Below are 53768 nucleotides of genomic sequence, written 5' to 3'. Positions count from 1 at the left end.
CGTAACCCGCGTGTGCTGACGCCAACGACATCACACAGCCGGTTGGCTGGGAAGCTGCACCTGTGTTCTTCGACAAACCTAAATCTCATCACTTTAGACCCGCGAAGAACTGGGTGGCCTTTTTTAGAATTTCCCTCTCCTCCTTGAGGAGCCGGATCTCACGTCGAAGTCGATCATTCTCTTTGGCGAGGCTCAGATCCTCTTTTGACACTACATCTGTGTCCCGATGGGCTGTGATCCATTTGTTCAGCGTCGACATCCCGACACCCAAATCATCAGCCACCTGCTTACGCGTTAGCCCACTGGTCAGCGCGATACGCACCGCATCTTGGCGGAATTCGTCCGTCCGTTTCAGTCCCATAGTCAGTCTCCTTTGTTGCAGTAAATGCTATCAAAGGAGCGGCATCAAACCGCGACAGGTCCAGATCATACATTTTTGCGCGCTGCTGCTGCTCTTGTTTCCCTGCGTCATCCAGGCTTTTAAAGAGTGAACTGGCCTCTTCATTCCATTTGATTTGTAGATCTGAATAGTTTGTCGCACGCTCATTTTGCGCTGCAGAAAATTGACTGCTCCACTCATTCAGTTTCGAGGATGTGTTCAACTGTAATTCGTCAAAATCTAGCGCGACTCTTTTTGAGTTTTGTTCCAAATCCACAAGTTGCTGAGCATTTGTGAGCATTTCCTTTGCCACTTCGTCAGATTTCTTTTCGACAGTTTTTACGAACCGCTCAAAAGCGCTTTCCGCGCCTTCCATAATGTTCAGTTCTTCACGACTGCGGGACAAGCTGACGAGCTGGTAAATTTCAGGAAGCTGGCCGTCGATGTGGTTGTTCGCAACTTTTAAATGGTCGGCTTTGCCATCCGCATGATAGGCTTCCAGTTGCTTATAGAACTGTGCGTGCCTCATATGATGTTCTAGGTTCGTTACAAGTGCAGTTGGCCAAACCTCAGAATCTAAGCCATCAAGAGCAGTGCGGATCAGGTCGAGAACTCTGATCAACCGTCTCTGTTCCGAGACAGTCGCGCTATCTACCTCATCGAATTCTCTAAGCGTCCATTCGTGACATATTCGAAGTGTTTCATGAATCGGGTGGGCTAAGAATCCATCATTCCAACGAGACATACGTGATTTCCCAAATATAAAATATATCTACTCAAGGTGTATAAGTTTCGGGTGAATTTTGCCATAGGGCGTTTTGCTCTCGGCAGAGTCGCGAACGCGGGTGAACTGGCCTTCGAGCAGCCAGCCGTATATCGCCAAGCTTATGCAGTCAGAGGATGTGTTTGGAAGGGATGCAGAAATATCGGGGTGAAAGCTTTCTCAAGTCTGCACGTCCGGGCCATTGCCAGGCATTGTATTTAACTCTGCACACAACCTATATATCGTTCGATATGCATAGGTTGTGCATACTGTGTGCATGGTGGATTTTCAGCCTGTGAAACGTTCCCTGATCCGGTGGCTCAGATTGGATGCAGCGCAGATTGCATCGGCGGCCAGTGGTCCGAAAATACTACCGTTCCAGCGCAGGCCAAAAGGTTCAAATAGCTGATAACGCGTGCCTTTTTCCGCTATTGCTTCTGCAACAACCCGCCCGATCGCAGGCCCGGTGTTCAGCCCGTGCCCGCCCAGTGCCGTCGCTGTCCAGATCCCCGGACTCAGTTCCCGGACGTAAGGCATCTTATGGCGCGAATATCCCATCAATCCCGTCCAGGAAATGCCGATTTTCACATCGCTAAGTTTCGGAAAAACCTCAAGAATTCGGTTCTTCATCCGTTGATCCAGATTGGGCGGGGATTTCGCCAGCCCCGACATCCCGCCGCCCCACAAAAGCTCCCCCTGCGGGGTCACCCGAAAGTAATCACAAGACAACCGCGTATCCGCCACCGCGCATTTTGTGTTCATCAACCCGTCCAGCCGATCCCCCAGACCTTCGGTGCTGATCACGTAAGTCGCTATCGGTAAAAGGCTTTTTTGCAACCTGCCAAACTCCGGCCCGCTGTAGCCGCTGCCGCAGAGAACAATATATTTTGCCTTCACGACGCCTTTCTCACAGCGCAGAATCTTCTCAGCGCCTGTGTGATCAAACGAAATCATAGCGCTGTTTTCAAACACCTGCCCCTGGTTCTCAACAATGCGTTCAGCCAGGCCTTTGCAGTAGTTCAGCGGATGAATGTGCCAGCTGTCAGGATCATAGTACCCGTCATAAAAACGATTTGTTTTTATATACTTACGCAATTCATCCTTTGGTAGGTATTCCTTCATATGCGCAAAGGTATCCCGTGCATGTTGCACGCTTTCCTGCATACCTCTGGCATCGGGATAACGTGATGCAGAGATTCGGCCAGGCACCGGATCGACCCCTTTCAGATCCAGATCGCGGGTATTGTCGATGACAGCTCTGACACCCTCTTGCGACAAGGCGTATAGCGCTTTCCCGGCCTTTTTGCCCGCACGAAACAGGGCACTGTCCGGTCCTGCAAAACCCGCTGAAAGGATCCCGCCATTGCGCCCGCTGGCGCCAAAGGCGATGCGATTTTTCTCAAGCACAACAACGCTTAAGCCCCTTTGCGTCAGCTCCCAGGCGGTGCTGATCCCGGCGATGCCACCGCCGACAATACAGACATCCGCTTCAACCGTACCCTTCAGCTGGGGAAACCCCGCCTCATCCGCCAGAGTGCGCGTGTAAAACGTATCTGCATAGCCTTCGGTTGTCATGTCAGCCTCTCCGATTTTGCGCAGCCTGACATGTTTCTTATCGCCCCGCATCTGATTTTCGCGCATGTATGAATGCAATCTGCTTTTGAAACCCTTCCGATCCCGGGCAGGTCAGGTTAGAGAACATATATGATTGATAAAGATACATATCTGATTGGTGTAGATGGTGGGGGAACCGGCTGTCGTGCTTTGCTTGTGAATTCTGAGATGCAGGAATTGTCCCGTGGCACAGGTGGCCCGGCCAATGTGTCAGTGAACTTTGCCGACAGCATTGCAAACGTAATGGGTGCTGTGCAGCAGACCATTGACGCGGCAGGCCTGACGGATTTGCCAGACACCCGGTTTCATCTGCATCTTGGTCTGGCAGGCGTCTTGTCGGAAGATATGGTGCAACGTGTCACGGATGCATGCGCCTGGCCCAATGTCACGGTCACAGATGACCGGGCCGCAGCTGTTGCCGGGGCGCTTGGTCCGGATGATGGCAGCCTGCTGGTGATTGGCACGGGCACAATTATTGCCAGCCGGAAGGCCGGAAATCTGCGCGTTGCAAGCGGCTGGGGGTTTCGGGTGGGGGATCAGGGATCTGGTGCCTGGCTTGGCAGGCGTTTGCTTGAAGAAACCCTGCATGCCCACGATGGTATCCGTGCGCAAACGGATCTGACCCGGGAAATTCTGACACAGTTCAACAACCGCGCCGATGAAATCACCATGTTCAGCATGCAGGCGGGGCAACGTGATTACGCCGATCTTGCCCCGCGTCTGACGCAGGCCTTGCAGGCTGGGGATCCTGTGGCACGGGAACTGATGAACGAAGGCGCAGATCAGCTGCTTGCCGGGTTGAGGGCAACAGGGTTTGAACCAGGAGACACGCTTTGCATTGCCGGAGGCATCGGGCCTTATATCCGGGATTGCCTTCCGGGTGACGTTACCGCAGGTTTGCGGGATGTGCTGGGATCCCCACTGGACGGGGCGGTGCTTCTGGCGCAGGATGCAGTCAGGTAATCACAACCGGGAATGATCCGATGACCGCCAGCCTGATGCGTCAGGAAACCCTTGAGATACCCGCAGCGGCTGAACGCCTGTTATCGCAGGGACATGATCGGATAACAGGTGCGGCGGATGCTTTGCGTGCACATGATCCGCGATTTTTTACAAGCATCGCACGAGGATCGTCAGATCATGTGGCGAGCTATTTCAAATATGCGTCTGAACTTATGTCCGGGGTGCCTGTGGCCTCTGTCGGCCCGTCGGTTGCATCGGTCTATCATCGCCCTTTGTCGCTGAACGGTGGCGCAAGTCTTGCGATTTCACAGTCAGGAAAAAGCCCGGATATCATTGAAATGACCCGGGCTTCAAAGGCGGCCGGGGCACTGACACTTGCGCTGATTAACACAGAAGATGCGCCGCTGGCGCAGGCCTGTGATCATCCGTTGGACTTGCTGGCCGGACCGGAAAACAGCGTGGCTGCGACGAAAAGCTTTGTGAATTCTGCTATCGCTGCTTTGCTGTTGCTGGCCCATTGGCGTGAGGATCATGAACTGCTGAACGCACTGCATAATCTCCCTGAGCATCTTGAAAAGGCCGTCAATACCGGTTGGCCCGGCGTTGCAGAAGCTCTGGCGGAACAGACATCACTGTTTACCTTGGGCCGTGGTCCCGGCTGGGCCATATCAAATGAAGCGGCGCTGAAGTTTAAAGAGGTCTGTCAGATCCACGCTGAAAGCTACTCCTCAGCCGAAGTCCTGCACGGCCCGGTGTCCCTGGTGGGGGACGGTTTCCCGGTCATTGCCTTTGCGGCGGGGGATGCAGCAGAATCCCATGTCGCGGGGATTGCAGATCAGATTGCGGGTCTTGGCGGGCGGGTTTTTGTGAGCTCACCGCTTGCACGCAAGGCACAGATCATTGATGTGCCGCGCACCGGGCATATACTGACCGATCCGCTGGTGCTGATCGCCGGGTTTTATGTCATGATTGAACGTCTGGCTGTGCTGCGCGGTTTTAACCCTGATCAGCCCCGTCACCTGAAAAAAGTTACGGAAACAGTTTGATATGAGTTTAACAGCCTTTCGCGGTACGCAGATTTTTGATGGTGAAACGCTGCATGACGGCTGTGCACTGCTTTTGCGGGATGGTTGTTGCGAGGGGATCGTGACGACTGCTGACTTGCCGGATGGTTGTGACACGCATCATCTGGACGGGGGTGTCATTTCCCCGGGTTTTGTGGATCTTCAGGTCAACGGCGGCGGCGGCGTGATGCTGAATGATGATCCCTCAGTTGAAACGCTTGAGGTTATGGCTAAGGCGCACCGCAGCCTGGGGGTAGCTGGTTTCCTGCCGACCCTGATCACGGATACACGTGTCCGTAGTCAGGCGGCAATTGGTGCGGTTGCAGAGGCGATTAATGAAGGTGTTGAGGGCATCATGGGGCTGCATCTGGAAGGACCACATCTGTCGGTTGCGCGGAAGGGGGCGCATGATGGTGATCTGATTCGACCTATGGACGACGCTGATCTGGCGATGCTTCTGGATGCGGCGAAGCGTTTGCCGAACGTCAAAATGACCGTGGCACCTGAAAGTGTGACAGAGGCGCAGGTTGCGGCGATGGCAGAGGCGGGGGTGATTGTTTCGCTTGGGCACACGGATGCCGATTTTGACACCTGTCAGCGCTGGATTGATGCAGGTGCAACCTGCGTGACCCATCTTTACAACGCCATGAGCCAGCTGGGAAATCGCGAACCAGGGTGTCTCGGTGCGACTTTGTCGAATGGCGCTGTCTCTGCTGGACTTATTGCCGATGGCATTCATGTGCATCCGGCTGCGATCAAAACCGCGCTGAGCGCCAAGCAAGGTCCGGGGCAGATATTCCTTGTGTCTGATGCCATGGCTGTTGCCGGTTCAGATGCGACTGAATTTACCCTGAACAACCGTCAGATCCTGCGCCGTGACGGGCGGCTGACGCTTGCGGATGGTACGCTTGCGGGGGCGGATCTGGATCTCGCTCAGGCAGTGCGGGTTCTGGTGCAGCAGGTTGATGTTGATCTGGCGCAGGCGCTTGCTATGGCGACAACGATCCCTGCGGGTCTGTTGCGTGACGATCAGGGACTTGGCCGGTTTACAAAGGGCAAAAAAATACGCCCGGTCTGGTTAGACCGGGCGCTTTATTTACGGGATCTGCCTTAATCAGGCTTTGGCAAGAACCAGCTGTGCTTCACGGAAAGACAGCAGACGTTTGCTGTTCTCATCCCAAAGGTGCAGGCGCGCGGATGCAATGCTTTCACCAATGGTCAGACGGTTGGCCTCGGCCAGCTCAGAGTGATCGCGCAGCACTTCGGTCAGGCGATAAAACGGAATGCGGCTGTAGAGGTGGTGCACATGGTGAATGCCGATGTTGGCGCTGAACCACTGCAGCACTTTTGGCATCACATAATGTGAACTGCCGTGCAGGGCGGCTTCGTGCAGTTGCCAGTTTTCATCGATTTCCCAGAAGGTTTCCTCGAACTGGTGCTGCACGTAAAACAGCCAGACGCCAGCCGCCGCCGCCAGAAGTGTGGAAGGCAGGAAGATCAACAGAAGCGGCATCAGACCGCCGAAATACCAGACAAGGCCAAGGGCGATGAAAAGAACCAGGTTCGTGCCCATGGCGCTGACCCAATAGCGGAACCCGTTCATCAGGCCCAGTGGCAGACGGTTCTGCAGCAGAAACAGATAACCCGGGCCAAAGACAAACAGGGTGATCGGGTTGCGATACAGACGGTATGTCAGGCGTTGAAATCTGGACATTTCTTCATATTCGGCAACAGTTGCGGTGTGAATATCGCCCATGCCACGGCGGGCCAGGTTTCCGGCGCTGCTGTGGTGGATTGAATGTGTGCGACGCCAGACGTCATAGGGCGTCAGTGTTAACACACCCAAAGCACGTCCGACCCAGTCGCTGACATACCGGTTGCTGAAAAAGGCCCCATGACCGCAATCATGTTGAATGGTGAACAAGCGCAGCAGGAAGGCGGCATTTGCCAGAGAAATGGCGAAGGTCAGCCAGTAGCTGATGGAAAGCGACCACCAGGCCAGTGCCCAAAGCAGGAAGAAGGGCACGGCAGTGACACCCAGTTCAAAGACACTGCGCCATTCATTGGGTTCACGGTAATTGGCAAGAACTTTAACCCAGTCCCGGGCAGGGGTGGAATTCTGACCTGCGGGGGTCGGTTGATTTGTCTGTGTCATAGATTTCTTTGCGTTGTCGTGATGGCACAGCGATAAAGCACCGGGCCAACATATCAAGGAAAATATGAAGAACTGATGCATTCTGCCGCGATCCGCCGAAAATTGTTATATTTACGACCGGGTTTTGCAGGCAGAGTGCCGCAATTTACCCTGTCGTCCTCTGCAATTTCTGGCATATTCAGGGAAACCGGTTGCCCGCTTTTCAGGGAGGGCAGGCCGTTTCATAAGAATAAAGGAACGTAGATATGATGCGCACCCGTGCTGCTGTGGCTCTGGAAGCTGGTAAACCGCTTGAAGTGATGGAAGTGAACCTTGAAGGCCCGAAAAAGGGTGAAGTTCTGGTGGAAATCAAGGCAACCGGCCTGTGTCACACCGATGAATTCACCCGTTCCGGTGCGGACCCTGAAGGTCTGTTCCCGTCCATCTTGGGCCATGAAGGCGCAGGCGTTGTGATGGAAGTGGGTGAAGGCGTGACCACCCTGAAGCCGGGCGATCACGTGATCCCGCTGTATACCCCGGAATGCCGCGAATGTCATTCCTGCCTGTCTGGCAAAACCAACCTCTGCACCGCGATTCGTGGCACCCAGGGTCAGGGTCTGATGCCCGATGGTACCACACGTTTTTCCATGCTCGATGGTACACCGATCTATCACTATATGGGGTGTTCCACATTCGCGAACCACACGGTTCTGCCGGAAATCGCGCTGGCGAAAGTGCGCGATGACGCGCCATTTGATAAGATCTGCTACATCGGTTGTGGTGTGACCACAGGCATCGGTGCGGTGATCAACACCGCCGGTGTTGAGATCGGTTCCACCGCTGCGGTCTTTGGTCTGGGTGGCATTGGTCTGAACGTGATTCAGGGTCTGCGTATGGCCGGTGCGGATAAGATCATTGGTGTCGATCTGAACGACGACAAGGCTGAAATGGCGAAGAAATTCGGCATGACGCATTTTGTGAACCCATCCAAACTAGAGGGTCAGTCTACCGTTGAGGCCATCGTTGAGCTGACCAAAACCGAAAAAGACCCTTTTGGCGGCGTGGATTATTCCTTTGACGCCACTGGCAATGTTCAGGTGATGCGCGATGCGCTGGAATGTTCCCACCGGGGGTGGGGCGTTTCTGTGATTATCGGTGTTGCGCCTGCCGGTGCTGAAATTTCTACACGTCCATTCCAGCTGGTCACAGGCCGCGTCTGGAAAGGCACTGCCTTTGGTGGCGCGAAGGGCCGCACAGATGTACCGCAGTTTGTAGACTGGTACATGGACGGTAAGATTGAGATCGACGAAATGATCACCCACAAGCTGACCCTGGATGAGATCAACCATGGCTTTGATCTGATGCACGAAGGCAAATCTATCCGGGCGGTTGTTGAATTTTAAGAACAACACCTGATCAAAAAGAAAGCCCCGGCAACTGCCGGGGCTTTTTTATCTTCGCGATGTGGTCGGATCAGCCGTTAGATTTGATCAGGCGACGCGCCACCATGTCGTGGTTCAGCCACAGGGTCGGGCCGGATGGATCGCTGACCTCACCAAAGATCAGCTCACCGGTTGCAGAAACCACATGCTGGCTTAGCAGATCGCTGACCAGAACTTTGCGGTTCTTGTGCAGCTGCATGATTTCCTGCGACGTACCAACGGTTTTCTCAACCTGTTCCGCAGTGTTTGGCATGGGCCAGGCCGGGAAGTTGGTGAAGGACTGCATGATCGGATCAGTCTGATAGTCATTCACTTGCTGCAGAACAGATTCAAGCGTCACATCATCGTTCAGCAGTTCCTGACATTTCACCCATTGTTCTTCCGCCCACGCGCCGCCACCTTCTTTGCGGAAAGCGGCCAGCAGAGGGACCAGAGACAGTTCAATACCCGCGAACACGTCGGAGGAATTCGTGCGGATTTCCGGGCAGTTGAACACAGTCGCCTTGATACCCTTTTCCCAGGCATCCTTTGCGATGTTCTCAAGGTTCATCTTGGCATAGCCCTGGGTGTAGTTCGTATAGGTCTGCCAGGCGTATTCGCCGTCAATCAGAACTTCGGTGCCGTGATAGCCATAAGCCACGTAACGCACCTGACCACCCGCACCTTCAACACGGGCGCGGATCGCGCTGCTGGCTTCGATCAGGTGACCAAAGGTGTTTGCGGTGACTTCGTCAAAGTTCTTCAGGATCAGTTTGCCGAGATCGCTGTCAACCAGAGACTGAGACGGCTGATAACGTGCGCCACGGCCTTTGTAGATGCGGTTTGCGATCGCCATAAAGACTTTGGCACGCGGGATACCACCTGCCATTGTATGGGTGAACAGGACATTGCCATCCGCCGGGATCAGGGCATCAAGCTGCGCCATGGCTTCTTTCAGGGCGGTGGTGAAACGGGTCACACCGATTTCACGACAGGCCTCAATATGATCCATATCGAGCTTATGTTCCTGCCAGCTGTCGATGGTCATTTCGTTGACCATGTCAGTCGGGTTTTTGCCGCCTTCCGGTGCGTCCAGATCAAAGCCCGCCATGAGCGGCACATTGACGATTTTGCCACCAAGGAATTCTTCGGCCTGGGCCAGTTCTTCCTCGGTTAGCGCGCGCAGGTCATTGTTTTCATCCCGGCGACCAACGGTGATCCCGACGATGGTCATACCAGCGGCTTTGGCCGCATCCAGCAGGCCGGACACATATCCGCGTCCGAAAAGCTCACCGAAAAGGACCAGGGTGTCACCTTTGCCATAAAGGGTGTTTTCCTGGATTTCAGGCAGAGCGACAGGCTGTGGAGTCTGTGTAGTCATGTACATCTCATGTGTTGTTGGGGCGCGAGGCAGGGTGTTTTGCCTCAGCTGCAATGTTACGCGGGTATCTTATACATCTGTTTACTGTTGTGCATCCCTAAAGAACTATGGGCGGGATACAAACAGATTTTTGCGAAATGCCGGAAAATGGCCGGGTTTTGCAGGGGAATTAACCTGAGAATGCAACATTCCCGTGTCAGGGTGGGTATCGAAAAGGCCGCCCGGGTTTCCCCGCACGGCCTGCATGTCTGTGAGTGCTGTGTGTGATTTACAGATCAAACCGATCTGCGTTCATAACTTTCACCCAGGTTTTCACGAAATCGCGGATGAATTTATCCCCGTTGTCATCCTGTGCGTAGACCTCTGCGTAGGCGCGCAAGATGGAATTAGAACCAAAGACCAGATCGGCGCTGGTGGCTGTCCACTTGACCGCACCGGTTTTGCGATCCCGGATTTCATAGCTTTCGCCATCATTTACCGGGTGCCAGCTGTACGCCATATCGGTGAGGTTCGCGAAGAAATCCGTGGACAGTTTCCCGGGATTGTCCGTAAACACCCCGTGCTGCGATCCGCCATGGTTCACATCCAGCACACGCAATCCGCCCACCAGAACGGTCATTTCCTGTGCCGTCAGGCCCAGCAATTGCGCCCGATCCAGCATCATTTCCTCAGCACTGACCGCGTAGGCCTGCTTTTGCCAGTTGCGGAACCCATCGGCGAACGGTTCCAGCACATCAAAGCTGTCCGCATCCGTATGCGCATCGGTTGCATCACCACGGCCTGGGGTGAAAGGCACGGTGGTTCCGCCGCCGATTGCCTGTTCCAGGCCGACATTGCCCGCAAGGACAATGACATCCGCAACAGATGCACCGGCCTCGCCCGCAATTGGTTCCAGCACGTTCAGAACCTTCGCCAGACGCGCCGGTTCATTGCCTTCCCAGTCCTTTTGTGGTGCCAGGCGGACACGTGCCCCATTTGCGCCGCCGCGTTTGTCTGACTGACGGAAAGTGCGGGCACTGTCCCAGGCGGTTGCGATCATTTCAGCATTGCTGAGGCCACTTGCCGCAATCGCGGATTTCGCCGTCTCCACATCAAAAGACGCGCTACCTGCAGGGATTGGGTCTTGCCAGATCAAGTCTTCCGCAGGCACATCTGGGCCAATGTAGCAGGCCTTTGGTCCCATATCGCGGTGGGTCAGTTTGAACCAGGCACGGGCGAATGTGTCTTTGAAATACGCGGGATCATCCATGAATCTCTGACAGATCGCGTTATAGGCCAAGTCCACTTTCATCGCCATATCCGCATCGGTCATGATCGGATTTTGCGGTAGGGAGGCATCGCTTGCATTGCGGGGTTTCTTGTCGTCCGGCATATCCACCGGCTCCCACTGCCAGGCACCGGCGGGGGATTTCTTAAGCTCCCACTCATAGCCGAAAAGCAGATCAAAGAAACCCATATCGAATGTTGTCGGGTCACTGGTCCAGGCCCCTTCAATCCCCGAGGTAAATGCATCAGACGCCTTGCCCTTCTGCACCGGATTTGCCCAGCCAAGCCCCTGGGCATGGACACTTGCGCCTTCGGGTTCCGCGCCGATGTTGTCACCCGGACCATTGCCGTGCGCCTTGCCAACGGTGTGCCCGCCACAGGTCAGGGCCGCAGTTTCTTCGTCATCCATTGCCATCCGGGCGAAGGTTTCGCGCACTTGTGCGGCGGTTTTCATCGGGTCCGGCTGGCCGTTCACGCCTTCCGGGTTCACATAAATCAGGCCCATGTGGACCGCCGCCAGCGGATTTTCCAGGGTGGAGGGATCGTCCAGGTTTTCATAACGGTTTTCACTTGGGGCGAGCCATTCTTTCTCAGATCCCCAATAGACATCAGTTTCCGGGCCCCAGATATCTTCGCGACCAAAACCGAAACCAAAAGTATCCAGCCCCATGCTTTCATAGGCAATTGTGCCTGACAGCAAGATAAGGTCCGCCCAGCTCAGCGCGTTGCCGTATTTCTTTTTCACAGGCCACAGCAGACGGCGGGCTTTATCAAGGCTTGCGTTGTCGGGCCAGGAATTCAGCGGTGCAAACCGGATATTGCCCGCGCCACCACCACCGCGACCATCGGCCAGACGATAGGAACCGGCGGAATGCCACGCCAAACGCACCATCAAGCCGCCGTAATGCCCCCAATCCGCAGGCCACCAATCCTGGCTGTCGGTCATCAGGGCGGTGACGTCGGCTTTCACTGCGTCAAAGTCCAGTTTGCTGACCGCATCGCGATAGTCAAAATCCGCATCCATCGGGTTCGTGCGCACGCCCTTCTGGTGCAGAATGTCGAGGTTCAGCGCATTCGGCCACCATTTGGTGACAGGTTTATCATTGCCGGTATTCCCGCCGTGATGAAATGGGCATCCGCCCCCTGTTTTACTTCCGTCCATGAAAATCTCCGTTGGCTGCCGTTAAAAAAATCGGGTTACTGTATGCAGGCTATGAGGTTTTATTGATTAAATCCAATTGCATTTTCTATGCATGTTGATAAGAAGAAATTATGAATAACCTGACCCTTAAACAATTGCGATATTTCGTTGCACTTGCCCGATATCGGCATTTCGGTCGTGCCGCCGAAGCCTGTGCGGTCTCGCAACCTGCACTGTCTGTTCAGATCAAAGACCTTGAAGCGGATCTTGGCACAGCTCTTGTAGAGCGCACATCCCGTGAAGTGCATTTGACGCCAATCGGAGAAACCTTTTCTGAACGCGCCCGTGAGATATTGCGCGCAGTGGATGACATTGGTGATCTGGCGCGCGCCAGTGAGGGACCTCTTAGGGGGCAATTGCGTCTGGGGATGATCCCGACGATTGCCCCATATCTGTTGCCTGAAACCCTTAAAGTTCTGGGGAAAAACTACCCGATGCTTGAAGTGCTGCCGCGCGAAACAGTTACGGAAATCCTGCTGAACGATCTGAAAGAACACCGCCTGGATGCCGCAATTGTCGCCCTGCCTGTGTCTGAGGTGCAGCTGGAAGAGGTGCCATTGTTCGAAGAGGAATTCATTCTGATCCGACATCAGCAGGACGCGGGGAAAACGGTCCCTGATCCGGGACAGCTTTTGAAGATGCGCCTGCTTCTGCTGGAAGAAGGGCACTGCTTTCGGGATCAGGCGCTTTCGTTTTGTTCGGTCGACGGGGTCAAAGCCCGGGATGTTATGGAGGGCAGTTCCCTGTCTACGCTTGTGCGCATGGTTGGCGCAGGTCTTGGTGTGACGCTGATTCCTGAGATGGCCACACGATTTGAACTGGGTACGGAAAATGTCAGCATGGCCCGATTTGCCGCGCCGGCTCCGTCCAGGGTTATTGGGTTGGTCTGGCGCAAATCCAATCCTCTGACTGTACAGTTGCAGCACCTTGCAGAGATTCTGCGTGTGACGGATTGTGGTCGGCGTGTTGCGGATCTGCGTATGTAAAAGGACGGTTTCAGGCGCTATGGCGGGAGCATTCGGGATATTTCCGACTTTTGCAGTTGGAAAATACCTGCGATCTGTCGAAGGTTAAAAAACTTGGAAATTAAACTGATGAGGTGTTGACACCCCCGGGTTTAACGTTAAAACCCGACAAACAAATCGACAGTATCCGGGTTATACCGGAGCCAGGTATAACCCCATGTCTGCGTGTCGAAATTGTAGTTGCAATATGCAGCAAAATGCCCGGGTAGCTCAGGGGTAGAGCAGTGGATTGAAAATCCTCGTGTCGGTGGTTCGATTCCGCCCCCGGGCACCATTTTTCTTAAATAAAAGCAATGCGTTGGCAGGCTGGCCTTTTCTGCTCCTCGCTGGCTGAATGCCCGGGACTGCACCGGGACTGCAAAGAGCATATTCGCAGCCCCGCGGAGAGTCTATTAGGCAATTGTCCTTTCGATCGGATCGAATCCGCGACCCGCGAGCATGCAGTGGCCGCCGTTGGCGTCAGACGGCGATCATCAAATAAGTGATCGTTGAAGTGGGTTCTTGCTTTCTCGGCGTTCATAGAAAGGAGCCAGAAGGTCTCTAAACGAGTTCTCCGACTCCAAAGCTTACTCAATAGCACCGTTGCGAACCAAGGAGACATACAACGCTGCAGAGAATGCTTGGCAGTTCGACGCCATAAAGATACTGTTTCTTCTTAAAGACGTGATCAGAGTTGGTCGGGTCCACATGGGCGATGAACTCAGGCTTTTTTCGTTCCTGATGCACCATAGGTTTGACCGGGCGGGTTGTATCCAGAAGATACCACCAGGGGTTATTTGCCAGGCCTGAGCTGTCCACATTAGACACCGCAATCGGAGCACCGCTCTCATCGAAGGACGGGTGATCCGTGTCAAAGAAATACTGACCGTCAAAGCAGAGCTCTGATCGACCCTGTGCCATCAGGCCAAAGGTCAGATCATCTGGTTGCCGCGCGGCGCTCATGCCCATTTCCTGAAACAGCGGTGCATAAATCCCGAGGTTGTCATCCTGAATGTGATTGCGATCCACACCCACTGTGGCTTCAAAATCTTTGTTCACGATGGAATAGCCATGGGCTTCCATATCTTTGATGACGCGGTCACCAATCCATTCCCGCATCTTCGGGAATTTACCCAGCCAGCCGTAGGTCTCGGAAGCTGAGGTGGATGTGATGGTGGTGGCGACGCGCTGATAATCGCTCTCGGGCTGCGTGGCTGTGAACGCATCCTGAAAGTTCTTTTTAAAGCCCACCTGAAGGGCGGACAGAATTGCCGGTGTGATCATCATGGCCGGTTACTCCTCGGATTTTGCCGCAATGAACTCGGCCTCTGACATGCCCAGGGCATGACAGGCGGCCAGCTCTTCGCTGGTCAGTGTTTCTTTTTTGGCCGGGTCGGTGTTGCGGCTGTCGAGATCTGTGGGGCCTGCAATCACAGGGGACGCATCCACCATGGACTGGAACCGGGCGAGACCACCTTCCGCCTGACAGGAAGCCAGGTGATATTCCCGGCTGGCGGGGGCAATTTTGCCCGCTTCAATCGCCGCATCGAGCGCTGTGTTGATCGCGAGTTCTTCGCGCTCCTTCTCATCAGCCTCAAACTTTGCGGCCCGGTTCAGCGCCAGCTCATAATCCGCACGCGGCACGAACTTTTCCGGATCTGGCAGGGACGCGCGATTGAGCGCGGTCGTCTCGGCCTCCTTCAGCGCAGTGATGGCCGCCACGGCCTGTGCCGGGGTGCCATCGGAATTGAGGCCAAGCGCCTCAAGGACAGTTTTGTCCATCAGATCATTCTCCTGTTCAGCGCCGTCACGATTGAGGGCTATAAGATCGAGGTTGGGATTGTTGGTCAGACCGGCAGAGACCATGTGCGACACGGCACCTGTGCGTTTCGCCGCAGAAAACACCGGGCTCAGGTAGCGATAGGAACGTGCCCGCAGCAGTTCTTCACCCCGCGTATTCCATTTGACCTGACCCCAGAGGCCGGTCGCACGCGCTTCCATGTCATTGATCCAACCCATGGCTGGGGCTTCTTCTGCCCGTGCGCCTTTGATCTGGGTCGCATGTTCAATATCAATCGGAAGGTCGAGCCCGCGATTGCGGAAGGTTGTAACCAGCGCATCGGCGTCATTCATGGTCCAGACACGGCCATCAATGCCGCGAATGCCCGGGCCAGCCGGAATGAGCTGCACCCACTCCGGCACAGTGCCTTCCGCAAAGTTCAGCTCAACGATTTCTGCAGGGGTCTGATCAGTCTTATCCATGGCGCGACACTGCCCGCACCGCGCATATAAAAACGCCCCGACAGATGTCGGGGGCAGAAAGATCTCTGAAGTCAGGGAAAACGGAAAATCGCGCGGCGCTCAAAAACGCCCACAGAACGCGATCTTCCCGGGAAGGCTACCGTGAGCCGGAAAAAATCACAAGCGCCACACAGACCCTTTTAAACCCCTTTTAACGACGAAGGGAGTGGGGTGTGGAGATTGTCACAGTTAGATAAAAATACCCGAGTGAGTTATATACTCTGGAATACTGAATGCGCTGCGGCGGTCAACTGAGGGCATCGGAATGCAACTGGATTAAATAAGCTTATGCGAATTAATCTTGTAATCTTGCATCATTTTCTGCACCATAATTTCGGAGCGATAGGGCGGCGAAATGAAAGAAATATACAAAATACCGCATAACTTACATCTAGCTCCTGTCCCACTTTTGTCGTTTGACGCTTTTGTAAATATAGTAAAGCTGTATCGCGATGATCTATACACACACATTTATCAAAGACTGCCCAAAGCGTGATGAGTATACGACCTGGACAGTCTGCCGGAGTTCTACAGATCAGTGATTGGATATCCGCCACTTAGCTGTCATCTTCAGGAGGGAGAAATTCGCACTGAAGACCTCCCCACACAGTAATTGAAAATTTTACCCTATATCCGTTGAAGCACTTCAGCGCCAAACCCACTCCTGCACCAAAAGCTAAGAGCATTGAGCCAACTTCTAACATTACATCACCTTAGCGGTCGCCCTGAACTAGGCTGAATTGCCTAAGTAGTTCAGGGCATGGCCGGTGACAGCCTGAATTTATGAATAATATAGTAATCCATATTGTTCATATGGGAAGGAAGCCCATATAATGCAACATTTCAAGCAAACTCGAGTGGCAGAACATCAATTATAGTATAGCAGCTCCACTACTGATTATGTATTCAATAATACCAATACGGCTTGCTCAGAGCGCGTGTATAAAAGCGTCTACGAACAATCATGTCAGGTTAATACAGCTCTGCCATTATGACAAAAGTACGACACTATTGCATCCGATGGAGTTGCTGTTTCTGTCTGTGGTAATTCGCGTATCAGAAGATGCCCAATGAACCTCTCATGGATATCTGTCATGGCAAAAAGGGCAAAAATCATGACAGGAAAATAATCACGATAACTCTTTATCATCAAAGAGAGCCGTACCAATCTCGCATTTTCGTTTTTTCGATGTGCCTCTTGAATTTCTGCACGCTTCTCTTCATGCGGCTGAGGAAATGTTGTGCTAATCATTTCTTCAAGTTCGTTGTTCAGTTTGGTTGTCAGTCGCTGGTGTCTGTCCGACAAATATTCGCTAAACTCATAGATTGCGTACATATAAACTAGATAACCCAAAGCAAGCTTTAGAAATATCAGGATGTTATCTTTTTCGACCAGTACTTTGAGACCAAAAAGATCTAACTCGTTTGACTTCAGCCGAACATAATATAATGCGATTATTAAGGTTGATGTTACTATAATACTGCGGCGTGCTTTTGCTGCGGAATCGTGCTCGAAAACAACGGACATATTTGCCTCGACGGATGAAAAGAATCTTCAAAATGCGGTTATGTCTGCATGTGAACCGTGTCTGCCCGTACTTTGTCAATATAAACGTTCCACACTCCAGGTCTGCAGGACTGCCAGATCAAACCTCGCCGCTTTGAATGTCACCGTCCCACCAACCACAGCTCACTCTCACGCTTCTCAACTCTGACCCGGCGCACACCACCCCTATCAAACACCAGCGCATCCCCATCCACCTGCGCCCGCCCAGCAGCCACAAGATCCGCAATCCCAGCGAGATCACTCACCTCCGCCACATCACCCGCCGCCTTCATCCCGGCGAGCGCATCATCACTGACCTGGACCACACGCGATGGGCTGTCGATGGCACTGGCGAGTTCTTCAGGCAGCATGTAGGGGTAACGCTGTGATCTTGGATGTGGAGCCGACACGTTCTGTGCGCCAGGCTGAAGTGGGTGCCGTGAAAACGATGATTGATCGCGTGCAAAAGAAGCATGATTTGATACCCGAGCGCCTGATTACCCCCTCTCGGGACATTGCTGCGCAATGCCCTGTCGGGCAATGGATACCGCTTATGGATCAGGTCCTATGTTGGACTGGCTGGTTGAGAAGCGAGGGATCGCCCCACATATTACTGCGTACTTCAGCATAGTCTTGGTGATCGTGAACACGCGCTGAGCGGTTGTGCGGGAGCGAGCTTCGGAGAGAAGATGCATTTGAAAATTGCGCATGGGAGGTAGTGAGTCTGACGCGCTATGTTAATTATCGATCAAGCTGTCATTTTGGAAAGATTTTGCCTTGGTTTTTGGCAGCATTCAGGAAGGTATCGTGGTTTTGATCAGAATTTCCGCTTCAACCGGGTAGTTTTCTGACATATCAGTGATACTGGCCCGCATCGGTTTTCCGTTTTCCTGCGCAACGATCAGAATATCTGTCGATGATGAAGGCGGCATCTGTTCCGTTGCATGCCGTGCCTGATAGCACAGATAGCGATTGCAGATGTCAGCCCGCATGTCACGCGGCAGAGCGCATCCGGTGGCTATGTGATAAAGGCAGCTGTTTTCTGTATGTTGAGCGGGCAGATACGCGAGATACTTCCGGCAGAGATTTTCTACGGTAATATCCGGGTTGTCTGCACGCCAACGGCTGAGGCTGCCACCGGTCAGATAAGCATGGTTTTCAAAGCCATGTTGGCAGCACCGGCCGCGACAGGCAGAGCAGATGGCTCCAAGAATCGGAGCTGGAGTTTCGGCGTTACGTTTTTCATCAGGGGTTATCGTATGACTCTGATCGTTAGTTTCATCTGCGATTTTCCGCAGGTGGCTTTCAAATTCACGAAGCGCATCCGGGGAAGGAGGGTGTTGTTTGTCAGATTTATAAGGGACAGCAATAACGGTTGTTACTTTCCGCTGATCCTTTGTGCGTTGTGCGTTCCAGGCATTGGCATAGCGGCGCAGCAGGGGTTCGGATCCGGCATAGCGCCGGAAGGCTGTTGCGATGCAGAATAATTTAGTCAGGCGTATAAAGTCGGCCGGCGACATTGCAGCTACATCACTCCCCCAGCCCGCCAGAAGGCCCGCGATGATTTGATCTGTCTGGCCGGGAAACTGACGGATCAGATCACGGGCAGCCAGCAGCAGATCCCAGCCAACAGGCTTATACGTAGCACGTGCGAAGCTATCCGCGCAGAGCGCGCCGGATTTCAGCCGCATAAACCCCGCATTTGACGGGTCATTTCTGGCGATTGCCTGGGTTTCAATGCGCAGGGAGCGAAGAAAGGCTTCTTCGCGTTCATATTCCTCAGGGTCCAGCAAATCGGGGTAGTTTTTCAGGTACTTAAACCAGGCGCTGTCAGCTTCTTTCTGCGGCATTTTTTCATGAAAACCACGCAACCATTGCCCAAGAGAATGGGCAATTTCATCGCAGTTTCCGGCTGTCAGAATGCTGTTGAGCGATTGCCCTCTGCTGTCTTCCCGGATCAGCAGGCGCATCTCACCGCTGTGCCCCAGAAGGCGGGGGGTAAGTCCGGTTTCGTTCAGAAGCTTCAGGCAGGCCAGGTCACGTTCAAAGGCCCGGGATGTGTCTGGCTGTGCGGTATTCCAGGCCGTAACAACAACCGGTTTTTCCGGAAACTCTAGGCGGAACGACAAACAATCTGAGCTTTCAGAAATTTCTGTCACGCTCAGCCGGTCAGGCGCAGAACGCGATTTTGTCGCGAAACGGGCGATATAGGTCCCGTGATCACGAACGAAGGGGCCAATTCTGAACTGTCCCGACATTAAGTACCTGCAAAATGATGACGAAAACCACCTGGTGGTCATAAGACAGACAATCCCGGAAAACCTGCCACCGCAACCCTAAAATGAATCTTTTCCTGTTGATTCGAAAACTGCGTGTTTTCAACACCTTTGAGCGGCTTTTGGGCGGTGCGTTTCGCATCGAAAAAGAGTCCCGCAAATAAGTGACTGATATTTACTTAACATAGGGAAATTTTATCCCCTAAATACAATGACATAAAAACACCTCACCAACAAATAATTGACATAAAATAAACACGTTTAAATAAACTAAATAAAATGTTAATTCCTTAAAGATTGCATTCAATCCAATTTCCGTAGAGCAGTACAGAGAATGGCAACAAACAGTGTCCCCCCCGTTCCATCCGGGGCCTCCGCAGGCAGTGCTACGACATCTGACGCGAAGGTCGACAAGAAAAAGGCCATATATAAGATCGAGCTGGACGACCATTTTGGCAGCGTCAGCGGATCAAACGACTTCACCATCACCGATGATGTTGCCGGTGATGAGATTTCTGAACTGCAGATTAAGAAGCTTGGCAAAAATGACGGTGAAGTGGATGTGGTGCGCGTTGATCTGTCCACGTTTGACGATGACTTTGACCTGACCCTGAACGACGAGGGCAGCGAAGATCAGCTGTATTTTGAAAACATTGACGGGATCTCCGGCCCTACCGGTGGTGTCTATACAATCACCTATACCGGGTCTGATGGGAACACCCATGAGGTTGAGGTCGATCCCGGGGATGCTTCTGTTTTTTACACGCTCGCCGACCCGCGGGATGGCTATGTAGATGGCACATCCGGCAATGATACCATCGGGGCAGGCTATACGGATGCGGATGGTGATCAGGTCGATGGCAATGATGCGCTGCTGCCCGGGGCCAGTGGGAATGAAGATTACATCATCGGTTATGGTGGCGATGACACGATTTCCGGTGGGGCCCAGAATGACATTATCTATGGGGACAGCGGGCCAGCTTCGTCCCGTGACACATTACATTGGGCTGACAGCGGTCTGACCAACGGATCGACAACCATCGGTGGGACCACGGTCACCGTTTCAAGTGCGAATGTGTCAACCGGGTTCGGTACGCAGCTTACGTCTGGTCTGACGGGGGACAGCGATACCCCTGTTGACGCCAATTCCAACCTGTCACTGGAACAGGGGGCGGGGACAGCAGAGGTTGAATTCAGTCAGCCGGTCGAGAATCTGGAATTCCGGATCAATGATTTTGAAAGTGGCTTTGAGGTCGTCGAAGTCCGGATCTATGACGCGAACGGGAACCTGATCCCCTATACCTATTCCGCAGGGTCCGCAGTTGCGACCTCCGCCAGCGGAAGTGTGGTGACCTTCAGTTCCACCGGCGGCAGCGCCGATGATACGGATCCGGACGCGTCTGTGTTGATCACCGTCGCTGGACCGGTTGGAAAGATTGAGTTCATCAAAACCGGCAACAGTGGATCGCTGGCGGTTACCAACCTGTACTTTGACGGAGTACCCGGTGATCCTTCTGGTACGCCGGATGGCGATGATGTCATTCGCGGCGGGGCGGGGGATGATACGGTCTTTGGCGGTGGTGGCGATGACACAATTTATGTCGAAGCCGGGAATGACACGCTGAACGGTGAATCCGGAGACGATGATTTTGTCATCGACTCCAACACCTTCGGCAATGACACCATCACCGGCGGGGAAACCGGCGAAGACAATGGCGGCGATGAGATTGATGCCGGTGCCGTTACAAATGACCTGACGGTTGATTTTTCAGCGCCTGAGGCCGGTACGCTGACTGATGGCAGCCAGACCATGAGTTTCAGCGAGATTGAAAAGCTGACAACCGGGTCCGGCGATGATGTTGTGACCGGATCCACCGGCAATGAAAATATCAGCACCGGTGCTGGCGATGATCACTTTGAGATTGCTGACAATTTCGGCACAGATTCATTTGTCGCCGGTGAGGGCGGGGAAACCGACGGCGATACGCTGGATGCCTCTGCTGTCACGGGCAGCCTGAACCTGAACCTCAGCGCGCCTGAAGCAGGTACGCTGACCGGCAGCGGTGGCAGCGCATCTTTCATCGATGTTGAAAAATTCATCCTCGGCCAAGCCAGCGACACAGCGACGGGATCCTCTGGCGCAGATCATGTGGATGGCGGTGGAGGCAGCGACGTCCTGAGCCTGAATGGTGGCAATGACACTGTAGTCATGAGCACCGGCAGCGATGTGATCGCCGGTGGCACCGGGCAGGATATCTATGACGCCACGGGGAGCTCAACCGCGTCAGGCGAAACCATTCATGTCACTGTGAATGACGGCGGCAACGGCAATGTCAGCAAAGTGCATGACGGGTCCACCGATACGATCAGTTCGGTTGAAACCTACACTGCCGGTGAAGACAGCGCCGAAGCAGACAGCATCACACTGGCAGACGTTATTCTGCGTGAAAATATTGCCACGGATATCAATGGTATTTCTGACAGCGCCATTGGCACCCTGACCACACACGGCGGAAGTGTGATCAGTTTTGGCGGTGCCGGTCAGCCCACCATCAACCAGCTACTGGCCGGGACCTATAGCCATCCGACGCTGGGTACGATTGGTGGCGGGGGCAACTATGAAATTACCGATGGTGATGAAGACGGACAGATCGGGAATATTTCATTCTCAAACTTTGAAACCATTAAGTTTGAAGTGGTCTGTTTTGTACAAGGCACCCGTATTCTGACCGATCTGGGCGAAGTTGCGATCGAAGATTTGCAGCCCGGTGATATGGTGAAAACCCTGGATAACGGGTATCAGCCCATCCGTTGGATCGGGTCAAAAACCGTACCCGCAGAAGGGCATCTTGCGCCGGTTCTGATCCGCGAAGGCGCGCTGGACAATTCACGCGACCTTCTGGTTTCCCCACAGCACCGTATGTTGCTGCGGGACTGGCGACTTGAATTGATCACGGACAGCAATGAAGCCCTTGTGCCAGCAAAACATCTGGTAAATGACACAACGATCTTGCGAAGACCTGGCGGGGATGTGGAGTATTTCCACATGCTGTTTGATACCCACCAGATCGTCTTTTCTGAGGGCGCACCATCCGAGAGCTTCCACCCAGGCGAGACCTCGATGGGCAGTTTCTCAGATGCCGCACGCCAGGAAATCTATGAGATTTTCCCGGAACTGGAAGCAAATGTTCACAGCTACGGCCCCAGCGCGCGGATGACACTGAAGCCCTGGGAAATGCGTGCACTGATTACTTAGGGCGAGGTGGACCTGAAAGCTGGAGAGACGGCCAGGATGTATTCCGAATCTTTGAAGAGATACGAGAATGCTGAAGCGCCTGGGCGAGAGTAGTCACTACGTGCGAAGGACCGGTCGCGTCGCGAAGGACCGCTTTCAGCGCATTTCTGTTATTGCAGCGGTTTATGCTGGCTGGCAGCGGTTTGAATTTCCGCTGAAGCCGCCGTGTTGGCCCTACAGGGAACATCATCGTTCCGCTGAAACACTTCGGGCTGCGTGAGACGGAAGGTTGGGTCAACTAGCCTGTTTCAGGCGGAATTTCGGTCGCTTTGAAGGGGCATTCCGGGGTGGATCCAGGTGGTCTGTCTGATTTTCCCCGGGATTGCTCTGTGGGTCAGGGTGGTGCCTCCCCCCTGGTCGCTGCGGGAAGGTCGTTTTACCGCGAATTTAAAAAATCCTTTAAAAACAAGGGTCGTAATTTTTCGAGTACGTGACCAGTTATATGAAGGAAGGACCGAAGGGAATTTTCGACGGGTGGGTGCGGGGTGCTTGTGGCGGGGCACAGAGAGGTGAAGACAAGCATTCTGAGGCACTGTTGGAGTGGAGTTCTGAGAATACAGAGGGGGTGTCAGTCCCCGGATGGATGACGCGATACGGCGAAGCCACAGACGTGCGACATCCTTTGAAGGCAGGAACGGGCTTGCCAGTGCTTCCGACACAAGATGAAGCAAATACCCGACCAACAACATGCAAACGCGCTTTTTCCCCGGGTAATCTATGAGAATGGCATCGCCAACAGCACGATGGGATTTTCCATCAAGATGGATGAACCCATGAGCACGGATCATCATGAGGCTTTCATCATCCATCAGGTCTGGCTCCCAGGGGGAAGATAAACGGTCTCGCGGAGATAATTCGGAAGGGCGCGTCTGGTGAGATATTCCAGTCGCATGTATACGCCCTTCAGAATGTTTCCTCCGCGTCTCAGGTCGTTGGATCGGTCCAATGGTTGGGTACGAAAGCTGCATCCAAGTCGGTTTCAGCGATGTGATTGGTATAGTTCGACATTGTTTTGAGAGCCGTGCCAAGAATGACTTCCAGAATGTTTTGGCGCGTGTACCCCGCTGCCAAAACAGCTTCAATCTGTGCTTCGGACAACCAGCCGCGCTTTTCGTTCATCGCAATGGCAAGTTGACGCAAGGCTTCAAGTTTTGGGTCTGCAATTGGCGTGCCTTTACGCAGGGCTTCGATGGTATCCTCATTGACGCCAGCCATTTGTGACAGTGTTGTATGGGCTGCCATGCAATACTCACACCCATTCAGGCGATTGTTCGTCATCAGAATGATCTGGCGTTCAGTTGCCGACAAATTCGACTTGTCAAAAATACCTGACAGGGTTGTGTAGCCTTCCAGAATGGCGGGTGCTTCAGACATTGCAGCGTACAGGTTGGGCAGAAAGCCGTAACCTTTAAGTGCGGCCTGCAGGATTGGTTTGGCATCCGCCGGCGCCGTGTCCAGTGTATGTGTTGTAAACGTCGTCATGATTTTTCCTTTTCGTGGTTTTTATATTTTGTGATAGCTCTGCGCCCTTTGGAACGCAGGGCGCGGGGGATAACACCCCTTAGGAAGCTGATTTTCCGATCCGATCGACCGCATCATGCGTCCACCAGACACCGTTCGCGACCATGCGGAAGTTGATCAGCGCGGCAAGATAGCCATCACCTTCGGGCACTTTTGCGCCTGCGGTTGCGTCCCGCACCACTGCAACCTCAAAGCCCAGTTCAAGCAGATCATAGAGATGCGCCTGTGTGCAAAGGTTCGCAGACATGCCTGCCAGGATCACTTTGTCGATCCCACGTTTGCGTAATTGCAAGTTCAGATCGTTCTGGGCGGGGCTATAGATTTTATGCGGTGAACAAACGATGGTTTCGCCATCTTCGATGTATTTCTTGTATTGCGGCATCCAATCGGCGCCAGAACCTTCAAAACCATCAACGTTAAGCGGCCCAAGACGATCAAACATGCCGATGGAATGCATGGTTTTTTCCAGCGTACCTTCGAAATCCCATTTGTGGTCGTGGGGGTAATAATAATGGGGCGAAATGAAAACCGGCATACCCGCAGCCTTGGCCGCAATCAGAAGCTGTTCAATATTGTCAACGGTTCCCTGTTCGGTCACGCTTTCGCCAACCACACCCCATGTCACGCCGTGCTCAGACAGAAAGTCAATCTGGGGGTCGGTAATGACCAGGGCTGTTCGACCCGGATCAATATCCATGTCGATTTGTGGCAAGCCGGGGTTTTCCGGATCAGCATATTGGGCGCGCGCCGCATCGGTCGCAGCAAGAGCACTGCCGCCTGTCACTGCAACTGTGCTGGCCGCAGCAGCTGCACCAGCGGCCCGGGCCATAAGCCGGCGGCGCGCCATGTCCACGTGTTCAGGGCTGACATCGCATCCGCAGTTGCTGTCATGGTGGTGAATGTGGTCAGTCATTGTGATAATCCTCAGGTTAAGTGATGGCAATTTTGTCGTAGACTGCCAGGAAATTGTGAGAGGTTCTCAGGCAGAGACACACTTGCGCCAGCCCAGTTGCGTGGGCAGCTGAGTGTCGTAAGTATTGCCTGGAGGTGAAGGTGCGCCTTTGAGACAAAAGCCTGCTTCAGGTCAATGTTCCGCAGGCCGCACAGGGGATGGTGTCAGGCCAGTGAAGACCCAGGGCCGTGCATGAAAATAAGCAGGGATGCAGCGCCAACGATCAACGCCGCAAGGCAAGCGGCAACCACTGTGCCGGTTAGACCGCTCATGTCCAGAAAGCTGGCTCTGGGTGTCATCCAATACGGATAACTGTTGTAATGCTTAGATCCTGATTTCGTGGTCGTTTTACTCTTACACATCGTGAAGGCCTTTCTCTGCGGTGGAGAGACAATTGCCGCCGGTGACACATCTTTCACTGGCTTTTCTCTCGGTTGATCTATGAGAAGACATTACGTCGGGTCAGGCCGCGGGTATTGGCCAGGCCTGCCATGGTCTTGACCGAACCTGCCATAAACCCGCATGGCGCAGATTAAGTTGCTGATGATCGATGTCTGAATTGGGCCGGGGCGGTGCCTACCCATCGTTTAAAGGCGCGCGTGAAGGTGCTTTGTTCAGAAAAACCTGTCAGGAATGCAATTTCTGCGATCGAAACCGTATCCTCTCGCAGTAATTTTTGTGCCAGCGATGACTGGGCCTTTGCCAATACGTCCCGAAAGGTTAGCCCTTCTTCCGCAAGGCGGCGGTAGAATGTGCGTTCACTCATTCCCATGTCCCGCGCGACTTCAGTGGCCTGTGGTACTCCGGTACTTAGGGAGGGGGTGAGGTGCTGCAAAACCGTGCTGCCAAAGGATGGGGGCTCCGCGAGTGAATTGATTTTGGCTTCAAGGTGCCCTGTCAAGAAATCCGACACCGCCATATCCCCAAGACGGTTTTCCAGGTCAAGCATCTCGCAATCCAATTGGATGGCATTTTGATCCGCATCAAAAATAACCGGACACCCAAAATGCGCGGCATAGCGGTCCGGATCACAGCGGCAAGCATGGCTGAATGTGACCGATCGCAAAGACAGTTCTGGTCCAACAAACCGACGCATATTTTGAGCAAAACCAGCCAAAGCGCATTCATTGCGAAGCTCAAGCGCCGCGCGATGCAGGGTTTGCCCCTGGAACGTCCAAAGGGCTGTATCGCCCCGTTCGATCAACTGATAAACGGCTGTATCGGTGATCAGTCGAAAATACCGTTCCACACGTTGCAACGAAACTCGCAAAGTTGGCGCGGTTTTGATCGCCAGGCCAAGAACCCCCAGATCATCAGTCTGAATAAGCGATGCATAGGCTTCGACCAGAGCGGCTTCATCAGGTTGACCTTTGCGGATCAAATCAATCAGGTCAAAGTAATCAGTGTCCGCAGTCTGCCCATCGACTGCGCGCGGCAAACGAAGAACAACAGTGCCGTTTGAAAGCAGCGCCCCATCGTCTGTCAGCGTCATTCCGGCCGCTTTGGCCATAATGCGCGCAAATGTATTGATTACACTGGGCATTTCAAAGTCCATCTATCAAAATATTTAATATGCTACATTAGATAATGTTTCACGACCAGAAACTTCAAGCACCGATCTGACTGAGCCGTCTGACAGCATGCAGCTTGGCGTGGTACGCTAGGCATTCAGGCGAGGGAAAGCAAATTTCATGGTGCAAATGCATCTCTGATCTGTAGCCCTTGGGAGGACGCCTCTGACTCTTTGCATCTCAATGACTGCTTTTGCCAGATAAGGCTGTATCCACGCTTGTGCAGCGGATCACGGCTTTCGCCCTACGTGTCGAACGGCAAGAACCCCTTAGGGCTGCGTAATGCCAAGGTGGGGCAGGCAGCCTGTTTTAGGTGGGGTTTTGGTCAATTTAAGGGGTGTTCCGGGATGGATTCAGGTGGTCTGGATCTGATTTTGCCCGGGATTGCTCTGTGGGTCAGGGTGGTTCCTCCTCCTGGTCGCTGCGGGGTGCTTGTGGCGGGGCGCAGAGAAGTGAAGGCAGGTCTTCTGAGGCACTGTTGGAATGGAAATCGATGAAGGCGGTGGGGGCGTCTGTCCCCGGACGCAGGATGAAGCATTTGCACGGTGGACGCATCGACAGTATTCAGGCCAGAGACATGCACCATGCCAAACAGATCATATGCTGTTGGAAGGTGTTTCGGATGGGCTTTTTTCTTCGGAATGTTGATGCGCACGGCGCGCTGAAAGTTCTTGATTTGTTTCAGCAACGACCACTCTGCCATGTTGCGATCAACAATACCTCTTCTTAAAGAGATGATGTTGGAAGAGTATCACCAGGCCTGGCCTTATCGGATCGGCTCCAATGTGATGTATCAAACGCCCCCTCCTACCTTTTTTATGTCCATCTAGACGATCTAAAGGAATGTTGGGTAGTTTTGTGTGAAATTTTTTCACAAAAGGGTGCAAATAATAGAATTGAGCTAATTCTAAGTGCTTTCTAAACTACACCTGAAAAAGACCACGAAGGATGCGCTAATGCGGCGAACACGATCCAGACGGGGGGTGAATCCTCCTGAGATGCAATTAACCTTACCGCCCGCCGGCGGCCGGTTTATGCCTTTGACTGAAGAAAAGCTGGCCCATATTACAGATACTGCTTTTGAGATCCTGGAACGTATAGGGATTTCGGGTGCGCCTGCAGATATCCGGAAGCTTGCGCTGGATAATGGAGCAACGGAGCGGACGGACGGACGTCTGGTTTTTGCGCGCAGCCTTGTGGAAGAGATGATCGCGAAGTCCTGCAAGCGGGTTGAGTTGCCAGGCTTTGCGCGTGATCGCGGCATTGAGGTCGGGGGCGGGCGTGTACATATCGGCACCGGCGGCGCGGCCGTGCAGATTCTTGAGGCGGAGACCGGTGAATTCCGCGACAGCACGCTTGATGATCTTTACGGGCTGATGCGGATTGTCGATGCCTGTGACAGTATCCACTATTCTCTGCGTCCGGTTGTTGCACGTGATCTGGAAGATCCGCTGACGCTGGACATCAACACAGCTTTTGCCGCGATGAAAGCAACGTCGAAGCCTATTGGCACAAGCTTCTTCGAACCGGGCAATGTGCAGCCCGTGGTTGAGATGTTTGACATGGCGCTTGGGGGCGAGGGGGCCTTTGCAAAACAGCCGTTCTGTTTTGCCTCGATCTGTCATGTGGTGCCACCGTTGACCCTTGCAGAAGAGGCCTGTGGTGTGATGTTCGAATGTGTCCGCCTTGGGATGCCGCTGCAGATTTGTTCTGCTGCGCAAGCCGGTGCGACAAGCCCGGCCTCTCTGGCAGGGGCGTTGGCACAAGGGTTTGCCGAAAGTCTCGCGGGGCTGGTTCTGGTCAATATGATGCAACCCGGGTTTCCCTGTATTCTGGCGTTTCTGCCATTCATCTCTGATCTGCGTACAGGCGCGATGACCGGTGGTTCGGGTGAGGCAGCGGTGGCCAATGCGGCGGCGGCGCAGTTGCTTCTGAATCTTGGCCTGCCTTCCACGGTCTCCGCAGGTATGACCGATGCGAAAACTGCAGATGCGCAGGCTGGCTATGAAAAAGGCTATACCATTGCATTGGCGGCGCAGGGGGGTGCCGACATGATCAATCTTTCCGTCGGGATGCTTGGTTCAATCATGGCGGCCAGCAAAGAGGCGTTGGTGATTGACAATGACATGTGCGGGGCGATCCTGCGGTCAGTGCGCGGAGTTGAGATGTTCGAAGGCGCGATTGATCTTGAAATGATCGAAGAGGTGGTGACCGGTGAAGGACATTTCCTGGGCACGGCGCAGACACTGGATCTGATGACAAAGGAATATGTGTATCCCGGTCTTGGCGATCGCCAGAGCGTGAACGACTGGCTGGAAAGCGGTGCACAGACGGTCTGGGACCGGGCCCGCACAAAGGTTTCTGAAATCGAAAACATGCCTGCACCAACCCATCTTCCTAAGGATGCCGAGGCCGCAATTCGTGCCCGTTTCCCTATTCTGTTGAAAGACTGATACTATGAAAACACAAGCAAAAGTCGTGATTGTCGGGGGCGGTGCCGTTGGGGTTTCAACGCTTTATCACCTGGCCAAAGCAGGCGTGACAGATACGCTTCTGATCGAAAAGAATGAACTGACCAGCGGGTCAACCTGGCATGCGGCGGGGAATATTCCGACCTATGCCAACAGCTGGGGCGGGATGCGTGCGGGCAATTATGCCTGGCGTCTTTATAAGGATCTGGCGGATGAGGTGGATTATCCGATCACCTATCGTCACACCCGCGCCTTCTGGCCGGCGCATACGCCCGAGCGGATGGATTTGTTCCGTCATCTCGTGGGGATTTCCAAGGGACTTGGCTATGATATGGCGATGCTGACGCCTTCTGAAATGGACGGTCTGCATCCGTATTTCAGTTCTGGTGATAGTGTTATCGGCGGTATTCTTGATCCCTATGAAGGCGATGTTGATCCAAGCCAGTTGACCCAGGCTCTGGCCAAAGGCGCGCGGGATCTTGGCGCGCAAATTGCGCGTTTTACCCAGGTGACTGATATTCAGCGGCGTCCTTCCGGCGAATGGGAGGTTGTGACCGACAAAGGGAACGTCACCTGTGATATCGTGATCAACGCAGGTGGCTACTACGGGCGTCAGGTTGGTGAGATGGTCGGGCAGAAACTGCCTGTTGTGACGCTGGAACATCAGTATCTGGTGACCGAAGCGTTGCCAGAACTGGAAGCCAACCCGGAAAACTTCCCGCTCGTGCGGGATCCGGACATTATGTATTATCTGCGGCGCGAACGGAACGGGCTGTTGCTGGGATCTTACGGGCATGAAGGCCGCCCGGCCTGGCTGGACGGGATGCCCGACTGCTTTGCCAATCAGCTGTACCCTGACAGTGTCGATGACATCGCGGAAATCCTTGAGGCCGCTCTGGAACATGTGCCGCTATTGGGCGAAGCCGGTGTCAGCCGTTTTGTGAACGGCCCGATCCCCTACAGCCCTGATGGCGCACCGCTGTGTGGCCCGGCCTTTGGTCTGCCGAATTTCTATCATGCCTGCTGTTTCCCCGTTGGCATCACCCATTCTGCGGCTGCTGCAAAGACCCTGACAGAATGGATCACCGAAGGCGAAACCGAATGGGACATGTCCATGTGGGATCCGCGCCGTTTTGGTGAGGAATGGGCGACCTTTGATTATACGGTCAAGCGGTCCAGCGAACTTTATGAACATCAATATGCCATTCCCTATCCGCATCGTTTGTGGAAGTCCGGCCGACCGCTTCAACAGACGCCACTTTATGACAAGCTGAAGGAAAAAGGCGCACAATTCGGTCAGGTCGCGGGCTGGGAACGTGCGTTCTGGTTTGAAACGGATACGATTAAAAATGACGGCAAGCTGAGCTATCATCATGAATGCTGGCATGATGCTGTACAGGCTGAATGCGAAGGCGTGCGCGATAGTGTCGGTGTGATGGATCACGGCGGTTTCACCCGCTATGAGGTCGAAGGACCCGACGCGACAGATTTCCTGAACAAGGTCTTCTGTGGGGCGATGCCGTCTGTTGGCCGTGTGAAACTGTCTTACATGCTGACGCCGAAAGGCAAAATCTGGTCCGAAGCCACCATTGCGCGGCTTGCGGACAATAAATACCTGCTGTGTGGTCCGACTCTTGCGGATCTGCGCGACCATGACTGGATGTCAAAATTCCTGCCGGACAGTGGGGTAACCCTGAAACGCGGGTCTGATTTTGATGCCGCTCTTATGGTGATGGGGCCAAAATCGCGCGATGTGTTGCAACCTCTGACTTCTGATGATCTGTCAAAAGAGGCCGCGCCCTGGATGTCCGTGCGTGAAATCACCATTGCAGGTGCGCCTGTAATTGCCCTGCGTGTGTCTTATGTTGGCGAACTGGGCTGGGAATTGCACATGTGCAGTGATGATCTGGTCACGGTCTATGACGCAATCATGGAACAAGGCGCAGACAAAGGCATGGTCGAATTCGGCTCTTACGCGCTGAACGCAATGCGGATCGAAAAAGGGTATCACGGTTGGGGATCTGACTTTGGTATCGAATATACGGCCTTTGATGCCGGGCTTGATCGTTTTGTCAGTAAAAGGAAAGAAAGCTTCATCGGACGCGACGCGTTTCTTACCCAGGCGGAACAGCCGAAAGACTACCACTTCACAGCCTTTATTCTGGACGGACATGGTGCGGATGCATTGTCCTCTGATCCGATCTGTCGTGACGGTAAACCCGTGGGGTATGTCAGCTCTGGCGGCACCGGGTTCCGGATCGGGAAACGGGTTGCGCTGGGCTATCTGACCGAAGCGGCAAACCCGGGGGATGGCTATCAGCTCGAAATACTGGGTGTGCCGGTGAACGCGACAGTTGCGACATTGCCTTTCTATGATCCGGAAAACGACAGGTTGCGGGGCTAATCATGGTGAAATCTCTTCCCACAGATGTACAGGTCGCCATTGTCGGCGGCGGAATTGTTGGCTGTGCCACCGCTTATCACCTGGCGAAAGCCGGGTGGTCTGTCGCGTTGTTTGAACGCAAAAAACTGACCTCCGGTACCACCTGGCATGCGGCTGGCCTTGTCAGCGAAACCCAGGGCGTTCCGGTGATGTCGGCGTTGGCGAAATATGGCCTCGACCTGATGGAATGCCTGGAGGATGAAACCGGGCAGAACACTGGCTTTAAACGCAATGGGTCCATGACGGTTGCGCTGACGGATGACCGCATGGCGGAGCTGCGCCGCAAGGTTGACTACGCCCATGGCTGCGGATTGCGGGCGGAAGAAATCAGTCTGCGTGAGGCACAGGACCGTTGGCCTTTGCTGTCTGTAGATGGTGCGAAGGGTGCGTTCTGGTTTCCGGGTGATGGCTATACCAACCCGATTGATACGACCATGGCCCTGGCTAAGGGCGCACGTCAGAACGGGGCGCAGATCTTTGAAGATACGAAGGTTGATCGCCTGGTGATCGAAAATAGCCGTGCAGTGGGTGTGGAAACCGGACAGGGGCTTGTGCGCGCCGAACATGTGGTGAATGCCACAGGCATGTGGGCGCGTGAATTTGGTTTGTCCCATGGCGTGCAGATTCCGCTGCATTATACCAACCATTATTACGTTGTGACCGACCCGATTGAAGGCGTTACCGGCGATCTGCCCATTCTGCGGGTGATGGATGAATATGCCTATTACAAAGAAGACGCCGGCAAGCTTCTGATTGGTTGTTCTGAACCCAACGCCACGCCCTGGTTACCGGAAAAAGGCCTGCCTGAAAGCTTTGAGTTTGACGAACTGCCCTGTGATGAAGAACATCTGTATCCGATCTTAGAAGCCGCGATGGAACGTGTGCCTGCGCTTGCAGAAAGCGGCATTCGCAAGTTCTTCAACGGGCCGGAATGCTTTGCCCCGGATGCAAAGCACTATTTGGGGCCGATAACGGATGTGAAAGGGCTTTGGGTTGCGGCCGGGTTTAACTCAACCGGTATCCAGAACGGGCCAGGCGCGGGCAAAGCCCTGGCAGAATGGATCATGGCTGGCAATATGACCGTGGATCTGACCGATGTGGATGCACGCCGCATTGTTCCAGGCCTGAATGCCCGCAGCTATACGGCAACCAAAGCCGCTGAAACCCTCAGCCACGCCTATGCGATGCACTGGCCGTATCTGCGCAAGTCTGAGGCCCGTGGTCTGCGCCGTACGCCCTATTATGGCCACCTCAAAGCGGCGGGGGCACAGTTTGGTAGTGCCAATGGTTGGGAGCGCCCGTTGTATTTCGGACGTGAGATGACTGATGGTTTCGGGCGCGAGGCCTGGTTTGACGACTGGAAGGGAGAACACGAAGCTCTGCGCAATGATCTTGGTTTGATAGACCTGACCTTCGGGCGTTATGTGCTAGATGGTGCAGATGCCGAAGCCCAGCTGCAACGGATCTGTGGCGCCAATATGGCTGTCGCCCCAGGGGCGCTGGTCTATACGCATATGTTCAATGCAGAAGGTGGGATCGAAACCGATGTCACCATCGCCCGCCTTTCGCCAACACGCTATATGGTGATGGCGTCCGCCGGGGCCGAACCACAATGCGAAAGCTGGCTGAAAACGCAGCTGGAAGGCACAGGGGTGAGTGTGGTCAATGTGACGTCTTCCGAGGCGACGCTTGCGATCATGGGGCCGCGTTCGCGTGATTTCCTGCAGGCACTGACGGGGGAGGATCTGTCAAATGACGCTTTCCCCTTTGGGACCTGGCAGAATCTGCACCTGGGGCATTCCCCTGTGCGGGCGCAGCGTATCACCTATGTCGGGGAACTGGGCTGGGAGTTGCATGTTCCGTCTGAATTCGCCCAGCAGGTGTTTGAGGCCATTATGGAAGCTGATCCTCCCCCGCGTCTGTGCGGTGGCATGGCCGTGGACAGCTGCCGGATTGAAAAAGGGTTCCGGCATTGGGGGCATGATATCGGACCTTTCGACAGCCCGGTGGACAGTGGCCTGACGTTTGCCTGCGATTTTGACACTGATTTCAACGGCAAGGCCGCGATTGAAAGGCGCAGGGAAGAGGGGGCCAAAGGCCGTTTGCTGCTTTTTAAGCTCTCTGATCCCGAAGCCCTTGTTTTTGGCAAGGAACCCATTCTGCGGGATGATGAAATTGTCGGGCGTCTGACCTCAGCCAGTTATGGCTGGAGCCAGGGCGCGGCTGTGGGCATGGGCTATGTGACGCGCCCTTCAGGCACGGCGTTGCGGGATCTGGCGTCGGCGGAATATCAGATCATGGTTGAAGGCAAGGCCATCACAGCACGCGCAAGCCTGCGGCCGCTGTATGACCCGGATAACAGCCGGATGCGGGGATAATCCCGCATCATCATCAGGTGACGTGGAAGCCGCCTTCGGGCAGGCTACACCATTCAGATAAGAGGTTGGCGACCTGCAAAATCGGGTCGCCATCATCCATATCTTCAGTGCGCAGGACCGCGCACCAGGGAACGGAAATACCATCTTCTGTCACACGGGCCCCGACGATCCGGCCCTCAGTCAACGGTGTCTGAAGTGCCCATTTTGACAGGACACTTGTGCCCAGATCGGAGGCGACCAATTCGACGATTGCTTCTGGAAGTTCAACAGTGGCGGCCCATTTCGGATAGCTGTCTGTGGGGCGGAACAGCAGGGCAAATTCGCGATCAGGTTCGGGTACTTTTGTATAGGTGATGAATTGTTCACCAACAATATCGGTGCCTTCCACGAACTCACGATCCGCCAGTCGGTGGGTGGGGGGCATGATATAGAGAAGAGGATCCTCAAACAGGGGCAGGCTGTACAGCCCGGCCTGCGCCACGGAACCGGACATGACGGCGATGTCGATATGACGGTTTAAAACACCGTTCAGAGGGTCACTGCGCGCGCCCGCCATGATTTGTATATCAATGCCATCCGTGCGGGATTTCAGAAATTTGATGAAATAGGGAAGCCAGCGATAATTGCTATAGGCTTCGACGGAAAGCCTGACCACATGCTGGACATTGGCGTTCATGCGGCGGACGTCATCTTCGGCGCGGCTGAGGTCCGTCAGGATACGTTCAGCGACCACCGCCATGTAATCCGCCGCCGGAGTTTTGCGCAGTTTTTTATGCATTCGGGTAAACAGGGGGACATCCAGACGCCTTTCCGCTTCGCGCAGGCGATGTGACAACGCGGAAGGGGTCACACCCAGCATCTTGGCGGCGTCAGTGATGCGTCCCGTCTGATTGATGGCCTGGATCAATTGCAGGTGACGTAGGTCGAGAAGTGGTTTCACAGATTATTCCTGGCTGAATATGATTCACGAAATCGAAAAAACTTCGAAATTGATTTTCAGTCAAGATAAATGTGAGATCCTCTTAGATGAATATTGGAGCTCCAGAATGAACGTTGATGCTAAGCGCTTAATTGAGCAGGACAAGGCCCACCACGTGCACCCGCAGTCTAACCTGCGCCAACATGCAGAACACGGCCCGACCATGATCACCCATGGCAAGGGCGTGTATATCTATGACACGGAAGGTAACGAGATCATTGATGGTTTCTCAGGGTTGGGTTGTGTCAGCCTGGGGTATCACAACGAACGTTTGTCGAATGCTGCCAAACGTCAGATGGATATCCTGCCCTTCGCGCCAACGTTTTATAACCGCTCGCACCCGCGCGTGGCGGAACTGGGGGAACGACTGATCAATTTGGCGCCTGGCGGTATGAACAAGGTCATGTTCCAGTGTTCCGGTTCTGAAGCGAATGACACGGCGATCAAACTGCTCTGGTACACCAACACTGCCAGGGGTGAACCAGAGCGCCGCAAGATCTTTGGTCGGGTGCGTGGCTATCACGGCAATACGGTTGCGACTGTTTCTCTTTCCGGGCAGCCGCATATGCACGCGAAATTCGGCCTGCCGTTGCCGGAATTTAAGCACACTGAACTGCCGAACTACTATCGCTTCCACATTGATGGCGAAAGCGAAGAGGAATTCTCTGCCCGCATGGCGGCGGAATTTGAAAAACTGATCCTGGCTGAGGGTCCGGAAACCGTTGCGGCCTTTTTTGCGGAACCTGCGATTTCAGGCGGTGGCGCCCTGATGCCGCCGGAAGGTTACTGGAAAGAAATGCAGGCGGTTCTGCGCAAATACGACATCAAGCTTGTGTCTGATGAAGTGGTTTGTGGCTTTGGCCGTACCGGTAACATGTGGGGATCAGAGACCTGGGGCATGGAGCCGGACATGGTGTCCTGCGCCAAGGCACTGTCTGCGGCTTTCTTCCCGATCTCAGCCCTGATGTTCAAGGATGAGATGTACGCTGATATGATGAAGAACTCAGATGAAATGGGTACCTTCGGTCATGGCTATACTTATGCCGGCCATCCGGTTGGTGCGGCTGTGGGTCTTGAGGCGCTGGATATCTATGAGGAAATCGACCTTGTCGGACATGTGCGCAAAGTATCCGCACGCTTCCTTGAGAAATGTCACGCTATGGCCGATCACCCGCTGGTGGCAGAGGTGCGTGGCGTTGGTCTGTTCTGTGGCTTTGAACTGATGCAGGACGCAAAGGCGCGTGTGCCGTTTGATCCGGCCCTGAAAGTGGGTGAGATGGTGCAGAACTTTGCCCATGATCGCGGCCTCTATCTGCGGGCGATTGGTGACCGGATGAGCTTTATGCCGCCGCTGATCATCAATGAAGAAGAGATCGACCTAGCGACTGAACGTTTCAAAGACGCGCTGGACGATGCCTGGGAAGTGGTACGCAATAAGATCTGATAAATCCGGGTTCGGTTTTTCTTTTACCTGAACCCTGCGCCACCCTGCTTATTGCCGGGGTGGCGCTTATAATACTCACTCGAATTTGCCGCTGACAGGTTTGGCGCTGCACAGGAGAACCGCGATGACAACGCTTCTTGAACCAAAACTGCCCGAGGCTGGCCTGTCTGGCAGCTATATCAATGGGGCCTGGCATCGGCCTGCTGATGGGCGCACCCTGACCATCGAAAACCCGTCCCGTCGTGCACCGATCTGTGAGGTCGGTCGCGGCGCGTCTGCCGAGGTGAAACTGGCCGTCGATGCTGCCCGCGCCGCTTTGCCAGCGTGGCGCGCGTTGCCAGCATCTGAGCGGGGCAAACTGTTGTTCGAACTGGGCCGGCGCCTGGAAGAAAACACTGAGGAAGTGGCACGTGTTCTGGCGGCGGAAAGTGGCAATGCCGTGAAAACCCAATCCCGTGGCGAAGCCATGGGCGCTGCGGGGGTTCTGAAATATTACGGCGGCGTTGCGGTTGAACAAAAAGGTGAAACTCTGCCGCTTGGCCCGGGAATTTTGTCGTACTCCACCCGGGAACCTCATGGCGTTGTTGGTTCGATCATCCCATGGAATTCACCGCTGCAATTGGGTGCGGTGAAGATTTCCATGGCTCTGGCCACCGGGAACTGTCTGGTTCTGAAACCCGCCGAAGATGCACCACTGGCGATCCTGAAGTTGGCGGAACTGGCTGATGGTTTGTTCCCGCCGGGCGTTTTCAATGTTGTGACGGGTCTTGGTGAAGAAGCCGGTGCGGCGATTGCCAATCATCCGGGTATCTCAAAAGTGTCCTTCACCGGTTCAAGCGAAGTGGGTAAACTGATTGCGCATTCCGCAGCGGATCGCATCGCTAAGGTCACACTGGAACTTGGCGGTAAATCCCCGACGATTGTGTTCCCGGATGCGATTGCAGATGGGCGTTTGGAAAGCACCGCGCAACAGGTTGCCAATGCCATGCGTTTTGCCCGTCAGGGGCAAAGCTGCACCGCCGGGTCACGTCTGTTCGTGCATAAGGACATCTGGGATGAACTGATGCCCAAAGTGGCAGAGAAATCCGCTGCGCTGAAAGTGGGCGATGCGCTTGATCCTGACGTGGATATGGGCGCTGTCGTGAATGCCGAACGTTACGGTGAAATCCGCGCGTTTGTGGCAGAGGCCGAAGCATCAGGCGCAAATTTCCTGCTGGGGGAAACCCCGGCGGAAGATCCCGCTGGTTTCTGTCCGAACCCGACCATTATCACGGGTGTTGACAACACCTGGCGCATTTCACGTGAAGAGGTGTTTGGCCCGGTTATGGTCGCCATACCGTTTGAAACGGAAGAAGAAGTCATCGCTATGGCCAATGACACCCATTACGGGCTGGCGGCGTTTATCTTCACCCATGATGTCAGCCGGATCACCCGTCTGACACGCGCGATTGATGCGGGTTGGATTCAGGTCAATCAGGGCGGCGGGCAGATCCCCGGCATGTCTTATGGTGGCACCAAACAATCCGGCATGGGCAGCGAATATTCAATTGAAGGCGCGCTGGAGGCCTATACCTATCGCAAATGCATCACCATCAATATCGAAGGTGAGGCATGAGCACCGACAGATTTGGCAATGCGGTTGATCCGGGCGTGGGCTACGCCCGGGGAACGCTTCTGTCGGGGTCTGCCGACGAAGTGCGCCGCCTGAAGCGGGCGGGGGCTGTTGCGGCAGATTTTGTTGCGCGTGAAGGGATAGACAAGGTTGCGATCTGTACCGGGAACCTGCGGTTTTATCCTGTGGCGGCGGATGATCTGCCTGAGCTGTGCGAAGAATGGATCGGGCCTGGTCTTTATGGTGAAGAATTGCGTCAGGCTGCGATTACCCATATGGGCGGTGACGGGGATGAGGCTGCAGCCGTGATCAACCGCACAAGTGCCGGGATCGTTGCAACGGTTCTGGCCCATAGTCAGAACCGCCCGGTTCTGTCGCTTGTGCCTGCAGGGGATCGTTCCCATGCCTCTGTGACGCGCGGTGCAAAACTGGCAGGTGTGCCGGTGGTTGAGGCTTATGATCTGCCCGAAGTCAAACGCTTGCTTGCTGCCCATGTTCCGGCACTGATGGTCATCACCACGGTGACATCGGAACTGGCGGTGCTGTCGGATGATCTGATTGGTGCTGCAACCCGATTGGCAAAGCGTGCGGGCTGTGTGGTTCTTCTGGATGAGGCTTACGGCGCGCGGTTCCGTCCGGTTCTGCATGGTGGCGCGCCTGCGCTGTCTTTTGGGGCGGACCTGGTGATTACAAACGCCGATAAGGCCGGCCTGTCCGGCCCACGCGCGGGGGTGCTGTGTGGGGATGCTGCCGCGCTTGTGCCGGTTCAGGCCAAAGCCAGTGAATTGGGCATGGAAGCCCGCGCGCCCATAGCCGTAGGTGCGATGCGCAGTCTTCAGGGGTTCACCCCGGATCTGCTGATTCAGGAGGCGCAGGATGGGCAGGATCTGGCGGCGGCGCTGGAAGCCGCGCTGGGCGCAACCTTTGTGACCCGCTCTGCTCTTGGTCCGAAGATTGACGAACAGGATGCTATGCAGATAGTTCTGACCCGCGCCGGAACCGATCAATCCGACCGGGTGCCTGCAGAAGTCACCGCCGCTATCGGGATGCTGATGTTGCGCGACAAGGGCATTGTCACGGTCAATACTCATGGTCAGCCAGGGGGGCGTGTATCGGTCCGGTTGAAGCCCACCACCGGGGCTGTTGCGCGTGCGGGCGGGGCAGAGGCGGTCGCCCGCTGCCTTGTCAACGCAATTGACGAAGTTGCGGCCCATCTGGATGATGCCACCTGGTTTGCTGACCTTCTGTTCGGAGAAAACTAAATGACGGATAAAGATCTGATCACCCGACTTGATGACAGGCTGGACCAGCTCGTGAATATCGACATGGGTGAACGCGGTGTTGAACATCTCTTTGAAGCTGCACGGGGCATTGAGGGGCGCTCCCTTGTGGGGGTGGCAGCTGATGCGCTGATGGCGGTGCCGGAGGGCGGCACTGTACTGCTGACCACAGGATCGGTTTCCCGTGCCTGGATCACCCCGGAGCTTGGCGAAAACGACGGTCCATCCGGTGCCGCAGCGATTGCCCGGGCGCTGGTTCTGGGTCGCAATGCGACCTGTGTGATGCTTTGCGAAGAAACGTTACTGCCCGCGATCCGCAACACCTGTCAGGCGGCGGGGCTCTTCCCGGTTACGCTGGAACAGGCGGTGATTGCGCGGGCAGACAAAAGCCTGGCGACCATCGTTATGCTGCCCTATTCGATTGAGGATAAAGGCGGCAAAGCTCAGGCCATTCAGATGCTGGACGATCTGCAGCCCGATCTGTTGTTTTCCACGGAGCGGGTGGGGCGCAATGAATTTGGTGTCTATCACTCTATGCGCGGGATCGATTACGGCATGGGCCGTGCGCGGGTGGATTTCCTGTTTGATCTCGCGCTGGAACGCGGCATTCCCGTGGTCGCTGTCGGTGATGGCGGCAATGAAATTGGTATGGGCAAGGTTGCGGATCACGTGGCAGCCCATGTGCCTTACGGTGATATATGCCAATGCGGTTGTGGCGGTGGTATTGGTGCTGTGACATCCTGCGATGTGTTGGTCACTGCGGCCTGTTCCAACTGGGGCTGCACCGCGATTGCAGCGGCTATGGCCGTGCGTGCCGGCAATGCGAAACTATTGCACACGCCGGAACGTGAGGCCCTGTTGCTGGATACGATGGTCACAAATGGCCTTATCAATTCGACCCATGGGATCGTTGACGATTCAGTTGACGGGTTCCCCCGGGCTTCTCATCTGGCAGTGGCTGAACTCTGCCGTACTATCGTGAGCCGCGCGCTCTGAGAGTTTTAGGAAAGACACAATGATAAAAGACAATCCCGACCTCATCCAGGCCATCCGCAACCGCTTTGCCCATGTGGACAGCTGCCCGTTTCAGGGTGAACGCATTTTCTTTGAAAACGCCGGTGGTGCGCTGACACTGAAGAAGGTGGTTGAGACATCCGCGTTTTATGCGGCGATCCCGGATAACCCGGGTCGGATCAATCCTGCGGGGCAAGGAACCCAGGATGTGATCAACAAAGCCAAAGCAGACCTGGCGGTGTTCATGAATGCCGGGGCCGGTCAGTTCTTCGCCGGGGAAAGTGGCACGGAACTTCTGTTTCGTCTGATCCGCACTGCCTGTGTGAATGCCCCGAAAGGCGCGAAGGTCATAGGGTCTTCTATTGAACATCCGGCCACCCGTTCTGCCGCGCAGCGCTGGGCCGGAATTGCCGGCCTGGATTACGTGAACGTCGCCCATAACGACGCAACCGGTCTGGTGACAGCTGAGGATTACGCCGCCCTGATGACCCCGGATGTGGCGGTGGCGACGATCCTGCATGCTTCGCCCGTCACCGGCATGGGCATAGATGTGGCCGCGATTTCCAAAGCGATCCGGGCGGTGGCACCGGATTGTCTGATCATCGTGGACGGCATTCAGCACGCGGCCCATGGGCAGCTGGACCTGAATGCCTACAATGTGGATGGTTACGTGATCTCACCTTACAAAGTGTTTTCCCGCCATGGGTACGGCATCGCCTGGATTTCCGATAAACTATCCGCCATGCCACATGACATGCTGATCGATGCGCCCGCAACAGGCTGGGAATTCGGCACCCGCGACAGCGGCAGCTTTGCGACTGTGTCTGATGTGGTGGAATACTTCGACTGGCTTGGCGGTGAGGTGTCTGAAGAAACAGACCCTCGCAAGCGCATTGAAGCCGCCGGGCGCGCGATCCATGCCTATGAAACCCATCTGACCGTTGCGATGATCAATGGCACCGGCAATCTGCCGGGTCTCAAAGATATGGAACATGTTCAGATCCTGGCGGGTGAAGATAATCCAGCGCGTGAAGGGCTGGTGTCAATCGTGGTGAAGGGAATGGATTCCCCGGATGTGGTTGAAGCGCTGAACCAGGAAGGCATCCGAACCCATACCCGCAAAGCAGACCACTATAGCGGCAATGTTCTTAATCCGCTTGGTTTGCCGGATTGTGTGCGGATTTCTATGTGCCACTACAACAGTGAAAGCGAAGTCGCAAAACTTCTGGCGGTTGTGAACGAAATGGCCTGAAGTGACGTTCAGGGAAGGTTTTGAAAGGCTGATCCTCCCCCCCCCATGAAGTGGTCCTATGCTACGCATCGGGGGGGGCACCTTTTGGTTGGATCCTGAGCCAGGCGCAGGCAATGGATTGGGAGCAGGGCAGGGTGGTTCGAAATCACTTTCTTGTCGGGTTTTCAAACTGAAATGTCAGTTGGCGGTTTATGGTGAGATGCGACAATGGCTTGCCCAAAGCCTCCTCGGCCTTCAGGATGACGGAGGCTGAGGCACGCGCATCCTCACCCGCGTCATGGTGGTGAAACGTAAGGCCCAGGTGTTTTTTGAGGTTGGTAAGGCCATGGCCGCCAGCGCCCTTTAGCTCCGGCCAGGCCTGGCGGGCGACTGTGACACTGTTGGTCCAATGTGACGTGATCATGGGTAAATCATAACGTGCGCAAGCCGCCGTTAAGGCTTTTCATCAAACGTGCTGTGTTGGATAAGCGAATGGGTGTTCAGGATATCATACAGCGCCATATAGACGGTTGGGAAATTCCCAGCCCCCGCCACTGTGTCACTGGAGATCCCATGCAGCTCTGTGTTGAACGGGGCAAAAGGTTCCTCAGGGTCGACCAGGACAGAATAGGTTTGTAAATGACCCGCAGCATCGGCGAAACAAAGTCCAATCTGGCATTTAGGGTCGGGAATGTAGCAAGATAGCTTTTGCTCATTCTTCGAGATCCAAGACGTATCTCAGACCGGTACAGGGATCTGGGTTTGAATTTTACAAGATTGGGTCAAAATCATGATGGAAAAGTCAAAATTTCTCGATGTTTCGTGAAAGTTGTCAGGTGCCACATAGTGTGACGTTCGCTCATGAAGGGGTATGCAGTTCATCCTTTGCAGGAGGTCCAATCGAGGCCGAATTTCTCCAGGTACTTACGCAGGCGGTCCGCATCATTTTTGCTGGTTTTGGTCAGGCGCGACACCGCAAATAAACGTCGTCCCGCGGCGCTTAAGCTTGCGCTTTCCTGGCAAGCACGGATAACGGCGGCAAGTTGTGTGCGGTCAAATTCATCGATCTCTGCAGAACGTTCGCCAAGAACTGATGTGAGAAGCTGCATCTCTGGATCTTGATTGGCATTGTACCAGACAGATGTAATCGTTGCGATTTCAGCCTGCACCATCGATTTTGTGATGCGGCCTTGCGGCGCAAGGGTGCACATCCGCTGAATAGATGCGCTGAGATCTCGAAAATTACCGGACCACTTTGTGCCGGGGTCTGTTGCGAATTTCTGATAGATGGCAAGCGCATCTGCATTAAACGTCACGCGCGCGCCCAGTGTTTTTTCCGCACGCGCCATTTCAAAGGCAATGTTGGGTGCGATATCTTCAGGCCGGTCGCGCAAAGCGGGCAGGGCGAATGTCCAAAGGTTCAGCCGCGCAAACAGGTCTGCGCGAAACTGTCCACCGGCGACCAGACCTGCAAGATCTTTGCCCGCGCCGGCAATCAGGTGAAATCGGCTTGTGACTTCATAATCGGACCCCAGCGGGAAGTATTTCCCTGTCTCGATCGCATGCAGGATCATAGCCTGTTCATCCAGGCCAAGTTCGTCGATTTCGTCCAGGAATAACACGCCACCGTCTGCTTCGCGCAGTAATCCAGATCGATCTGCGGCAGCACCAGGGATGGCTTGCCTGCGGTGGCCAAAAAGCGTGGACATGGCGCGTTCACCCTTCAGGGTTGAACAGTTTACATGCACAAGACGCCCCTTAACGCGGCGGCGTTGCAGCTTGAGTTCATATAGCCGTGCTGCCAGTTCAGATTTGCCAGTGCCGGTTGGTCCGATTAGCAACAGCGGCGCGTCAGAATTGGATGTCACGACCTCCATCCGGTCAATCATCGCGTTGAAGGCGTTATTGCGTGTCTCAATCCCGCCTTTCAGGAACGTGTTGTATTCTTTGGTGACCAGATCAAAACGCTGCTGCAAGGCGTTGTATTTCGACAGATCAAGATCAACGATTTGTAAACTGCCGGGCCCTTCTTCTTGATGATGGGGCGGGCCGGTTTGGATCAGCTTTGCCGGAATATGACGGGCTTCTGTCAGCAAAAACCAACAGATTTGTGCCACATGCGTGCCAGTGGTCAGGTGAACGTGGTAGTCTTCGCGCTCGTCGTCAAACCCATAGTCGCGCGCGAAATCATACATCGCACCATACATTTCCTCAAAGTCCCAGGGGTCACGAATTTCAACTTCATGCAGCAAGACCTCGGTCTGAGGGCTTGAATGTTCCACGGTCGTTTTGATTTTCTGTGCGAGCCCAGACCAGCGCCTGCCGTGGATCAACTCCAACCGGTCAACCGGGAAATCCGGATGTTCAGCAATTTGTACAGACGGACGCCAGCGCCGCCGCTTGCCTGCATCCAGATTCGTACCAAGAAAGCCGATGACTACGTTTGCTTTTTCCATGCGTATATATTTGTATAAAAGCTTATACCTATCAATCACTATTTTTGTCGACACTCTGCTAGATTGGGTAAAATCCATTTTAAATCAATTGGATGAAGGTTTTCTGATTTTATTTCGCTTTTGGCTTTGGATCAGCGAAAACATCTTCACAAACAAATGAAGGACGAAAGAAATGGCAAACAAATCTGTGTTTGCATCAATCAAAGGCCGGTTGCTTCCCTTTGCGGACACAACCAACAAGGAAAAGGCACCGGCCTACCGATATTCTGATGCACATGCCCTGGCCCAGGTCGCGATGACCGGAACCTTTGGTGCAACATATTATCAGGACCCAACGCAGGAGCTTTCCCGCACATTGGATCTGGCGCAAAAGGTTGATCCGTCATTTCTGGCCCAGGCCGCTGCTTACACCCGTAAAAACGGGCACATGAAGGATATGCCCGCCTTGCTTTTGGCTGTTCTGTCTGGCCGTGACCCGATCTTATTTCAAAGCGCCTTTGGGCGTGTTGTGGACAATGGTAAAATGCTGCGGACTTTCGTGCAGATCATGCGATCTGGGCAGACTGGGCGTAAATCGCTTGGCTCCGCACCGAAGCGGATGGTGGCCAATTGGCTGAATGATGCCTCTGATCGGGCGCTGTTGCAGGCTAATGTCGGCAAAGATCCGTCGCTGGCGGATGTCATCAAGATGGTGCACCCGAAACCCCAATCAAAGGCGCGTGAAGCGTTCTTTGCTTGGATCATCGGTAAACCATGTGACGTGGCGCTGCTGCCGCAACCCGTGCAGGATTTCTTGCGGTTCAAGGAAAATGGCAAAGGGCATGTGCCTGATGTTCCGTTCCAGATGCTGACGCAGCTTCCTTTGTCCAAAAAGCAATGGGCGAAGATTGCGAAAAATGCGTCCTGGCAGATGACCCGCATGAACCTGAACACGTTTCTGCGTCATGGGGTTCTGGATATGAAAAACATGCGTCGGCATGTGGCAGATGTTCTGCGTGATCCGGATCGGATCGCTAAGGCGCGGGTCTTCCCGTATCAGTTGATGACGGCTTATCAGGCCTTGTCACCTGAGATGCCCGCGGAAATCCGTGATGCTTTGCATGATGCAATGGAACTGTCCGTTGCCAATGTGCCAAAGCTGCGCGGCCAGGTTGTGGTGTGTCCGGATGTGTCGGGCTCTATGTCTGGTGCCGTCACAGGTTTCCGCAAAGGGGCGACCACGGTGACGCGTTTCGTGGATGTGGCGGGGCTTGTCTCTGCGGCGATCTTGCGGCGCAACCCGTCAGCGACTGTGTTGCCGTTTGAGGTGAAAGTCCGTGATGTGCGGATGGAGCCGCGTGACACGATCCTGACCAACGCAGCGCGTTTGGCGGATCAATGGGGCGGCGGGACAAATTGTGCGGCACCGCTTGATTGGCTGCTGGCGAAGGGGCGTGCCCCGGACCTGGTGATCATGGTGTCAGACAACCAATCCTGGGCGCATGCCGCTTATGGCAACAACGGGACCGCAATGATGCAGTCCTGGGAGAAACTGAAACGGCGCAACCCAAAGGCCAAATTGGTCTGCATCGACATCGCCCCTTATGGGAGGACCCAGGCGAAAGAACGTGATGATGTGCTGAACATCGGCGGGTTCTCGGACACGGTCTTTGACCAAATCGCAAGCTTTGCGGCGGGCGAGATGGGCGCGGATCACTGGGTTGGCCAGATTAAGGCTGTGGAAATTTAAAACCGGGTCAGGCGGAATGCCTCTGGGACTACATCTGTAATGTAAATGTTTCATGGAAACTTTGTCCGCCTGATCCGAATGAGCAACTGAATTGAAAGGAATACGCCCTGGCGAATGCCAAAGGAACTACATCGCACCAAAGCGGGATCATCTGAGAAGGTTCAACTCCTCTCCTTGCGTGCGCCCAGACGGAAAACCGTTCCAATCGGAACGGGGGCGGGACCCCGAAACTGTTTCTTTACCCTTGTCGCCAGGGACCACTTAAATCCGGCAAATGCTGGTGGAACTACATCTTGTCGCGGGTTCGAGCCCCGCCTCTTTTACAAAGCTAAGAGAGTAGCTCAGTTGGTAGAGCAGAACCGTTTCACCGAAACCTTGTTGCCGGAACAAGAAATACCCCTGACGAATGCAGGGTGGAACTACATTCTTAATGTCGTGGTCGTGGGTTCGACTCCCACCTCTGCTGCCATAGCAGGGTAGCTCAGATGGTAGAGCGCGTAATGTTTCACCTTTTCCTTGTCGTCAGGGACCAATTCACAGGGATTAGCTTAGTCTGGTCAAAAGGGCCGCACCTGGAATGCGGAGATCGGAGGTTCAAATCCTCCATCCCTGACCAACACGACACAGGGGGAATGCCTGTGGGACTACATTGGTTGAAAGCGTGTTCGATTCACGCCAAACCGGAGGCGCATTCTTCCGGGGGAGATGTCTCACAAATTCTTGTCCCCGCATACGATTTGTTCGGCTGTAGCTCAGTGGTAGAGCGCCTGACTGTTAATCAGGATGTCGTAGGTTCGATCCCTACCTGCCGAGCCAGTATTGGAAGGTAGCTCAACTGGCAGAGCAACGGTTTTTGGTACCGTCGGTTGCAGGTTCGAATCCTGCCCTTCCAACCAGATGAAATGAAAGATGAAGGCGATGGAACAGATCCTAATGTGCAAGACCTGCGATGCAGAACTCAGCTATCCGCTGACTACAATTGATACGGTATCTGAGATGGAACGGCTGTGTAGCTTCGCAGATGAAACGCCTGTTTCACCTGCCCGTCACTTCTTGCTGATGGAGGGTGAAGTTTTGGCGGCGCGGATGAAGCGTATACCGGGATGGGAGCCACGCAGCAATGCTTGGCTGAACCTTGAGGATCTGCGCGAAACTGTAGGGTTTACACCGCACACGGAGCGCCTGATGGGTTGTTGTAGTATTAGTAGTGGGTATGGCCCGAACCGCGTTTGCCAATGCGGGGAACATGTCGGAACACAAAGCTCAGATTGCTATGAATACCGCATGCTTGAACCCGTGCCGACCGCTACATATTGGAAAAATACGAAAGAATAAAACGATGGAACATATCGAAATCACAGGTGAGACACTAAAAGAATGGGGCCATATTCCAGGGCCGGAATTTTCCCGTTTGCTGGAAATTTCGCAGGCCGCCGTTGCGGCTGGCTATGGGGTTGAGCAGATCAAAGGCAAGCTTGATACAATGAAGCCGCCACCTCCGCCGCCCACATTGCCGCTGCAAAAGGCCGGCGATGTGCCGTTTCATTTCAACATTGAAGCCGCAGAAGACGCGGACGAAGTGAAGAATCTTGAAATGGTGCGCGAAACCATGATGGCTGTGATGCGGACACCAACGGTAACATCCGCCGCTGTGATGCCAGATGCCTGCCCAGCCGGACCTGTGGGGACGATCCCTGTGGGCGGTGTTGTGGCTGCAAAAAACGCGATCCATCCAGGAATGCACTCCGCCGATATCTGTTGTTCTGTTATGATGACGGATCTGGGCGAGATTGACCCCAAAACAGTGTTGGATGCGGCTGAAAAGGTCACGCATTTTGGCCCCGGTGGGCGTCAGCAAGGCAAGCGCTTTACCATGTCGCAAAAGCTGCTGGATGAATTCCGGGCAAACCGTTTCCTGAACACGCCTAAGATCCTGCGCATGGCTGTGGAACATCTGGGCACCCAGGGTGACGGGAACCACTTCCTGTTTATTGGGCGGTCACGCAACACCGGGCGCACAGCGATTGTCACCCATCACGGGTCACGTGGACCGGGGGCTGTACTGTATAAGCTTGGCATGGAAGTGGCCGAGAAATACCGCCGCAAACTGTCGCCGGATACGTTGAAGCAGAACGCCTGGATTCCTGCCGACACTGAAGATGGTCAGGAATATTGGGCGGCCCTACAATTGATCCGCAAATGGACCAAGGCCAACCACAACGCCATTCATCAGGCAACGGTGGAAGGTTCCGGCGCACAGCCGGGGGATCGGTTCTGGAACGAACATAACTTCGTCTTTAAACGTGAAGATCTGTTCTATCACGGCAAAGGCGCAACCCCGGCCTGGGGTGACTATGCCTCTGACGCGACAGGCCTGACACTGATCCCGTTGAACATGGCGGAACCTGTGTTGGTTGTGCGCGGCAAGGATGCGGATCACGCTTTGGGATTTTCTCCGCATGGGGCCGGGCGCAACTTTTCCCGGTCGGAGCATAAGCGCCGGATGGGGGACGTGACACCGCAACAGGCGCTGGAGGCCGAAACCAAAGGGCTTGATGTCCGCTTTCCTGCGGGTGGAATTGATGCGTCGGAATTGCCATCATCCTATAAAAATGCCGCAAATGTGGTGCGCCAGATCGACAAATTCAATCTCGCTGAGATCGTCGATTACATTGACCCATATGGCTGCATGATGGCTGGCGATGTGCCACCGTTTTGGATGAACAAGAAAAAGAAGGGGCGGCGTTGATACGTCGCTCTTTTACATGAGAAGGAAAAGCCTGGGAATGTACGTGATGACAGCCGGTGCGTGATATTTATCCTGTGTGGTAAACCGCGAATGCCAATGACCGGGTGTTATGTGGCGCGCCTCCTTGTTGAATTCTGAGCGCGTGCGCAGGCAATGGGTTGGGAACATCAAAGATAAACCTCTGAAAAGATCGGTTCCTCAGGTGTAGCACAAGTCCGGATCTTCATAGGTTTCACGACCGCCCGCCTTTTTGAAATTTGGGGCGGGATGCGTCTGCTGTCTGGCTGGATTTTGATAGTGAAGCCGTAAACAAAAAATAACTGCGAAAATTTACACATGATTACAGCGGCTTCGGCTTTGGGGTGGAATGTCATGATGGTATAGGTCGCGTCAAATGCTTATGAGGGGTGCAGATGGGGTGCTGGCGGTCAAACAGAAAGATCCCGATGGCGATAGCCTGATGCGGCCGTTTCGAGATCAGGCAGATTTGGTGCAGGTAGCTGATCCAGAAGTCCGGAAGAAAGTTGCTGGCATGCCTCACCTCGCCAGGTTTTGGGAAAAAAGCAAACAGGTGCATCAGGTATACGCAGAGCAATCCGGCGCCAGCGGTGGACGATAAGCGTACGCAGCGCTGTCGTTTGCAATGCATCGAAACCCGGGGGGGCTGTTATGTAAGAGCTGGCTTTTTGCAAAGACGTTTCCAGCGTCACGGCGGCTTGCTGTAACTCATCAGGGCAAATCTGAGATCTGGCCCAATCCGGCACATGCTCGGGAGAGGCACGAAACACCAACATGTTGGCAGTGTCGGGCAGTTTGTTTTCTGCAACAAGAAAGCTGTTTCGGGACAGGGAAATTCCGGCGTTGGACAAGGTTTTGCCGGTGTCACCATGCAGATCGCGGTCTGTGCAGATGACATACCAGCCGGGGGTTGTCACTGGTTCTCGTGCATAGATTTTGGGGGTCGCGTTGATGGATGCCCTGCGCCCTGCAGCCGTCAGCTTATGCATACTGCTTCGTCCGTCCCGCAGGCTTTCTATCCAACCATCTTTCCGCAAGCGGTGGAGCGCAACGCGGATCGCTTCAGAACGAATGCCCATAAGCCGGCCCACTTCAGTCAGGGCCACGCCGCTGATCTGATCGCGCTCCCCCTGGGCAATATCGCCAAAGAGTGACACAATCACAGACCAGACACGTTGAGGCAGGGGATCTTTCAGCGCCTCAATTGCGTTACGGAATATGTCGCTTGTTGTTTTGTCTGAAACAGTCATGCCCCCTTATAGGTCAGGGGACATGAGGATGCTACGTGCGATTAATAGGCGTTCATGGTCAAAAGTTCATATTCCGCCACCAGTTCACCTTCGCCATCGGTCAGGCTGACGTGCCAGCGCACTTCGCCGTATTCCTCGTTGCGGGGGGTTTTTTTCTTAACCGTCAGGCGCACTTTTATGGTTTCCCCTGCTTCAATCGGTTTCATGAAACGCAGGTTATCAAGACCCGTATTGGCAAGAACCGGGCCTTCGTTCGGTTCCACAAACATGCCGGCCGCGAAGGACAATAGCAGATAGCCATGGGCCACGCGACCAGGGAAGAATGGGTTCCGCTTGGCTGCTGCATCATCCATATGGGCATAGAAGGTGTCACCGGTGAAATGGGCGAAATGTTCGATATCTTCCATGGTGACGACGCGTGGTTCTGTGTGCAGCGTGTCACCGATTTTTAGATCGTGGAAGGTACGGGTAAACGGGTGGGCCTTATTAGTAGTTTCCGTGGCACCGGGCACCCATTTGTCACCGATGGCTGACAGGATATCCGGGCTGCCCTGAATGGCCGTGCGTTGCATATAGTGTTTCACGCCACGCACACCGCCCATTTCTTCGCCACCACCTGCGCGGCCCGGCCCGCCATGCACCATATGCGGCAGGGGCGATCCATGTCCGGTGCTTTCCTTCATCGAGTCGCGATTGTTGAAATAAAGCCGCCCGTGGAAAGCGCCCGCGCCCATGGCAACTTCGCGTGCAACGGCGGGATCATGGGTGATGACAGAGGCGACAAGCGACCCTTGCCCCTTGTTCACCAGTTCAATCGCGTGATTGACATCGCGATACCCCATGATGGTGGACACGGGACCGAAGGCTTCGGTGTCATGCACGCGTTCGGCACTGTCGGGGTTTGCGCAATGGAACAGCATCGGCGGCACAAATGCGCCTTTTTCCGCGTCGGCCCCATCAACGGTGAAATTATCCGGGTCGCCGTAAACGCGCTCCGCTTCCTGCCCAATGATCGCGGCTTTTTCCAGCACGTCACGTTTTTGCCCACCTGACACCAGTGCGCCCATGCGCGTGGTTTCCAGTTTTGGATCACCGATCTGGGTTTTATCAAGGCGCGCTGACAGGGCTTCGATCACGGTCTCTACGTGGTTTTCAGGGACCATCATGCGGCGGATTGCGGTACATTTCTGACCGGCCTTTGTGGTCATCTCGCGTTGGACTTCTTTGACAAACAGATCAAATTCCGGCGTGCCAGGGGCGGCGTCCGGCCCAAGGATGGAGGCATTCAGGCTGTCCTGTTCCGCGACAAACCGGATGGAGTTTTCAAGAATGTGTGGGGCGGAACGCAGGGACAGCGCGGTCTGGGCAGACCCGGTAAAGCTGACCACATCCTGCAATGTCAGACGATCCAGCATATCCCCCAGACCACCAGACACCAGCTGCAAAGCACCAGCAGGCAGAATGCCACTGTCGAGCATGATTTTAACAGCCAGTTCCGTGACATAGCAGGAATTGGTCGCCGGTTTCACAATCGCAGGCACACCGGCCAAAAGGGTGGGGGCGAGCTTCTCAAGCATGCCCCAGACCGGAAAGTTAAACGCGTTGATATGCACGGCCACACCCTGCAAAGGCGTGCAGATGTGCTGGCCCATAAAGGTGCCGTGACGGGACAGTTGTTCGACTTCGCCGTCCAGGTACACATGGCCATCCGGCATTTCGCGACGCCCTTTGGACGCAAAGACAAACATCGTGCCGATGCCGCCATCAATGTCGATCATATGGTCGGATTGCGTGGCCCCGGTGGCAAAGCTGAGATCATACAGCGCCTGTTTATTTTTGCTGATTGCCAGCGCCAGGGCTTTGATCATTTTTGCGCGGTCATGGAAGGTCAGCGCACGCAGGGCCGGACCGCCGACATTGCGGGCGTAATCCAACATACCCTGCACATCCAGCGCGTTGTTGCCCGCACTGGCAATGATGTCACCGGTCACGGCGGATGCGATATTGCGGGCACCTTCGCCGGGTGCGATCCATTCGCCGGCGGCGAAGCTGTTGATCTGCTGAATGGTCATTTTATGTCCTTACATTTTAGACAATGGCAGGGGGAAGCTGCCCGTGAAAGAGAGGTCGCTCAGACGTTCAGAGCGACGGGAAGCCGGGCAAAACCGCGGAAGCGAATGCGTCCGCCGCGCGTTGCGCCTGGCTGAATTTCGTAATCCGGGAACCGCCGCAAAAACCGTTCCACCGCAATGCGGCCTTCCATGCGTGCCAGTGTCAGACCAACGCAGGTATGGGCCCCACCGGCAAAGGCCAGATGTTTATTCGGGCGGCGATCCAGCTGCATCTCATCCGGGTTTTCAAAGGCGCGCGGATCACGGTTTGCAGCCCCCATGCACAGATGAATGTCACGGCCCGCCGGGATCGTGACCCCGTGAAATTCGACATCCCGCGTGGTCAGGCGATTGCCAAACTGGTTCGGGCTTTCAAGCCGCAGGAATTCATCTACGGCTGTCGTGATCAGCTTGGGATTGGCCAACAGCTCAGCCCGTTTATTGCGGTGCTGATCCAGCAGGGACAGCGCATTGCCGATCAGATTGGTTGTGGTTTCATGCCCCGCGTTCAGGATGAAAATACAGTTCTGGTATAGTTCAATCTCGGACAGGCCTTCGCCGGTTTCATCACCAGACTGGATAAGGCGCGTCAGCACATCTACCGCCGCATCACCAGGGTTTGCACGGCGGTCCTCAATGATATCACGCAGGTAGGTCATGAAATCAGACACCGCCTGATTGCCCTCGGCCATTTGCGCGTCAGACAGCTGTGGTTCAAGCGCGCCAAGAATGGAAAGCGACCAGTCGCGCAAAGGGGCGCGGCGATCACGCGGAATGCCCAGAAGATTGCCGATGACTTCAATCGGGATGGCCCCTGCAAAATCTTCGATCAGCTCGGCCTTGCCGTTGGCCGCCATCGCATCATTCAGATCATCGACCAGCGTGATCAGCCCAGGTTCCATCGCCGCCAGCGCGCGTGGGTTCATCGCGCCGACCATCACCTTACGCACGCGGGTGTGCAGGGGGGCATCGTTGAAGACAAGCGAGGTCGTATGGTGTTCAAACAGTGGACTGCCGACACCGTATTTCGGGCCAAAGACGGCCTTTTTATCGGAAATATAGGTCGTGGTATCGCGGTAAATTGTATCCAGATCCGCATGACGGGACAGAATGAAACTGCCATCCGCCTGGGCGCAAACCGGGTAGTTTTCGCGCAGATCCGCATAATGCGGCCAGGGGTTCTCGTGGAAATCCCCCGGCAGGTTTGTCAGATCAAAGCTCAATGCCCCATTGCCCCCATTTGTTCCGGCAGCACCAGAACCAGCCATGGGATCAGCACGATCAGGGCCAGGCGGAAGATATCCGCGATCCAGAACGGGGTAACGCCTTTGAAGATTGTTGCGGTGGATACATCGCCTACAACACCTTTCAGGATAAAGACGTTCAGGCCCACAGGCGGTGTGATCAGGGAAATCTCTGTCACCACGACAACCACGATGCCAAACCAGATCGGATCAAAGCCAAGACTTGTGACCAGCGGGAAGAAGATCGGCACAGTCAACAGCAACATAGACAGGCTTTCAAAGACGCAGCCCAGGATGATGTAGATGCCCAGGATCATCAGGATGACCATGAAGGGCGAAACATCCCAGACCGTGACCAGGTTGATCAGGGCTTCGGGCAGACCTGCCAGGTTCACGAAGTTTGAGAAAATCTGCGCACCGATGAGCACAGCGAAGAGGGATGCCGCCGTAAAGCTGGTTTCGCGCAGAACCTCAAAGGTCGACTTTACCGTCAGCCCGCCCCGGAACAGGGCGATCAGGAAAGCACCCATGGCCCCCATGCCTGCGGCCTCGGTCGGGGAAAATGTCAGGTTCAGGGGCGCAAAATCAAACGCACCATACAGCCCACCGATCACAAGGAAGAACAGCAAAAGCACAGCCCAGACGGACCCAAGTGCTTTGATGCGCACATCCCAGCCGGAACGTTCACCCGCAGGGCCGGAATCCGG

39 protein-coding genes, 4 tRNA genes and 2 pseudogenes (1 of these 45 cut by a window edge) are annotated in these 53768 nt (G+C 54.7%); 22 read left to right on the top strand and 23 right to left on the bottom strand.

The genetic code is table 11. The features are described from left to right. The 3 genes and pseudogenes from H1D41_RS04390 to H1D41_RS04380 all read right to left on the bottom strand — a co-directional run. Positions 1 to 361 (bottom strand): annotated as a pseudogene (locus H1D41_RS04390) (transposase); the annotation flags it as partial. Beyond that, positions 288 to 1124 (bottom strand): hypothetical protein, encoded by an 837-nt coding sequence (locus H1D41_RS04385; protein WP_228847759.1) that lies wholly within the window; start codon positions 1122 to 1124, stop codon positions 288 to 290. The gene H1D41_RS04385 and the pseudogene H1D41_RS04390, both read right to left, overlap by 74 nt. A gap of 306 nt (positions 1125 to 1430) precedes the next feature. Next, positions 1431 to 2783, bottom strand: a complete 1353-nt coding sequence (locus H1D41_RS04380) for an NAD(P)/FAD-dependent oxidoreductase (protein WP_228847758.1) — start codon at positions 2781 to 2783, stop codon at positions 1431 to 1433. Between the two features lie 63 nt (positions 2784 to 2846). Here H1D41_RS04380 and H1D41_RS04375 point away from each other — a divergent pair, with 63 nt between their 5' ends. Genes H1D41_RS04375 through nagA form a run of 3 tightly spaced genes read left to right on the top strand, consistent with a single transcriptional unit; the run spans position 2847 to position 5897 of the window. Further along, positions 2847 to 3719 (top strand): BadF/BadG/BcrA/BcrD ATPase family protein, encoded by an 873-nt coding sequence (locus H1D41_RS04375; RefSeq protein ID WP_228847757.1) that lies wholly within the window; start codon positions 2847 to 2849, stop codon positions 3717 to 3719. A 20-nt stretch (positions 3720 to 3739) separates the two neighbouring features. After that, positions 3740 to 4765, top strand: coding sequence for an SIS domain-containing protein (locus tag H1D41_RS04370; RefSeq protein ID WP_228847756.1), 1026 nt, complete (start codon positions 3740 to 3742; stop codon positions 4763 to 4765). 1 nt (position 4766) lies between these two features. Further along, positions 4767 to 5897, top strand: coding sequence for an N-acetylglucosamine-6-phosphate deacetylase (nagA, locus tag H1D41_RS04365; protein ID WP_228847755.1), 1131 nt, complete (start codon positions 4767 to 4769; stop codon positions 5895 to 5897). On the opposite strand, the gene H1D41_RS04360 is transcribed toward nagA, so the two are convergent. Beyond that, positions 5898 to 6938 carry a fatty acid desaturase gene (locus H1D41_RS04360; RefSeq protein WP_228847754.1) on the bottom strand — a complete coding sequence of 347 codons (1041 nt, stop codon included), beginning with the start codon at positions 6936 to 6938 and terminating at the stop codon, positions 5898 to 5900. A gap of 248 nt (positions 6939 to 7186) precedes the next feature. Here H1D41_RS04360 and H1D41_RS04355 point away from each other — a divergent pair, with 248 nt between their 5' ends. Beyond that, complete coding sequence (locus tag H1D41_RS04355; RefSeq protein ID WP_228847776.1) at positions 7187 to 8320, top strand: S-(hydroxymethyl)glutathione dehydrogenase/class III alcohol dehydrogenase; 1134 nt, start codon at positions 7187 to 7189, stop codon at positions 8318 to 8320. 70 nt (positions 8321 to 8390) lie between these two features. On the opposite strand, the gene H1D41_RS04350 is transcribed toward H1D41_RS04355, so the two are convergent. Then, positions 8391 to 9719: an enoyl ACP reductase FabMG family protein gene (locus tag H1D41_RS04350; protein ID WP_228847753.1), complete on the bottom strand. Its 1329-nt coding sequence runs from the start codon at positions 9717 to 9719 to the stop codon at positions 8391 to 8393. Between the two features lie 268 nt (positions 9720 to 9987). Beyond that, positions 9988 to 12147: a catalase/peroxidase HPI gene (gene katG, locus H1D41_RS04345; RefSeq protein WP_228847752.1), complete on the bottom strand. Its 2160-nt coding sequence runs from the start codon at positions 12145 to 12147 to the stop codon at positions 9988 to 9990. Positions 12148 to 12257: 110 nt separating this feature from the next. Here katG and H1D41_RS04340 point away from each other — a divergent pair, with 110 nt between their 5' ends. Both H1D41_RS04340 and H1D41_RS04335 read left to right on the top strand, forming a co-directional pair. Then, positions 12258 to 13172 (top strand): LysR substrate-binding domain-containing protein, encoded by a 915-nt coding sequence (locus tag H1D41_RS04340; RefSeq protein WP_228847751.1) that lies wholly within the window; start codon positions 12258 to 12260, stop codon positions 13170 to 13172. Positions 13173 to 13410: 238 nt separating this feature from the next. Next, positions 13411 to 13485: transfer RNA gene (locus tag H1D41_RS04335), tRNA-Phe, on the top strand. 296 nt (positions 13486 to 13781) lie between these two features. Here H1D41_RS04335 and H1D41_RS04330 read toward each other — a convergent pair. The 4 genes from H1D41_RS04330 to H1D41_RS04315 form a co-directional block, all read right to left on the bottom strand. Continuing rightward, entirely contained in the window at positions 13782 to 14477 is a 696-nt protein-coding gene (locus tag H1D41_RS04330) for a Mu-like prophage major head subunit gpT family protein (RefSeq protein ID WP_228847750.1), read from the bottom strand. 6 nt (positions 14478 to 14483) lie between these two features. Then, the gene (locus H1D41_RS04325) at positions 14484 to 15452 is read right to left on the bottom strand and encodes a phage protease (protein ID WP_228847749.1); all 969 of its coding nucleotides are present in this window, start codon (positions 15450 to 15452) and stop codon (positions 14484 to 14486) included. A 1006-nt stretch (positions 15453 to 16458) separates the two neighbouring features. Next, positions 16459 to 17019, bottom strand: coding sequence for a hypothetical protein (locus H1D41_RS04320; RefSeq protein WP_228847748.1), 561 nt, complete (start codon positions 17017 to 17019; stop codon positions 16459 to 16461). A gap of 140 nt (positions 17020 to 17159) precedes the next feature. Continuing rightward, positions 17160 to 17408, bottom strand: a complete 249-nt coding sequence (locus H1D41_RS04315; RefSeq protein WP_228847747.1) for a hypothetical protein — start codon at positions 17406 to 17408, stop codon at positions 17160 to 17162. Between the two features lie 8 nt (positions 17409 to 17416). Here H1D41_RS04315 and H1D41_RS04310 point away from each other — a divergent pair. Beyond that, positions 17417 to 17649, top strand: a pseudogene (locus tag H1D41_RS04310) (hypothetical protein); the annotation flags it as partial. Positions 17650 to 17831: 182 nt separating this feature from the next. Here the strand turns inward: H1D41_RS04310 and H1D41_RS04305 are convergent. Continuing rightward, positions 17832 to 19295, bottom strand: coding sequence for a hypothetical protein (locus H1D41_RS04305; protein WP_228847746.1), 1464 nt, complete (start codon positions 19293 to 19295; stop codon positions 17832 to 17834). Between the two features lie 352 nt (positions 19296 to 19647). Between H1D41_RS04305 and H1D41_RS04300 the strand changes: the two genes are divergently transcribed. After that, positions 19648 to 22569, top strand: coding sequence for a Hint domain-containing protein (locus H1D41_RS04300; protein ID WP_228847745.1), 2922 nt, complete (start codon positions 19648 to 19650; stop codon positions 22567 to 22569). A 287-nt stretch (positions 22570 to 22856) separates the two neighbouring features. On the opposite strand, the gene H1D41_RS04295 is transcribed toward H1D41_RS04300, so the two are convergent. The 4 genes from H1D41_RS04295 to H1D41_RS04280 form a co-directional block, all read right to left on the bottom strand. Continuing rightward, complete coding sequence (locus H1D41_RS04295) at positions 22857 to 23417, bottom strand: hypothetical protein (protein WP_228847744.1); 561 nt, start codon at positions 23415 to 23417, stop codon at positions 22857 to 22859. Positions 23418 to 23532: 115 nt separating this feature from the next. Next, the gene (locus tag H1D41_RS04290; protein WP_228847743.1) at positions 23533 to 24090 is read right to left on the bottom strand and encodes a carboxymuconolactone decarboxylase family protein; all 558 of its coding nucleotides are present in this window, start codon (positions 24088 to 24090) and stop codon (positions 23533 to 23535) included. A 79-nt stretch (positions 24091 to 24169) separates the two neighbouring features. Continuing rightward, positions 24170 to 25042, bottom strand: coding sequence for a cysteine hydrolase (locus tag H1D41_RS04285; RefSeq protein ID WP_228847742.1), 873 nt, complete (start codon positions 25040 to 25042; stop codon positions 24170 to 24172). 571 nt (positions 25043 to 25613) lie between these two features. Beyond that, positions 25614 to 26624 (bottom strand): AraC family transcriptional regulator, encoded by a 1011-nt coding sequence (locus tag H1D41_RS04280; protein WP_228847741.1) that lies wholly within the window; start codon positions 26622 to 26624, stop codon positions 25614 to 25616. A 1062-nt stretch (positions 26625 to 27686) separates the two neighbouring features. Between H1D41_RS04280 and H1D41_RS04275 the strand changes: the two genes are divergently transcribed. The 3 genes from H1D41_RS04275 to H1D41_RS04265 are packed head-to-tail and all read left to right on the top strand — an operon-like array spanning position 27687 to position 33944. After that, a complete protein-coding gene (locus H1D41_RS04275) occupies positions 27687 to 29105 on the top strand; it encodes a trimethylamine methyltransferase family protein (RefSeq protein WP_228847740.1) in 1419 nt (472 codons plus the stop codon). 4 nt (positions 29106 to 29109) lie between these two features. Then, positions 29110 to 31527, top strand: a complete 2418-nt coding sequence (locus H1D41_RS04270) for a GcvT family protein (RefSeq protein WP_228847739.1) — start codon at positions 29110 to 29112, stop codon at positions 31525 to 31527. A 2-nt stretch (positions 31528 to 31529) separates the two neighbouring features. Further along, positions 31530 to 33944 (top strand): FAD-dependent oxidoreductase, encoded by a 2415-nt coding sequence (locus tag H1D41_RS04265; RefSeq protein ID WP_228847738.1) that lies wholly within the window; start codon positions 31530 to 31532, stop codon positions 33942 to 33944. A gap of 13 nt (positions 33945 to 33957) precedes the next feature. Here the strand turns inward: H1D41_RS04265 and H1D41_RS04260 are convergent, their stop codons facing one another. After that, on the bottom strand, positions 33958 to 34884 hold the full coding sequence (locus tag H1D41_RS04260; protein WP_228847737.1) for a LysR family transcriptional regulator: 927 nt from the start codon (positions 34882 to 34884) through the stop codon (positions 33958 to 33960). A gap of 106 nt (positions 34885 to 34990) precedes the next feature. On the opposite strand from H1D41_RS04260, the gene H1D41_RS04255 reads away from it, so the two are divergent. The 5 genes from H1D41_RS04255 (at position 34991) to H1D41_RS04235 (ending at position 41525) form a co-directional block, all read left to right on the top strand. Continuing rightward, on the top strand, positions 34991 to 36367 hold the full coding sequence (locus H1D41_RS04255) for an aminotransferase (RefSeq protein WP_228847736.1): 1377 nt from the start codon (positions 34991 to 34993) through the stop codon (positions 36365 to 36367). 124 nt (positions 36368 to 36491) lie between these two features. Further along, positions 36492 to 37982: an aldehyde dehydrogenase family protein gene (locus H1D41_RS04250; protein ID WP_228847735.1), complete on the top strand. Its 1491-nt coding sequence runs from the start codon at positions 36492 to 36494 to the stop codon at positions 37980 to 37982. After that, positions 37979 to 39241 carry a hypothetical protein gene (locus H1D41_RS04245; protein ID WP_228847734.1) on the top strand — a complete coding sequence of 421 codons (1263 nt, stop codon included), beginning with the start codon at positions 37979 to 37981 and terminating at the stop codon, positions 39239 to 39241. The genes H1D41_RS04250 and H1D41_RS04245 overlap by 4 nt, the downstream gene beginning before the upstream one ends. Then, the gene (locus H1D41_RS04240) at positions 39242 to 40255 is read left to right on the top strand and encodes a glutamate cyclase domain-containing protein (RefSeq protein ID WP_228847733.1); all 1014 of its coding nucleotides are present in this window, start codon (positions 39242 to 39244) and stop codon (positions 40253 to 40255) included. It begins immediately after the preceding gene. Positions 40256 to 40274: 19 nt separating this feature from the next. Beyond that, positions 40275 to 41525: an aminotransferase class V-fold PLP-dependent enzyme gene (locus tag H1D41_RS04235; protein ID WP_228847732.1), complete on the top strand. Its 1251-nt coding sequence runs from the start codon at positions 40275 to 40277 to the stop codon at positions 41523 to 41525. 145 nt (positions 41526 to 41670) lie between these two features. On the opposite strand, the gene H1D41_RS04230 is transcribed toward H1D41_RS04235, so the two are convergent. The 3 genes from H1D41_RS04230 to rtcR all read right to left on the bottom strand — a co-directional run bounded on the left by H1D41_RS04230 (position 41671) and on the right by rtcR (position 43960). Then, positions 41671 to 41928, bottom strand: coding sequence for a hypothetical protein (locus tag H1D41_RS04230; protein ID WP_228847731.1), 258 nt, complete (start codon positions 41926 to 41928; stop codon positions 41671 to 41673). A gap of 29 nt (positions 41929 to 41957) precedes the next feature. After that, a complete protein-coding gene (locus H1D41_RS04225; RefSeq protein WP_228847775.1) occupies positions 41958 to 42125 on the bottom strand; it encodes an exonuclease domain-containing protein in 168 nt (55 codons plus the stop codon). Positions 42126 to 42382: 257 nt separating this feature from the next. After that, positions 42383 to 43960 (bottom strand): RNA repair transcriptional activator RtcR, encoded by a 1578-nt coding sequence (gene rtcR, locus H1D41_RS04220; RefSeq protein WP_228847730.1) that lies wholly within the window; start codon positions 43958 to 43960, stop codon positions 42383 to 42385. A 172-nt stretch (positions 43961 to 44132) separates the two neighbouring features. On the opposite strand from rtcR, the gene H1D41_RS04215 reads away from it, so the two are divergent. The 6 genes from H1D41_RS04215 to H1D41_RS04190 all read left to right on the top strand — a co-directional run bounded on the left by H1D41_RS04215 (position 44133) and on the right by H1D41_RS04190 (position 48438). Then, positions 44133 to 45689 carry a vWA domain-containing protein gene (locus H1D41_RS04215; RefSeq protein ID WP_228847729.1) on the top strand — a complete coding sequence of 519 codons (1557 nt, stop codon included), beginning with the start codon at positions 44133 to 44135 and terminating at the stop codon, positions 45687 to 45689. Between the two features lie 537 nt (positions 45690 to 46226). Beyond that, positions 46227 to 46305: transfer RNA gene (locus tag H1D41_RS04210), tRNA-Pro, on the top strand. Positions 46306 to 46430: 125 nt separating this feature from the next. Beyond that, a tRNA-Asn gene (locus H1D41_RS04205) sits at positions 46431 to 46505 on the top strand. A 4-nt stretch (positions 46506 to 46509) separates the two neighbouring features. Beyond that, positions 46510 to 46585 (top strand) — tRNA-Gln (locus H1D41_RS04200). Positions 46586 to 46607: 22 nt separating this feature from the next. After that, the gene (locus H1D41_RS04195) at positions 46608 to 47024 is read left to right on the top strand and encodes a hypothetical protein (protein WP_228847728.1); all 417 of its coding nucleotides are present in this window, start codon (positions 46608 to 46610) and stop codon (positions 47022 to 47024) included. Between the two features lie 4 nt (positions 47025 to 47028). Continuing rightward, positions 47029 to 48438, top strand: a complete 1410-nt coding sequence (locus H1D41_RS04190) for an RtcB family protein (RefSeq protein ID WP_228847727.1) — start codon at positions 47029 to 47031, stop codon at positions 48436 to 48438. 428 nt (positions 48439 to 48866) lie between these two features. Here H1D41_RS04190 and H1D41_RS04185 read toward each other — a convergent pair whose 3' ends face one another. The 4 genes in view from H1D41_RS04185 to H1D41_RS04170 are tightly spaced (at most 59 nt apart) and all read right to left on the bottom strand, a layout consistent with a single transcriptional unit that may run on beyond the window. After that, positions 48867 to 49706 carry a PaaX family transcriptional regulator C-terminal domain-containing protein gene (locus tag H1D41_RS04185; RefSeq protein ID WP_228847726.1) on the bottom strand — a complete coding sequence of 280 codons (840 nt, stop codon included), beginning with the start codon at positions 49704 to 49706 and terminating at the stop codon, positions 48867 to 48869. A gap of 41 nt (positions 49707 to 49747) precedes the next feature. Continuing rightward, positions 49748 to 51778, bottom strand: a complete 2031-nt coding sequence (paaZ, locus tag H1D41_RS04180; protein ID WP_228847725.1) for a phenylacetic acid degradation bifunctional protein PaaZ — start codon at positions 51776 to 51778, stop codon at positions 49748 to 49750. Positions 51779 to 51837: 59 nt separating this feature from the next. Continuing rightward, a complete protein-coding gene (locus H1D41_RS04175) occupies positions 51838 to 53085 on the bottom strand; it encodes a cytochrome P450 (protein WP_228847724.1) in 1248 nt (415 codons plus the stop codon). Then, a protein-coding gene (locus H1D41_RS04170; RefSeq protein ID WP_228847723.1) for a TRAP transporter large permease crosses the window boundary here: on the bottom strand, positions 53037 to 53768 show its 3' portion. It continues 621 nt past the right edge of the window; the window shows 732 of its 1353 coding nt (coding positions 622-1353); its start codon lies beyond the right edge, outside the window; it ends in the stop codon at positions 53037 to 53039. The genes H1D41_RS04175 and H1D41_RS04170 overlap by 49 nt, the downstream gene beginning before the upstream one ends.

Origin of the sequence: Halocynthiibacter styelae (genome assembly GCF_016123485.1) — a bacterium.
GTDB lineage: Bacteria > Pseudomonadota > Alphaproteobacteria > Rhodobacterales > Rhodobacteraceae > Halocynthiibacter > Halocynthiibacter styelae.
Note: the sequence above shows the minus strand (reverse complement) of the source record. Positions and strands in the feature narration are given on the sequence as shown.

Excerpts from the sequence above, each read along its gene's own strand:
- H1D41_RS04385 (WP_228847759.1), bottom strand. The coding sequence starts at position 1,124 with ATGTCTCGTTGGAATGATGGATTCTTAGCCCACCCGATTCATGAAACA.
- H1D41_RS04380 (WP_228847758.1), bottom strand. The coding sequence starts at position 2,783 with ATGCGCGAAAATCAGATGCGGGGCGATAAGAAACATGTCAGGCTGCGC.
- H1D41_RS04375 (WP_228847757.1), top strand. The coding sequence starts at position 2,847 with ATGATTGATAAAGATACATATCTGATTGGTGTAGATGGTGGGGGAACC.
- H1D41_RS04370 (WP_228847756.1), top strand. The coding sequence starts at position 3,740 with ATGACCGCCAGCCTGATGCGTCAGGAAACCCTTGAGATACCCGCAGCG.
- nagA (WP_228847755.1), top strand. The coding sequence starts at position 4,767 with ATGAGTTTAACAGCCTTTCGCGGTACGCAGATTTTTGATGGTGAAACG.
- H1D41_RS04360 (WP_228847754.1), bottom strand. The coding sequence starts at position 6,938 with ATGACACAGACAAATCAACCGACCCCCGCAGGTCAGAATTCCACCCCT.
- H1D41_RS04355 (WP_228847776.1), top strand. The coding sequence starts at position 7,187 with ATGCGCACCCGTGCTGCTGTGGCTCTGGAAGCTGGTAAACCGCTTGAA.
- H1D41_RS04350 (WP_228847753.1), bottom strand. The coding sequence starts at position 9,719 with ATGACTACACAGACTCCACAGCCTGTCGCTCTGCCTGAAATCCAGGAA.
- katG (WP_228847752.1), bottom strand. The coding sequence starts at position 12,147 with ATGGACGGAAGTAAAACAGGGGGCGGATGCCCATTTCATCACGGCGGG.
- H1D41_RS04340 (WP_228847751.1), top strand. The coding sequence starts at position 12,258 with ATGAATAACCTGACCCTTAAACAATTGCGATATTTCGTTGCACTTGCC.
- H1D41_RS04330 (WP_228847750.1), bottom strand. The coding sequence starts at position 14,477 with ATGATGATCACACCGGCAATTCTGTCCGCCCTTCAGGTGGGCTTTAAA.
- H1D41_RS04325 (WP_228847749.1), bottom strand. The coding sequence starts at position 15,452 with ATGGATAAGACTGATCAGACCCCTGCAGAAATCGTTGAGCTGAACTTT.
- H1D41_RS04320 (WP_228847748.1), bottom strand. The coding sequence starts at position 17,019 with ATGTCCGTTGTTTTCGAGCACGATTCCGCAGCAAAAGCACGCCGCAGT.
- H1D41_RS04315 (WP_228847747.1), bottom strand. The coding sequence starts at position 17,408 with ATGCTGCCTGAAGAACTCGCCAGTGCCATCGACAGCCCATCGCGTGTG.
- H1D41_RS04305 (WP_228847746.1), bottom strand. The coding sequence starts at position 19,295 with ATGTCGGGACAGTTCAGAATTGGCCCCTTCGTTCGTGATCACGGGACC.
- H1D41_RS04300 (WP_228847745.1), top strand. The coding sequence starts at position 19,648 with ATGGCAACAAACAGTGTCCCCCCCGTTCCATCCGGGGCCTCCGCAGGC.
- H1D41_RS04295 (WP_228847744.1), bottom strand. The coding sequence starts at position 23,417 with ATGGATGATGAAAGCCTCATGATGATCCGTGCTCATGGGTTCATCCAT.
- H1D41_RS04290 (WP_228847743.1), bottom strand. The coding sequence starts at position 24,090 with ATGACGACGTTTACAACACATACACTGGACACGGCGCCGGCGGATGCC.
- H1D41_RS04285 (WP_228847742.1), bottom strand. The coding sequence starts at position 25,042 with ATGACTGACCACATTCACCACCATGACAGCAACTGCGGATGCGATGTC.
- H1D41_RS04280 (WP_228847741.1), bottom strand. The coding sequence starts at position 26,624 with ATGCCCAGTGTAATCAATACATTTGCGCGCATTATGGCCAAAGCGGCC.
- H1D41_RS04275 (WP_228847740.1), top strand. The coding sequence starts at position 27,687 with ATGCCTTTGACTGAAGAAAAGCTGGCCCATATTACAGATACTGCTTTT.
- H1D41_RS04270 (WP_228847739.1), top strand. The coding sequence starts at position 29,110 with ATGAAAACACAAGCAAAAGTCGTGATTGTCGGGGGCGGTGCCGTTGGG.
- H1D41_RS04265 (WP_228847738.1), top strand. The coding sequence starts at position 31,530 with ATGGTGAAATCTCTTCCCACAGATGTACAGGTCGCCATTGTCGGCGGC.
- H1D41_RS04255 (WP_228847736.1), top strand. The coding sequence starts at position 34,991 with ATGAACGTTGATGCTAAGCGCTTAATTGAGCAGGACAAGGCCCACCAC.
- H1D41_RS04250 (WP_228847735.1), top strand. The coding sequence starts at position 36,492 with ATGACAACGCTTCTTGAACCAAAACTGCCCGAGGCTGGCCTGTCTGGC.
- H1D41_RS04245 (WP_228847734.1), top strand. The coding sequence starts at position 37,979 with ATGAGCACCGACAGATTTGGCAATGCGGTTGATCCGGGCGTGGGCTAC.
- H1D41_RS04240 (WP_228847733.1), top strand. The coding sequence starts at position 39,242 with ATGACGGATAAAGATCTGATCACCCGACTTGATGACAGGCTGGACCAG.
- H1D41_RS04235 (WP_228847732.1), top strand. The coding sequence starts at position 40,275 with ATGATAAAAGACAATCCCGACCTCATCCAGGCCATCCGCAACCGCTTT.
- H1D41_RS04230 (WP_228847731.1), bottom strand. The coding sequence starts at position 41,928 with ATGATCACGTCACATTGGACCAACAGTGTCACAGTCGCCCGCCAGGCC.
- rtcR (WP_228847730.1), bottom strand. The coding sequence starts at position 43,960 with ATGGAAAAAGCAAACGTAGTCATCGGCTTTCTTGGTACGAATCTGGAT.
- H1D41_RS04215 (WP_228847729.1), top strand. The coding sequence starts at position 44,133 with ATGGCAAACAAATCTGTGTTTGCATCAATCAAAGGCCGGTTGCTTCCC.
- H1D41_RS04195 (WP_228847728.1), top strand. The coding sequence starts at position 46,608 with ATGGAACAGATCCTAATGTGCAAGACCTGCGATGCAGAACTCAGCTAT.
- H1D41_RS04190 (WP_228847727.1), top strand. The coding sequence starts at position 47,029 with ATGGAACATATCGAAATCACAGGTGAGACACTAAAAGAATGGGGCCAT.
- H1D41_RS04185 (WP_228847726.1), bottom strand. The coding sequence starts at position 49,706 with ATGACTGTTTCAGACAAAACAACAAGCGACATATTCCGTAACGCAATT.
- paaZ (WP_228847725.1), bottom strand. The coding sequence starts at position 51,778 with ATGACCATTCAGCAGATCAACAGCTTCGCCGCCGGCGAATGGATCGCA.
- H1D41_RS04175 (WP_228847724.1), bottom strand. The coding sequence starts at position 53,085 with ATGGCTGGTTCTGGTGCTGCCGGAACAAATGGGGGCAATGGGGCATTG.